Here is a 57,671-nt window from a genome sequence, read left to right on the forward strand (position 1 = left end):
GGCGATCGCATGTACCGCACAGGCGATCTCGCACGTTATCGTGCCGATGGCAACATCGAGTTCCTCGGCCGCAACGATCATCAGGTGAAGGTGCGCGGCTTCCGTATCGAGCTCGGCGAGATCGAAGCGCAACTCGTGGATCATGCCGCCGTGCGTGAAGCGGTCGTCATCGCGCGGGCCCGCAGCGAAGCCTCGCAGGATCAGCAACTCATCGCTTATGTCACGCTGCTCGCCGATGTCGATGCCAGTGTCTTGCGCGAGCATCTCGCCGAGTGCTTGCCCGATTACATGGTGCCCTCAGCGATCGTCATGCTCGATGCACTGCCGCTCACACCCAACGGCAAGCTCGACCGTCACGCGCTGCCCGATCCGCACGCCGATGCCTTCGCGTTGCGTCCCTTCGAAGCGCCTTTGGGCGAGACCGAATCGTCGCTCGCCGATCTGTGGGCCGAATTGCTGGGCCTCGATCGCGTCGGCCGGCAGGATAACTTCTTCGCGCTCGGCGGCCATTCGCTGCTGGCCGTCACGCTCATCGAACGCATGCGCCGCATCGGCCTGCACGCCAATGTGCGCGATCTCTTCGCCACGCCCGTGCTCAGCACGCTTGCCGCATCGATCGAGCGCGGTGCGATTGCGCACGATATCGTCGTGCCGCCCAATGTCATCACGCCCGACACGACCGCGCTCACCCCTGCCATGCTGCCGCTCATCGCCTTGACGCAAGCGGATATCGACTCCATCGTCGAACAAGTCCCGGGCGGCATAACGAACGTGCAGGACATTTACGCGCTCGCACCGCTGCAGGAAGGCATTCTGTTCCATCACATGCTGAGCACCGAGGGCGACCCGTATCTGCAAACCGCGCGCATCGCCTTCGATAGCCGCGAGCGTCTGGATGCCTGGCTCGATGCGCTGCAACGGATCATCGCACGGCACGACATCCTGCGCACCGCCTTCATCCACGACGGCATCAGCACGCCCGCGCAAGTCGTCTGTCGCCAAGCGCCTGTCACCATCGATGAGATCGAGCTCGATCCCGCACACGGTCCGGCTGTCGATCAACTCGCGCGTCTGTTCGATGCGCGCTCGCAACGCCTGCCTCTGCATCGGGCGCCCCTGCTTCGGCTCACCCTCGCGAAGGAACACGATTCGCCGCGCTGGCTCGCGCTGCTCGTGTGGCATCACCTGATCGGCGATCACGTTACGCTCGAAGTGATTCAGAAAGAGATCAGCGCACTGCTCGAGGGCCATGCCGATGCGCTCGATGTGGCGCAACCGTTTCGCGATCTGGTCGCGCAGGCGCGGCTCGGCGCCACTCAACAGGAGCATGAAGCGTTCTTCCGCGACATGCTCGCCGAGCTCAGCGAGCCCACGCTGCCCTTCGGCTTCACCGATGTGCATCACGACGGCTCCTCGGTTGCCGAAGCTCGCGTGACGTTGCCCGCGGCGTTGAACACGCGTCTGCGCACGCAGGCGCGAGAACTCGGCGTCAGTCTCGCCAGTCTCTGTCATCTCGCATGGGCGCGTGTGCTCGACGCGGCAAGCACCGGCGATGGCCGCATCGTCTTCGGCACCGTGCTGCTCGGGCGCATGCAGGCAGGTGTCGATCAGGCGCTCGGGCTGCTCATCAACACCTTGCCGATTCGCCTCGATGTGAACGATGTCTCTGTTGTCGATAGCGTGCGTGACACGCATCAGCGTCTCGCGGCCTTGCTGCAGCATCAGCATGCCCCGCTCGCACTCGCTCAGCGATGCAGTGGCGTGGCCGCGCCCGCGCCGCTCTTTAGCGCGCTGCTGAACTATCGCCACAACCAGGCCGTCGCCGATGAACAATATGCCTTCGAGGGGATCGAGCTGCTGGGCGCCGAAGAGCGCACCAACTATCCGCTCATGCTCGCTGTCGAAGACAACGGCGAGAGCCTTGGCTTGACCGCGCAAACGCTCGCGCCGCTCTCGCCCGATCAGTTGTGCGGGTACATGGAGCAAGCGTTATCGAGCCTCGTGCAGGCACTCGAGCAGGCACCGCAGACGCCCGTCGACCAACTCGATGTGCTGCCGCCCAAGACGCGTCAGTTACTGGTCCAGACGTGGAACGATACGGCTGCGTCGTACCCTGTCGATCTGTGCATTCATCAGTTGTTCGAGCAGCAGGTCGAGCGCACGCCCGATGCGATCGCGCTGATCTTTGGAGATCAGACGCTCACGTATGCGCAACTCAATGCGCGCGCCAATCGGCTCGCGCATCGTCTGCTCGCGCTAGGGGTCGAACCGGAAGATCGCGTGGCGCTGTGCGTGGAGCGTGGCATCGGCATGGTGGTGGCGTTGCTCGCGATACTCAAAGCGGGCGGCGCCTATGTGCCGCTCGATCCGGCTTACCCCGGCGAACGCCTGACTCACATCCTCACTGACTCGACGCCGCGCCTCTTGCTCGCCGATGCCATCGGCCGTGAAGCACTCGGCGATACGGGTACGTTGAGCGTGCTCGATCCGGACGCATCGCTCGATGCATCAGAGGACAATCCTCAAACCAGAATCGAACCACATCATCTCGCATACGTGCTCTTTACATCGGGCTCCACAGGCAAGCCCAAAGGCGTGATGATCGAGCATCGCCAGATGCTGAACTTCCTGTGCTCGATGCGCGATATCACCTCGATGAACGCCGCCGACACACTGCTCGCTGTCACGACGATATCCTTCGATATCGCGGGCCTGGAGTTGTATTTACCCTTGAGCGCCGGCGCGCGCATCGTGCTCGCATCGCGCAACGATGCGGCCGATCCGCTCGCGTTGCAAGCGCTCATCGATGCACACGCCATCAGCTTCATGCAGGCGACCCCGGCCACCTGGCGCATGCTGCTCGATACGCAGTGGAGCGGCAGCGCGAAGCTTACCGCGCTGTGCGGCGGCGAAGCGTTGTCCGCGAACCTCGCGGCGCGTCTGAACGAGAAGGTCAAGGCGCTGTGGAATCTCTACGGTCCGACTGAAACGACGGTCTGGTCCTCGTGCTATCGCACGGGCCGCGACGCGCATAGGTCATCCACGGTATCGGTCGGCCGGCCGATTGCCAACACGCGTCTGTACGTGCTCGATGCGCACTACCGGCTCGTGCCGCCGGGTGCCGTGGGCGAGTTGTATATCGGTGGCGCGGGGGTGGCGCGTGGTTATCTCAATCGTGCCGAGCTCACCGCCGAGCGCTTCCTCGACGATCCGTTCATTGCCGATGCGCGCATCTATCGCACGGGCGATCTCGCGCGCTATCGCGCCGATGGCAATCTCGAGTTCCTCGGACGCAACGATAATCAGGTCAAGATTCGCGGCTTCCGGATCGAACTCGGCGAGATCGAAGCGCAGCTCGCGAGTCATCCGGCCGTGCGCGAGGCCGTCGTCATCGCACGCGCGCGGCGTGAAGAGACGCAGGACCAGCAGCTCATCGCCTATGTCACTGGCGCCACCGCTATCGATACGAACGCGCTTCGCGAGCATGTGACTGCGCGCTTGCCGGATTACATGGTGCCATCGGCGTTCGTCACGCTCGATGCGCTGCCGCTCACGCCCAACGGCAAGCTCGATCGGCGCGCATTGCCCGATCCGCAGTGGCAGGATCTCGCCGCTTATGTCGCGCCGCGCACCTCGCTCGAACATACGCTCGCGCAGTGCTTTGCCAGCGTCCTCGGACTCGAGCGCGTGAGTGTCTTCGACAACTTCTTCGCGCTCGGCGGGCATTCGTTGCTGGCCACGCAACTCGTATCGCGCTTGCGTCAGGCGCTTTGCATCGAATTGCCATTACGAACATTGTTCGATGCGCCGACCGTGGCTTCGCTCGGCGAAACCTTACAGCAGGAAACGGGTCGCGTGAGCGCAATCCCGACACTGCAAGCACGCACGCGGCCGCAGCATTTACCGCTGTCTTTTGCGCAGGAACGCTTGTGGTTCCTCGAACAGCTCAACCCCGGACAGTCGACCTATAACATTCCGGTAGCCGTGCGCCTGAGCGGGTCGCTCGATGTTCCGGCGCTCGACACTGCGTTGAATGCCCTCGTGGAGCGTCACGAAAGCCTGCGTACTTCGTTCGTGCAACAAGACGGGCAGGCGGTTCAATGTATCGCGACGCAATTGCGGATCGCACTGCCTCTCGTCGAACTCGGCACGCTCGCCTCCGACGCGCAAGCCGCCGAAGTCCGCCGGATCACGCAAGTCGAAGCCACGCGAGCCTTCGATCTTCAGCACGGGCCGCTTCTTCGCGCGCGGCTGCTTCGCCTCGCCGAAGACGAGCATGTGCTGCTCTTCGCGATGCATCACATCATCTCCGATGGCTGGTCCATCGGCGTGCTCGTGCGTGAACTCGGCGCGTGCTATGAGGCCGCGTTGCATGACGAAGCGCTCGCTTTGCCGCCGTTGGCCGTGCAGTATGCCGACTTTACGTTGTGGCAGCGCGATTGGCTCACCGGCGCGGAACTCGATCGACAGACGCAATACTGGCGCACTCAGCTCGCCGAACTCGCACCGCTCGATCTGCCGACTGATCGCCCTCGCCCTGCGCGGATCAGCGGACGTGGCGCAACATTGCCCTTTTCGCTGAGTCCCAACTTGTCGGAGCGCGTGACCACGCTCGCGCATCGAGAAGGCGTGACGCCATTCATGGTGCTGCTCGCCACACTCCAGACGCTTCTTGGTCGTCTCTCCGGGCAATCGCAAGTGGCAGTCGGCTCGCCGATCGCCAATCGCACGCATGCACAGATCGAACCGCTCATCGGTCTGTTCGTCAATACGCTCGTATTGCGTGCGGATCTGTCGGGCGCGCCCAGCATGCGCGAATTGCTCACGCAAGTGCGCGATACGACGCTCGCCGCTTACGCACATCAGGACCTGCCTTTCGAAAAACTCGTCGAAGCCCTCGCGCCGGCGCGCGACACGAGCCGTACGCCGCTCTTTCAAGTGATGCTCGTCTTGCAGAATGCGCCGCTCGAGGCGCTTACTTTGCCCGGTCTCACGCTGGAACTTCTGCCCCCGGCCGAAGCCGGCGCCAAGTTCGACCTCACGCTGAACCTGACTCACACGCACGACCGCTTCGCGGGCAGCATCAGCTACGCAAGCGATCTTTTCGATAGGCAGACTATCGTGCGTTTCGGCGAACGCTTCACGCGCTTGCTGGATCAGGCGCTCGCGCGGCCCGATGTACCGTTACATGCGCTCGAACTCGTGTTGCCTGAAGAGTATGCGTTGTTCGATCGATGGAACGACACGGCAGCCGCCTACCCCGAGCACCTCTCCATGCATCAGCTTTTCGAGCAACAGGTTCGACGCACGCCCGATGCCACCGCGCTCATCTTCGAAGACGAATCCCTCACGTATGCGGAGCTGAATGCGCGTGCTAATCGGCTTGCTCATCGACTGATCGCGCTGCGCGTGCGTCCGGAAGATCGCGTCGCGTTATGCATGGAGCGGCGCGTCGGCATGATCGTCTCGTTGATAGCCACGCTCAAGGCGGGCGGCGCATACGTGCCACTCGATCCTGCGTATCCGGGTGAACGGCTGAATCACATTCTTGCCGATGCCGCGCCTCGATTGCTGATCGCCGATGCAGCCGGCCGTCATGCGTTGGGCGACACGGGCACTCTGACGGTACTCGATCTTCATGCATCCGACGACGAAACGCTCTCGCAGGCCGATCCGCAAGCACCGGTCGCGCCGCACAACCTCGCGTATGTGATCTATACGTCGGGATCGACGGGCAAGCCGAAGGGCGTCGCCATCGAACATCGAAACGCCGTCAACTTCCTGAACTGGGCGCAGAACGCCTTTACATCGAAAGAGCTTTCACACACGCTGTTTGCCACATCGATCAATTTTGATCTTTCGATCTATGAATGCTTCGCACCGTTGACCTGCGGCGCCACCGTGCATCTCGTCGACAACGTCCTCGCACTTTCCAGAAAGCCGCACGATGTGAGCCTCGTCAACACGGTGCCTTCGGCGATCACTTCCCTACTCGATGCAGGTGCATCGCTCGCATCCGTCGAGACTATCAACCTTGCGGGCGAGCCGCTCAGGCTCGCGCTGATGAAACGCATCTTCGCCGAGACCGATATCGAACGATTGTGCAATCTGTATGGCCCGTCCGAGACGACCACTTACTCGACGTGGATCGAGATGCATAGGGGCGATCACCTGAAGGAGACCATCGGCAAGCCGATCGCCAACACCAGCGTCTATCTGCTCGATGCGCGATGCAAGCCGGTGCCGCTCGGCACGGTGGGCGAAGTGTATATCGGCGGCGCGGGCGTGGCGCGTGGCTATCTCAACCGGCCTGAACTCACCGCCGAACGCTTCCGCGACGATCCGTTCATGCCCGGCGATCGCATGTACCGCACAGGCGATCTCGCACGTTATCGTGCCGATGGCAACATCGAGTTCCTCGGCCGCAACGATCATCAGGTGAAGGTGCGCGGCTTCCGTATCGAGCTCGGCGAGATCGAAGCGCAACTCGTGGATCATGCCGCCGTGCGTGAAGCGGTCGTCATCGCGCGGGCCCGCAGCGAAGCCTCGCAGGATCAGCAACTCATCGCTTATGTCACGCTGCTCGCCGATGTCGATGCCAGTGTCTTGCGCGAGCATCTCGCCGAGTGCTTGCCCGATTACATGGTGCCCTCAGCGATCGTCATGCTCGATGCACTGCCGCTCACACCCAACGGCAAGCTCGACCGTCACGCGCTGCCCGATCCGCACGCCGATGCCTTCGCGTTGCGTCCCTTCGAAGCGCCTTTGGGCGAGACCGAATCGTCGCTCGCCGATCTGTGGGCCGAATTGCTGGGCCTCGATCGCGTCGGCCGGCAGGATAACTTCTTCGCGCTCGGCGGCCATTCGCTGCTGGCCGTCACGCTCATCGAACGCATGCGCCGCATCGGCCTGCACGCCAATGTGCGCGATCTCTTCGCCACGCCCGTGCTCAGCACGCTTGCCGCATCGATCGAGCGCGGTGCGATTGCGCACGATATCGTCGTGCCGCCCAATGTCATCACGCGCGACACGACCGCGCTCACCCCTGCCATGCTGCCGCTCATCGCCTTGACGCAAGCGGATATCGACTCCATCGTCGAACAAGTCCCGGGCGGCATAACGAACGTGCAGGACATTTACGCGCTCGCACCGCTGCAGGAAGGCATTCTGTTCCATCACATGCTGAGCACCGAGGGCGACCCGTATCTGCAAACCGCGCGCATCGCCTTCGATAGCCGCGAGCGTCTGGATGCCTGGCTCGATGCGCTGCAACGGATCATCGCACGGCACGACATCCTGCGCACCGCCTTCATCCACGACGGCATCAGCACGCCCGCGCAAGTCGTCTGTCGCCAAGCGCCTGTCACCATCGATGAGATCGAGCTCGATCCCGCACACGGTCCGGCTGTCGATCAACTCGCGCGTCTGTTCGATGCGCGCTCGCAACGCCTGCCTCTGCATCGGGCGCCCCTGCTTCGGCTCACCCTCGCGAAGGAACACGATTCGCCGCGCTGGCTCGCGCTGCTCGTGTGGCATCACCTGATCGGCGATCACGTTACGCTCGAAGTGATTCAGAAAGAGATCAGCGCACTGCTCGAGGGCCATGCCGATGCGCTCGATGTGGCGCAACCGTTTCGCGATCTGGTCGCGCAGGCGCGGCTCGGCGCCACTCAACAGGAGCATGAAGCGTTCTTCCGCGACATGCTCGCCGAGCTCAGCGAGCCCACGCTGCCCTTCGGCTTCACCGATGTGCATCACGACGGCTCCTCGGTTGCCGAAGCTCGCGTGACGTTGCCCGCGGCGTTGAACACGCGTCTGCGCACGCAGGCGCGAGAACTCGGCGTCAGTCTCGCCAGTCTCTGTCATCTCGCATGGGCGCGTGTGCTCGACGCGGCAAGCACCGGCGATGGCCGCATCGTCTTCGGCACCGTGCTGCTCGGGCGCATGCAGGCAGGTGTCGATCAGGCGCTCGGGCTGCTCATCAACACCTTGCCGATTCGCCTCGATGTGAACGATGTCTCTGTTGTCGATAGCGTGCGTGACACGCATCAGCGTCTCGCGGCCTTGCTGCAGCATCAGCATGCCCCGCTCGCACTCGCTCAGCGATGCAGTGGCGTGGCCGCGCCCGCGCCGCTCTTTAGCGCGCTGCTGAACTATCGCCACAACCAGGCCGTCGCCGATGAACAATATGCCTTCGAGGGGATCGAGCTGCTGGGCGCCGAAGAGCGCACCAACTATCCGCTCATGCTCGCTGTCGAAGACAACGGCGAGAGCCTTGGCTTGACCGCGCAAACGCTCGCGCCGCTCTCGCCCGATCAGTTGTGCGGGTACATGGAGCAAGCGTTATCGAGCCTCGTGCAGGCACTCGAGCAGGCACCGCAGACGCCCGTCGACCAACTCGATGTGCTGCCGCCCAAGACGCGTCAGTTACTGGTCCAGACGTGGAACGATACGGCTGCGTCGTACCCTGTCGATCTGTGCATTCATCAGTTGTTCGAGCAGCAGGTCGAGCGCACGCCCGATGCGATCGCGCTGATCTTTGGAGATCAGACGCTCACGTATGCGCAACTCAATGCGCGCGCCAATCGGCTCGCGCATCGTCTGCTCGCGCTAGGGGTCGAACCGGAAGATCGCGTGGCGCTGTGCGTGGAGCGTGGCATCGGCATGGTGGTGGCGTTGCTCGCGATACTCAAAGCGGGCGGCGCCTATGTGCCGCTCGATCCGGCTTACCCCGGCGAACGCCTGACTCACATCCTCACTGACTCGACGCCGCGCCTCTTGCTCGCCGATGCCATCGGCCGTGAAGCACTCGGCGATACGGGTACGTTGAGCGTGCTCGATCCGGACGCATCGCTCGATGCATCAGAGGACAATCCTCAAACCAGAATCGAACCACATCATCTCGCATACGTGCTCTTTACATCGGGCTCCACAGGCAAGCCCAAAGGCGTGATGATCGAGCATCGCCAGATGCTGAACTTCCTGTGCTCGATGCGCGATATCACCTCGATGAACGCCGCCGACACACTGCTCGCTGTCACGACGATATCCTTCGATATCGCGGGCCTGGAGTTGTATTTACCCTTGAGCGCCGGCGCGCGCATCGTGCTCGCATCGCGCAACGATGCGGCCGATCCGCTCGCGTTGCAAGCGCTCATCGATGCACACGCCATCAGCTTCATGCAGGCGACCCCGGCCACCTGGCGCATGCTGCTCGATACGCAGTGGAGCGGCAGCGCGAAGCTTACCGCGCTGTGCGGCGGCGAAGCGTTGTCCGCGAACCTCGCGGCGCGTCTGAACGAGAAGGTCAAGGCGCTGTGGAATCTCTACGGTCCGACTGAAACGACGGTCTGGTCCTCGTGCTATCGCACGGGCCGCGACGCGCATAGGTCATCCACGGTATCGGTCGGCCGGCCGATTGCCAACACGCGTCTGTACGTGCTCGATGCGCACTACCGGCTCGTGCCGCCGGGTGCCGTGGGCGAGTTGTATATCGGTGGCGCGGGGGTGGCGCGTGGTTATCTCAATCGTGCCGAGCTCACCGCCGAGCGCTTCCTCGACGATCCGTTCATTGCCGATGCGCGCATCTATCGCACGGGCGATCTCGCGCGCTATCGCGCCGATGGCAATCTCGAGTTCCTCGGACGCAACGATCATCAGGTCAAGATTCGCGGTTTCCGGATCGAACTCGGCGAGATCGAAGCGCAGCTCGCGAGTCATCCGGCCGTGCGCGAAGCCGTCGTCATCGCACGGGCGCGGCGTGAAGAGACGCAGGACCAGCAGCTCATCGCCTATGTCACTGGCGCCACCGCTATCGATACGAATGCGCTTCGCGAGCATGTGACTGCGCGCTTGCCGGATTACATGGTGCCATCGGCGTTCGTCACGCTCGATGCGCTGCCGCTCACGCCCAACGGCAAGCTCGATCGGCGCGCATTGCCCGATCCGCAGTGGCAGGATCTCGCCGCTTATGTCGCGCCGCGCACCTCGCTCGAACATACGCTCGCGCAGTGCTTTGCCAGCGTCCTCGGACTCGAGCGCGTGAGTGTCTTCGATAACTTCTTCGCGCTCGGCGGGCATTCGTTGCTGGCTGTTCAGTTGATGGCATCGATTCACGCGAAGCTCGGCCAGGACATTTCGATTCGCGTTCTCTTCAATGCGCCATCGGTCGCGGAACTCGCCGATCAACTGAACGCCGCGCCTTCGAACAACGAATTCGATCCGATTCTGCCTATCCGGGCATCGGGGAGCGGCGCACCGCTCTTCTGCATTCATCCGGTCGGCGGACTGGCGTGGAGCTATGCGGGTCTCGCGAAGATCATCGATGACGACCGGCCCCTCTACGCCGTCCAGACGCCGGCGTTGAAGGAGCCCGGCTACCGTCCCGCGAGCATCGTCGACATGGCGGCGGACTATATCGCGCGCATCCGCACGGTTCAGCCTCACGGTCCCTATCACCTCCTCGGCTGGTCCTTCGGCGGACTGCTCGCGTACGAAATGGCGACGCAACTGCAAAACCTTGGCGAGAAGATCGGCGAGCTCGTGTTGCTGGATTCGCGTCTTCCGGACGGACTCACTGCATCCGAAGTCGATGAATGGGCGCTGTTCGCCGCGACGTTCCCGGACATGTCGCCCGATCTCACGCTCACGCTTCAGGCAATGCAATCGACCACCGAGCGCGTGGTCGCGCTGCGTGAGCATCGGCTGATACCGGCGTATATCACGGACGAGCACGTCACAACGCTGATCGGCACGACGCAACGGAACATGCAGTTGCAATCGATGTACACGCCCCGGTCGTTCCATGGCGATATCGTCTATTTCACGGCGACGCGCTCCGAAGCGCCCGGACAACCCCGACGTAGCGCGCAATGGCGAGCGTGTGTGAACGGTTCGATCGTGAACTACGACATCGACTGCATGCATGGCGAGATGTGCCTGCCATCGTCGCTCGCGATGATCGGACAGAACCTCGCATCGATGAATGTGATTGGTGCATCAGCGAAGTAGAGAACGAACAGCGCCACGGGCTTAGGCCGGTGGCGCTGCTATCGAACGAAGGAATGGAAGGAGTGAAAAGAGTGCGCCGAGGCCGCCGATATGACGATCGCTCAACCTGCGCGCCGCTGCTTGCGATCGGTATGCTTGCGCACGTTGCTGGCGAGTTCCGAAATGATTTCGGTGGCTGCGCCGATGATCTGACCGAAGTCGAATCCCGCGCGCGTCATCTCCCGATAGAACGATCGTGCAAGCATCTTCGAGAGCTGGCTCGGGTTCTGTACGGATTGCGCGACGATGTCGCCGATCGTCTGATCCGAGGATCGCTTGATCGTTGCCTGAGCGAACGGCGAGGCGACGAGCTTCTCAAGCCGGTCCGCCTCGACGGATCGCGTGACGAACGTGCCGAGAATGCGAAGCAGCTTCAGATCATGTTCATCGAATTGCCGTCCGAGCCGCGGTCCCGATACTTGCACGACGCCTATCGTCTTTCCGTTCAGCGCGAGGACGGCGAACATCTTGTCGCGCGCGTCCGAGTATTCGACGATGGCCGTCCTCTCCCCGATATGCACTTCGCCGAATGCCTCCGTGCGGGCGGCGCACAACTCGACAACGCGATCGTCGACGGGTATCGAAACGACGCATCGCTTCGCGCGCATTGCCTCGGCGACCATCGCTGCGAGTGCTTCCGGCGATACGTCGGTCGTCTCGGTGTCCGCAAACTCGACGAGCAGCGAATCCTGCGCTTCATAAACATGTTCGGCGCTTTTCATGAGCACTCCACCGGTAGGTTTGGATGTGCGTCAGGGTATGCGTCGAGAGTTAGTTCGCAGTTAGCCCATGACCGTGATTCGAACCGATCCGCGTCCTCATCCGACGCTAACTTTCGAAAGACACACTAAGCGTCATTCCTGACAGGTGCTCACGATGAAACGTCCCTTATTCATGCAGCGTCGCAGCATCAAGGTTCGCGACGGCCGTTTTGATATTTCCGTCGAAGAGTCCGGAAGTATCGGCACGCCCTGCGTCTTGCTGCACGGCCGCGGCGAGTGCAGCGGCGTATGGCGAACATTGACCGACGCAGCGTCGGCCGAACATCGTTTCGTGTCGATCGATCTGAGGGGCCACGGAGATTCGAGCTGGGACCCGGAGCGCGCTTACGATTCGCCAACCCTCGCGGGCGATGTATTGCAGGTTCTGCTTGCAATGAACATAAGAAAGCCCGTTCTTATCGGTCATTCGCTCGGCGGCAGTGTCGCACTGCAATTGAACGCACTGCTCGGACACCATGTTTCCGGACTGGTCATGGTGGACTTCGGACCGGAATCCGATGCATCGGGTTCACAACGCGTTCGTGCCGACATACGCGAGACGCCGGCTACATTCGACACGGTCGACGGATATGTCTCGTGGTTGCTCGAACGGCGTCCGCTGGCCAACGGCCGTGCGCTTCGCAATCTCGCGCTGCATGCGTTGCGCCGCACGCCGGCCGGAGTGTTCGAGCCGAAGCTGGACCGGCGCGTCGCCGATGAGTCGCCGCAAAAGAGGGAGCCGCAGGCGGAACAACTGTGGCAGATGCTGGCGTCCGTGCGCTGCCCGACGCTCGTCGTGAGAGGCGTCGGGTCAGCGGTGCTAAAGCCGCAGGTTGCGCAACGCATGGCGCATCACGCGCTATGTGAAGGGCAACTCGCCACGATATCCCGCGCCGGCCATGCGGTGATGACCGATAACCCCGACGAATTCAATCGTACGATCGACGCCTTCCTTGCTTCGCTGCCGGATGCCGTGAGCGGAGGTCAGTGATGTTCTCGATCATTCCCGCGCAGCTTCGCCGACAGTCGATGCCGCGACTGGTCATTGCAGTCATCGCCGGGTTCGCCGGGGCGCTGTGCAGCGCGGAGATCGCGCGTCTCATCGGCCAGGTCGCCGCCGGCCAGATCGAAACGCGCGGACTGGTGATCGTTTTCTTCGCGGTGTGCGCGGCGCAATTGCTGTTCAGAACGAGTTCGCAGATCATCGTGCTCGATTTCGGTCAGCAGGTGATCTGCAGTCTTCGAATCGAGCTATGCCGCAAGATCCTGCGCACGCCCTACAAGAAGCTGCAATCGCTCGGGAAGCCGCGCCTGCTCGCCATTCTTACCACGGACATCAACACGTTCGCGCAGGCATCGCAAATGCTGCCGCTCGCGTTCGGCAACGTCGTGCTCATTGTCGTATGCCTCGTGTATATGGCCTGGCTTTCGTGGCAGGCGTTCGCGTGCTTTTTCGTCTTTCTCGTCGTCGGGGGGGCGATCTATCACAGTATCGAACGCTGGCCCTTGCGCGAAATGCAAGCGGTGCGAGATCAGCTCGATGTCATCTTCCGGCACTTTCGTTCCTTGCTGGAAGGGACGCGGGAATTGCAACTCAACGACGCGCGAGCCCGATACTTCACCGAACACGTCGTTCATTCGACCGCACACGCATTCCGCCGATCGTTCACCCGCGCGATGCTCATCTATTCGCTCGTCGCCAACGCCGGTGGCATGCTCTTCTATGTGGCGATCGGCCTGATCCTGCTCGTCGTGCCGCACTGGTTTCCACAATCCCACGGCGTGCTCGTGACGCTCACCCTCCTGCTTCTTTTCCTGATCCATCCGGTCAGCGAAGTCATGACGATCTTGCCGATTCTTCGTCAGGCGTCGATTGCGCTTCAGCGCATCCGCATTCTCGATGCCGAGCTCACGCAGCAAGCGGACGATGACGGTCATGGGTCCGCAGACGATCCCTTCGGGGCAGCAGTCGAAGGCGTGCCGCTGATCCGGTTTTCCGCCGTATCGCATCGCTATCCGGGGCTGACGGAAGATCATCCGTTCACACTCGGACCGATCGATCTGTCGATTCGTCAGGGCGAAGTCGTTTATCTGATCGGCGGAAACGGCAGCGGCAAGACCACGCTCGCGATGCTGCTGCTCGGACTGTACGAGCCCGAGCAAGGGCACGTAGAACTGAACGGTGTAAAAGTCGAGAGAGACAACCTTGCGCATTATCGCGAGCGCTTCTCGGCCGTGTTCGCCGACTTTCATCTGTTCGATGAAGTGCTGTGTGAAGACCAGTCGCAAATCGCGAAGCAGGCGGCACAGTATCTTCACAAGCTCGAACTCGACCACAAGGTCAGCATGAAGGGCAACCGGTTCAGCACGGTCAATCTCTCTTCCGGACAACGCAAGCGCATGGCGCTCATAGCGTCGTATCTGGAAGACCGCCCGATCTATCTCTTCGACGAATGGGCCGCCGACCAGGATCCCGTATTCAGGCGCGTGTTCTATACGCAGTTGATTCCCGAGCTCAAGCGCAAGGGCAAGACGGTCATCGTCATTTCTCACGACGATGCCTATTTCGAATGCGCCGATCGTCTCGTTCAGGTTGCGAACGGGCGCCTCATCGACGTCTCTTCCGAAGCACTGAAAGAAGGCCTCTTCGCCGGACGCAGCGGCTCGGCAGTGGCCGAATAAGTTCGCCGTTCCCTCGAACACGACGTCCCCACCTACGGCGTTCGACAGCGACGCCGGCAAAGTCAGCCCCGAACAAGCAAACGTTTGGCGCGTAATTCCTTCCGCAAAAACTTAGGGCTGCGCAACCAGTGGAAGGCAAGCGCGCCGCGGAGACGCTGTGCTTCGCCTATCGCCGCATGTACGGCACCGATGTGCGCGTCGCGCGCATCTTCAACACCTACGGTCCGCGCATGGACCCTCAGGACGGACGCGTCGCGTCGAACTTCATCGTGCAGGCGCTGCGCGGCGATCCAGGACCGCGCGGCTCACTCCACTTGAAACACCGCGACCGCCCGACGCAACGCTTCGGCCTGCTCGGCGAGCGATTGAGCGGCGGCGGACGCCTCTTCGACGAGTGCCGCGTTCTGCTGCGTGACCTCGTCCATCTGCGCGACGGCCACATTCACCTGATCGATGCCCATGCGCTGCTCGCCAGATGCCGCCGCCACTTCGCTCATGATGGCCGTCACGCGATTCACTGACGCGACCAGGCCTTCGATCGTGCCGCCGGCATGCTCGACGAGCGCCGAGCCGTTCGACACGCGCGCGTTCGAAGCATCGATGAGCGTCTTGATCTCCTTGGCGGCCACGGCGCTGCGTTGCGCCAGTGCGCGCACTTCGCCGGCGACGACCGCGAACCCGCGGCCCTGATCGCCTGCCCGCGCGGCCTCGACGGCCGCATTGAGCGCGAGGATGTTGGTCTGAAACGCGATGCCTTCGATCACGCCGATGATGTCGGCCATCTGCGACGAAGCCTGCGCGATGCTGCGCATGGTCGCGACCACGTCGTTGACCGTGTCGCCGCCCTGAGTCGCGTCGCCGCATGCTTTCGTCGCGGCGTGCGTGCCCTCGGCGGCGTTGTCGGCATTCTTCGCGACCGTGCTCGCGAGTTCTTCCATGCTCGCCGCCGTTTCTTCGAGCGATGCCGCCTGAGACTCCGTGCGTTTCGACAGATCGACAGTGCCCTGCGCGATTTCGCTGGCCGCTTCGGCAATCGCCATGCTCGATGATTGAATGCCAACCACGATCGTGTTCAGACGCGCGCGCATCGTCTCGAGCGAGACCATCAGGCTGTCGGGGCTGCGGCCTTCGAGCGGGATCGCATCGCGTAGATTGCCTTGAGCGATGCGTGCCGCAAGCGCCATCGCTTCGCCCGGTTCGCCGCCGAGCGCGCGTGTAAGACCGCGCGTGATGACAAGCGCGGCTACGATGCCGGCAAGCAAGGCTGCTACGCCGAGCGCGAGCATGATCGCTTTGGCGCGGGCGTAGGCGGCGTCGGCGTCGCGGTTGGCGATATCGTTCTGTTCATCCTGCAGCGCGATCATGTCCTTCGTGGTACTCATCCAGTCCCGTTGCACAGGCCGCAACTCGTCGATCAGCACGCGAATTGCCGCCTGTTGCTCGCGCGCTTCGGCAAGCGAGATCGCCTTTTCGATGATCGGCGCGGCGGCGGCTTCGTTCGCGCGAAGCTTCTCGAATACCGCGCGTTCGCTTGCGGAGGTCTGATCGCTTTCCTTGAAGCGCGTGCCGAGTGCGTCGTAAGCCTGCGCGTAGCCTTGCGCCTGCGTACGGATGCGCGCTTTCTCCGTCTCGACCGCGGCCGCATCGGTCAGAAGCGCGATGTTGCGCAGTGCAATCATCCGGTCGCTCACCGACAGGCTCAGCACGTGCGCGAGCTTCGCCTCCGCATTGTTGACTTCGACCACTTCATCGAAGCGCGCCTGGATTTGCGACATGCTCACGAGACCGAAGACGAGCACGGCGAACAACGTTGACAGCACGATGCCGAAGCCCAGACCCAGTTTGGTGACGACCTTCATGGTTGTGATTCTCCGTAGACAGATGCGAGCGGGTTTCCCGGGATGAGAAATCCACTGCTTTCATACTGTTTACGGATAGCATTCGGTTTACTTAACGGTGCTTTCGGCGTCTTTTGACGAGTGTGCCGCGCAAAGCAACGGGCTAGCGCATCGCCTTGGTTTTGCCGTCGCTTGTACTTCCTCATTCGGGCAAATCACACCCTCAGGCATCGGGCGTCTCAAGTCTTGCGCTTCCACTGCCGATATGGCGAGATCGCTTTCGCCTCTTTAGCTCCGGACGCCACCGCTGCGCGCGAAGTAGAAACTCGAGAAGATAACTGAATGCGCTACAAAATATGCGATACATGCGGCGCCGAAGTAAGCGCTATGGCCTCTCTATGCAAACGCTGCCAGACACATTTGCCGCCGAATCCGCCTCCGGATGAAGCGACAGGAGAATCTCTGACGTCCTCGTCACAAAGCGTCAGCCGGCAGATGTTGCTCGCGTCGAGCATCGCCATCATCGGCGCGATCGCTGTTGGAGGGGTTCTCGCAACCGCTCCACGCGACGAGAGTCGAACGCAGCACAGAGCCGACGCGACCTCGGTAAGCGGTCGTGTGATTCCGGCTGAGCAGGCCGAACACCCGTCTTCGGAAAGTACATCGAAGTGAAGTCGGACCACGACGACGCAGGCCGACGCCCACCATGTCGTGACGTTACGGAATGACGGTCCCGATCGTACGAAGCTGGTCGGATTGCCCATTTGCGCAGTGGTCAGTCCGTTGGTCGCGGGCGTTAGTTAGCTGCGTGCCTGTTGTTCCAGCACGGATGTCCCGACATCTGTGTCTGCGTAGCTTTTGAGTTGGCAGATCTGACCGCGATCGCATAAAGTCAGGTAGAGCACATCGCGCCTTTTCGTATCGATGACTCGCAAGGCTGCGCGCCCGTGAGACATCTAGCTCCGTATAGAAAGCGTTCCCAGAGAATGTATCTCCCGGCCTTGGCTGCTGGAGCAGGCACATGAAAAAGATGCTTAAGATAGGTGCGACGACGATCCTCACACTCGGCGGGGCAGCGCATGCGCAAGGCAGCGTCACGCTCTACGGGCTAATCGATGCGGGTTTGACCTATACGAACAGCCAGATCAGCGGGACGGGCGGCGGGCACAGCAACTGGGAAATGACGAGCGGCGCAGTCCAGTACAGCCGCTGGGGTTTGCGCGGGGCCGAGGACCTCGGCGGGGGCGTGAAGGCAATCTTCACACTGGAAAGCGGCTTCAATTTGAATACCGGGCAGTACTCGGCAAACATGCGCCTCTTCAATCGCCTGGCGTATGTCGGCTTGTCGAGCCGCGAATACGGCGCGCTCACGCTGGGCCGTCAGACCGACAGCATGGTCGATTTCGTCGCGCCGCTTTCATTGACGGGTACGGAGTTCGGGGGCACGCACTTTGCGCATCCGCTAGACAACGACAATCTGAACGACTCGTTTCAGATCAACAACGCGGTCAAGTACCTGAGCCCGAACATCGCAGGCTTTCGGTTCGGTGGGCTGTACGGCTTCTCCAATCAGGCGGGCGGATTCGCGAACAATCGTGCGTATAGCTTCGGCATCTCATACGTCGCGGGCGCGTGGAACTTCGGTGCGGGTTATCTCGCGCTCAGCAGTTCTGCGCGCACGCCGGCACAGTTGAATACGAACGGCGCAGTCACCGATACAACCGGCGCGTCCCTGCAAGGCGCGCTGACGCCGACGGGTGTGCCTTTGGGCGTGCTGGCCAGCAGTCAGAAGACCTTTGGCGCCGGTGTGAACTACACCTTCGGTCCGGGTGTGGCCGGCTTCGTGTACTCGCACACCAAGCTCTCGCAATTCTTTCAGACTGGGCTGAGCGGAACTTTCCAGAACTTCGAAGGAAACATTCGGTATGCGCTGACGCCGGCGGTCGAACTTTCGGGCGCGTACACCTATTCGCGCGCAGGCGGAAACGGCGGCGGCGGCATTCCACATTGGAATCAGGTAAGCGCGATGGCCGATTACCGCTTCTCTCGGCGCACCGATGTCTACATTCAGGGCGCGTGGCAACGGTCGAGCCCGAGCGGCACTTCGCCCTTGGGCGTGGCATGGATTAACGGCGTGACCGCCCCGGCTTCCACGACGAATCAGCTCGAAGCGGCCGTCGGCTTGAAGCATCGCTTCTGACGCCCTCGAAACAGCCTTAAGCGTCAAACCGGACGAAGGACACTATCCAACGACGAATCTATCGATGACGGATGACCGCGCAAAGCGGTCCTCCCGGTCGTGTGCGGCCACCGATCGCCAAGAACGGTGGAACAACGGCGCACTGTGCGCTAATTGCATCCTCGCGCGCGGAGCCACTAACACATTGCGAGGCCGCATCGTAGCGATCGGAACGGATGAAGAACAGCCGCGCGCCTTTAGGCCCCATCCTTGTCGCCACCGGCACCTGAATAAAGCGCCGTGACGCTCAAAAGAAGAGAGACCACAATGTCGAGCAAGCGACGCATGCGTATCTCCTTCGAATGACAGCGCCGCGTATGGCGCGCGGCTCACCTTCAGTTAAGGAGAGCAGATTCGCAATGCGTCCGATTCAAGAAGCATCGGTCGACGTCAAGAATACAGCGGCGAAAGCTCTATCGCGCCGGACCCAGGAAGCCACGAAGGCCGGCGCCACTTTATTTATTAGGATCGCTTACTTGATACTCGACGGTGGCGCCGCTTTATTTGCAGGCCGGCCGACTAGTCACATTCAGATCTGACGTGTAGTGCACCACTTCCCGCGCTGCTTCCGCGACCGTCGGCTGAGTCATTGCCGGGCTGGCGTCGATCCGCGGAATGTGCAAAAGATTCCCGGCGCATCCGCAATTATTACCTATTACCCAGATTCAAAGCGACTGCGCTTCGGTATCCCGTTCCGAATAACCTAAAGAACGCACAAAGCTTGCCGTAAAACTGTTTATAAGGCTCATCCATTCGGTAATTTTGGCTAGTCCTTATGCGTCCTCAAAGGTCGACGGGGTAGCAACATCGCGGAGCGACATTGCGGCCGATTTGCGAACCCGGGTCCCTTGCCGTGCAAGTCGTCCTCATTAATCCCCTAACGCTCCGGTCCATACAGCGTACCGACCGAACTGCAGCAACCGGGCGTTTCAGTCAGAAACCTGCATTCCATCGCGGTCTGACTACCGACTTAGAGAAATAGGCGTCATCAGTCCGCACGCCCACGGCTTCGGAACACATCAATTCGTATTGCTAACTACCATGACAAACCACAGAAAACCTGGCCATTGCTTGCGTGACCGTTTCCGCCTCGTCAATATCTCGGCGGCCGTCGTTGCCGTCGCCACCAGTCTGATGCTCGCGGCATGCGGCGGCGGCGGCGAAGGCGCCGTCGAGGCCGCCACGGCGAAAGCCACCGATATGCCGGAGGCGACCGCAAAGGCGGCCACCACGGCTTCAATCTTTTACGGCATGAACGGTCACATTACCAACGGCGGCGCCTATGACAACACGCCCTACGCGACACAGCTCTCGCAGCTCCAAGACCTTGGCGTGAAGATTTTCCGCAACGACGTGTACAACTTGGCATCCGCCAAAGTGCTCGCTACCGTTGCCAAACAGTTTGCGGCAGGAGGGGTTCAGGTGTATCCGGTGATGCTGCTCGGGCTGGGTTTTGACAGCGAGGAAGCGGCTTACAATGCGGGCTTCGTAATGGGTCAGCAAACGGCACAGACCTATAAGTACACTTACTACGAAGTCGCCAACGAATTGGATTCTGCCGCGCTGGCCGGAAACTACGACGGCAACATCTGGTGGCAATACAGCAACCGGCCGTTCACGATCGCGCGCGGCGTGATCCGCGGCATGATCGCGGGTGTGAAGTCGGTCGACAGTTCCGCGAAGATTATCGTCGATGGCACATGGAAGCACATTGCGTTTTTTCAGATGCTTCTCGACGGCTCACAGCCCGACGGAACACACGGTCACCCGACCGTCAGCTGGGACATCACCGCATGGCACTGGTACTCCGACCAGGGCGACATGACGAATGCGTGCGGGGGCACGGGGTGTCACGACATTCTCGGTATCATCAGTTCCTTTGGCAGGCCCGTCTGGATCAACGAGTTCGGCGTGCGTCCGGAATATGGCGCGAATGACACTATCGCTTCTTACCTGACCGGTAACCTGATGATGCAGCAGTACTACACCCAGGCGTCGAAGTACAACATCCAGTCGATTCAAGGTTTCGAGTTGTACGACTCCCAGGAAGGCAACTACGGCATGCTGCAAAGCGATGGCAAGACGAAGAAGGCCTCGTACATGGCAGTCAAGAATTTCATTGCGAGCCACCCGAAGTAATAAGCGGCAGGGCGGTCGCCAGCTGAAATTCGCCGCGTCGGGGCTTTCGATGACGCGGTCATCGAAAAACCCGGCGAACAAGGGAATCGCTCACTTCGAAAGATATTCGATTCCCTCGGATCCTCCACCGACTATTAACGGCTCGAGTTGGCCGGCTAAGACCGTCTAGCACAACCTCTCGATCTTTCGCCAAGGCAACCATCGGTCCAGCGCTTACGAACCGGCGACAACAACCTCGGCGACATCCCACTGTCGAGGCGTCTGCGGTCTCAACAACATTCTCCGAGTGGGCAAGGACGTCTGGCGCACAAGTGCCCCTCAGCCCCCTTTGCGGTATCACCGATTCCACTCAAGAACTGCCGATGCGATCGGAAGAATTTCGCAGACTCGTGCAAGCGCGCTCACCACGGGCTTAGCGCCGCAGCGGTCCACGCGCCGTTTCCATCACTTCCCGACCGTCGGGCCTCGGCGCGGCGAGCAGGAATCGCCTATGCCGCGAAATACTGGTTTTCCCGTATTAACTCGTCTCGTCAAATTGCCGTTATCCGCTGCAAGCAACAGGCCATAACGCCACGCAAGAGCGCCAACGTTTGCGTGACCAGGCGTTTCGAGCAGCCGTACATGGCGCTTTGATGCGTCGCATAGCCCGAATTGGGATTGCAGAAGCCGGTCCGAATCGATGCGCCGGACTTGGCAAAAAGATGACTGATTCGATGAGAAAAGTACCGCTTTCCGATGCAAACGCTACCTCGGTAGTACGTTCGGGGACGCGGTTTGAGTTCATGCACATGGCAGGAGGCTGGGGTGATCCTCGAAAATGAAATTCGGCAACTTGAACGGTCCGTCAACACCCTGATATGCCGACCCACATTGATCCGCCGTGAATACTGGGCTGCTCAGACGGAAAAGCTTCTGGTGTTTCCGGGACTGTCCGCCCGCGATCGCCGTCGCTTGATCGCGTTACTGGATCTTCTTGGAATTTCAACCCGCGAAGAAGTCGCTCCGTTAGGCCCGCCGTCGATGGTCTTCAGTATGTCCGGAGAGCCGACTGCGACGTGATTGATCCGCTTGCACCCTCTTCCGGTCTCTCAACGAAACGACAAGACGGACAATTCTCCTGAGCTGCCCGTGTTATGCCGATTGCGGGTGTTCATCATTGGCGATGATCCCGGACGTACCTGTCTGTTGCGCCAATGCATGCTCTCGTAGAAGGGCACGAAATCTGTCGATCGACATGGGCGTGCCGGTGAAATAACCTTGGACGACGTCGCATCCCGCTTCCATCAGCCACGCGAGCTGTTTCGCGTCTTCCACCCCCTCGGCAACCGCGTCAAGCCCGAAGCTATGAGCCATCGACAGGATCGCCGTCACGATGGGCTGTCCATGTTCTGGAAGCCTTTCGATGAATGAACGGTCGATCTTGATCGTATTGACAGGGAAGGCATGCAGATACGAGAGCGACGAATACCCTGTGCCGAAGTCATCGATGGATAACAGCACACCCGCAGTGCGCAGACGATTCATCACGTCGAGCGCCGTCTCGCGGTTGGCAATGAGGTGGCTCTCGGTAAGCTCGAGCTCGAGCAGCCCGGGTGCGAGGCCGCTCGCCGCGAGCGCCGCGAGGACGTCGTCGACAAAGGCCGGATGCCGCAACTGCCGCGCCGACACGTTCACCGCAACGCGAACGCTCACGTTCTGATGGTCGGCGCTCCACGTCGCCGCTGCGACGCACGCGCGCTGCAGCACCGAACGCCCGAGCCGCACGATCAGATCGCTGTTCTCTGCGATCGGAATGAACTCTGCCGGCGATACGACGCCTTCGTCCCTATGCGTCCACCGCGTCAGCGCTTCTGCACCGACGAGCGAACCGTTGCGGCAGTCGAACTGCGGTTGATAGACGAGATCGAGCGCACCGCCGTCGACGGCCTTGCGCAATTCCGCTTCGAGATACGCACGGCGATGCGCTGCATTCATCAGTTCACGAGAGAATCCCACGACCATGTTCTTGCCGCGCGTTTTCGCTTCGTATAACGCGATGTCCGCGCTGGCGACAAGGCTTCCGCTGTCGTGCCCGGCCTCCGGAAAGCTCGCATAGCCGATGCTCGCCGTCACGCTGATCTCGTCGCCGTCGATTATCGCGGGCTGGCAGAGTGCGTGTCCGACTTCATTCGCGACTTCCTCAACCGCGCTCCGTTTCCAGGAGCACTCTACCGTTACGGCGAATTCGTCGCCGCCCATCCGGCTCACGATCCCACGACCGCGCACGGCACTCGTCAGCACGCGCGCCACATGCTGCAGCAGTTCGTCGCCGGCCCCGTGACCGAGCGTGTCGTTCACCGTCTTGAAGTCATCGAGATCGATCAGCACGAGACCAAGATGGCGATGCGGGTCCTTTGCCGCCCCGAGCCGCGCCTCCAGCGTTTCATAGAACGTACGCCGGTTCGACAGGCTCGTGAGCGGGTCCGTGCGCGCCAGGTGCTCCAACTCGCGTTCCGCTTCCGTCACTCGTCGCCGCATCCGGCGCATGACGAGTGTCGAAACCCAGAGCGCACCCAGACACGCGACGCCGAGAAAGCACGCATATTGCAGGAGTTGTCGACGCACCAGGTCGCTCGTTGCTACGAGCACCACATGTCCCAGCTTGTGGCCTTTATGCTCGATCGTCGCGCGCACGTAGACGTCACCGAGCGAGAGTGTCGTGCGATGCTCCGTCGACGCGAGCGTACCCTCGTCGATGTGCTCCGCGCTAATTCCTGCGCGCGCGTAGCGAGTGAAGATCCGGTTGTCGTCGCGATATACGCTGACACTCTCGACGTAGGGAACCCGGCGCAGCGATCGCAAGACGTCTGTCATCGACGCTTCGTCATCGAACATCAACGATGCGCTGACGTTCTCTGCGATGACGGACGCTTGCAGCGACGCATCGTCATAGAGAGCGCTGCGGAATGCCACCGCCTGGTACACGAGAAGCACGATGCTCGCGACCACCAGCGCAATGCCGACGCTCACGAGATTCGCGTGCACCGTCAGACGCTCGGCGCTCCGACTGCTGCTCCGCATGGTCATTTGAGTCTCCTTGCAAGCCGCAGCAGTTTCGAGCTAAGAACCAGCTTTCGGCGTAAGGCCTCGGTGTTGCTGATGTCGAAGCGCAAATGTTCGTCCTCCGCGATCAGCTTGATGACCGCCTCACCGGGTGCGGTCGCGCCGGCGCCCGCGATGACGAGCACTGCATCGTCCGACCGCAATGCCTCGCGCATCTCCGCGCTCGTGCTGTCGCCGTCGTCCAGGGCAAGCACGTCGCATTCGCCGGCCCCCTTGCTGCCCACGGTCATAAAACGCCACACGCGCGCACCCACCAGCCGCCCATTGAGTCCAGCCAGCGCGTCGCGCAGCGAACTGCGCTCGCTCGCACAGACGCGCAATTCGACACCGCGAGCGCGCTCAGCGGGCCATTGCGTGAATTGCGTGAAGTTGAAGATGTAGGCGCTCTCGAGCTTTGGCAGATCTACCTGCGCGTGCGCACACCATGCCGCGAGCGAACCGGCCGTGCACAAACAGAGCGCTATGCCTCGACGGATCCACATCTTCAGAACCCGTAGACCATTTTCGCCAGCAGCGTGCGGCTCTGCTGCACGATGACGTTCTGAGCGAAGCCGGGGCCGGCCGGATCCGCATATCGGCGGTCGAAGACGTTATAAACCGACAGCGACACATCTGCCGGCGCGATAAGTTTCCGGCTGTGGAGCGACACGTTGACGACGCAGTAGCCCCCCGCCGAACCCGCTTGTGCGAGCCGGGACGACAGACACTGCGCTTCGGAACCTGCGCGCGCCGACATGGCAAACAGCGGGACGCTCACGTTGACCTTGGCCATGTGGCGCGGCGAGTTTTGAAGCGCGCCGCCCGACACGGAATCGCGCGAGAACTGATAGGCGTAACTGGCCCGCGCGCGCACGCCCGAGGCAAACTGCTGCTGCCATGAGAGTTCCGCGCCGCGTGCCTGCGCGCGATCGACGTTGCGAAACACATAGAGACCCGAATCCGGGTCGATGGACTCGGTGATGAGGTCCCGAAGCGAGTAACGGAACAACGAGAGGGTCACGCGTCCCGTGCCGCCCAATGCACGCTCGTAGACGAACTCCTGCGTGCCGATACGTTCCGACTTCAACCAGGGGTTCGCAAGCTGCCCGCCTTCGCCGGGAATTGCGTAATACATCTCGTAGGCATTCGGCGCGCGATATGCGGTGCCGTAGACGAGCTTGAACGTATCGCTTGCGGTCGGCCGCCAGATCAACGCGATACGGGGACTGAAATTGCCGCCGATGCGCGTCTCGCTATCGAAGCGGCCGCCGATGTCGAGCGTCAGCGGCTCGGCGAGTTTGATTTCGTCATCGACATACACGCCGACGCGCTGACTGACGCGATGGTCGTCGAGCAGGCGCTCATACGGCCCAACGTTGTAGTTCCACTGGTCGCGTGCCGTGTTTATCGTGTAATCGACGCCGGCCACGATGCGATTGCGCGGCACCGTGCGCACGGTCGCATGCACATCGCCGCCGTACCACACGGCATGATCGCCATCGACGTTGCTGATGCCCGGCGCGGGCGAGACGAGCTGACGGCTCGTGTAGTCGTAACGCCCCGAATAAAGCTCATAGTCGATCGCAATGTCGTTGCGCAAATGATGCGTGTACGTGGCATCCACGAAGGAATGCGTGTCCGTTACGCTGAAGGGTGCGTTGAAGACAGCGTCGTAAGGCGCGCCCGGAACGTCCTTCGTGCGGTTGCCGTAGCCCGCGCTGATGCGCAAGCCGCCGATGCCGAACTTCGCGAACAACTTCTGGTTGCGCTCGCCATCGAGTCCGTTTGCTACGCCGTTGTTGTTGTCCGGCGTATCGAACTCGGGAAAAAAGAGGTCTTGGCCGTGGCGCTCGTAAGCCGTCGCGGACAGCACGAGGTCCGCGCCGTGCGCGCCATGCCAACCATACGTCGCTCGAGCTTGTTTCTCACCGAAGCTGCCGACAGCGCCGGCGAGTTGAACGCCACCGATCTCGCTGCCCTTCTTTGTGATTACGTTGATGGTGCCAAGCAACGCATTGGAACCATACACGGCCGAGCCGGGGCCGGGTATGTATTCGATACGCTCGACGAGATCCATGTCGATCGGAAAGTCGGAGCCGACGGGCGCCTGATCATAGACTCCGTCGTTCAAACGCATTCCGTCGACGAGCAGCAGGAAGCGGCTGTTGTAATCACCCGGGCGCTGGAAACCGCGTGCGCCGAGATACGAGTACATGCGATCGGAGGTGATATACAGTCCGGGCAGCGTTGCAAGCGCATCGGCCAGCGTGCGCCAGCCGTAGTCGCGTATGTCACGGGCGGTCAGTACGATGACGGCGGCAGGCGCGCTCGCCGCGGACTGTGCGACCCGCGTCGCACCACTCACGGTCATGCTCATCAGCGACTCGAGCGGCATCGAAGCCAGGTCTTCGTTCTCCGGTTGGAGCGATGCGCGCGCGAGCGACGGAGCGGTAGCCGCACACGCGGGCGTCACGCACGCGCCGACGAACGCGGCCATGAACAGTCCGGCGACAAAGTGCAGCGGTGCATCAGCGGAACAAAGACTTGGCGGCTGGGTGAAGATCGACATCTGTACGGCATGTTCTAATGAATTCGAGGGTTCTTTTCTTATCGGCATCCGCACCCGGCCGCTTGAGTCGGACTCCATGCGTCGGCGCGCTTCAGCGGCCGCGTGTCGGTAATATTTTCGCGGCACCCCGCACCGCGCTGTGTGCCGGCGTGAGCGCACGCCAGCGCCGTCGTCTGATCGCTTACCCTGAAGCGGCGGCACGGATGTTGCGCAACTGCCTTCTCCATCCTCCGGAGAATTCAAGGCGTCTCCTGCCGCGCCTCCGTCCCCATGGCCTCCCCTGAGATCTTCGCAGAAATTTTCAACACGGCGCCCGTCGGGAGCTACTTGCTCTCCCCCACACGGGACGCAATCATCCTTGCGGTCAACGATGCGTTCCTCAAGGCCTCGACGCTTCGCAGAGAAGAGATGGTCGGACGGAGCCTTTTCGATGTGTTCCCCCACAATGAAGCTGATCCGGAAGACACAGGGGTCGAAGCGCTGCGCCAATCGATTGCTCGTGCAATCGAGACGGGTGAACCTCAGACATTGCCGCTACAGCGATTCCCGCTCTGGGTGACCACCGACGACGGGAAGACACGTTACGAAGAACGCTTTTGGAGTGCTGTCAACACGCCGATTTTCAATTCAGAGGGCACGCTGCTCTGCGTCTCCCATACCACGACCGATGTCACGAATGCGCATTTGACCCGGCAAGCGCTCGCCGCAAGCGAACAGAGATTCCGAAGCCTCTTTGATGCGATCAACCAGGCGTTCTGCGTCATCGAGCTATCGTTCGATGAGGGCGCGGAGCCAATGGACTACAAGTTCGTCATGGTGAATCCCGCATTCCAGGCGCACACGGGCTTGGTGGACGTCGTGGGAAAGAACGTTTCCAAAGTGATTCCCGGCCACGACCGCCACTTCTTCGATATCTATGGCGCGGTCGCCAGGAATGGCCTCCCGATTCACGCACAGAGGGAGGCGTCGCAGCTAGGACGCTGGTTCGACATCTATGCATTCCGCCCTGACGCTGCAACGCCTCATCAGGTGGGAGTCCTCTTTTCTGACATTACCGAGCAGCGAGAAGATGAGCAACGTCTGGTCGCCAGCGAGCGGAACGCAAGAAGCGCCGCGCGCGAAGCACTGGACGCTACCCGCCGCCTGGACGCAGTATTGGAAGCCGCGCCGATCGGCATTGTCGTCAGCGACAGAGGCGGTGCGATCGAACGAGTGAATCGATCGTTTGCTCAGTTTTGGGGCGAGAATCATCCGCGCCCACAAAACATCGAAGACTTCGAGATGTGGAAAGGACGCTGGGCCGATCATTCAGACAGACACGGTCATCCACTCACCGCCCATGAGTGGACTACGGCGCGCGTTTTAAACGGTGAAGCCGCCGCCAGGGATATCGTCTCCATCGAAAGCTTCGATGACCCGCCCAATCGACGGACATTACTGAGCACGGGGGCCCCCATCAGGGACGATCATGGCGCCATCGTCGGCGCCGTTGTCGCACAGTTGGACATCACCGATCGCGTCAACGCCGAAGAGGGGTTGCGTCTCGCCGATAGACGGAAGGACGAATTCCTCGCCATGTTGTCACATGAACTCCGCAATCCGCTCTCGCCTATCGCAAGCGCGGCAGAACTGATGAGGGTCGCACCTAACGATGCGCGACGGGTCAGCAAGTCGTGCGAAATCATCTCGCGACAAGTAAAACACATGACGGGACTCATCGATGACCTTCTCGATGTGTCACGGGTAACGCAGGGACTGATCAACCTCAACGTCGAGGTGCTCGACGCAAATCGGGTTGCGGCTGACGCAATCGAGCAGGTCAGACCGATCATCGAGAGGAAAAGGCATCGTCTTTCGCTGCGTACGTCCTCGACGGCGGCGCTGGTACGGGCAGACGAGAAGCGGCTGACCCAAGTCTTCGTCAATCTGCTCAATAATGCAGCCAAGTACACGCCGGAAGCAGGCGTTATCGACTTCACCGTGAGCTTGAACGACGACTGTGTCAAAGCCGTCGTAGCTGACAACGGCATCGGGATGACGCCGGAAATTGCCGCGCGCGCCTTCGACTTGTTCGCGCAAGGCGAACGCAGTTCCGATCGCTCTCAAGGTGGACTGGGGATAGGACTCGCACTCGTCAAGAGTCTGGTCCAACTCCATGGAGGTACCGTCACCGCGTACAGCGCAGGTCCCGGCGAAGGCAGCACGTTTGTTGTATGCCTGAAGCAGGCTGAAACCTCGAATGTCCAACGAAATGACAAGACGGACAATTCTCTTGAGCTGCCTGTGTTATCCCAATTGCGGGTGTTGATCGTTGACGATAACCCGGACGCGTCGGAGACGCTTGCCATGCTGATGCAAACCTTGGGAAATGAAGTACGTGTCGCGGCAAACGGCAATGGAGCCCTGAAGGAAGTCGAACAGTGGAATCCCGACGTATGCCTTCTCGACATCGGCTTGCCCGACATGGACGGATATCAGTTGGCGTCCAAACTCAGGTGCCGCCCGGAGACCGCGCGCAAAGTTCTCATCGCAGTAACTGGATACGGCTTGCAACAGGACAAAGAGAAGGCGATCGCCGCCGGGTTCGATCATCACTTTGTCAAGCCCTTGGACGTGCGGAGACTTTTTTCCCTGCTTGGCGATGTCGCTTCGCGCGCGGATCGCGAATAGAACACCATCGCCCGACAGGCGAATTGCGTTGACAGGCAGGCGTCTGCCGACCCGTAATGGCGGATCTGGCGAAGTTGGTAGATCAAGTCCTGCGCTCCTCCCGATAACGCAGTGCGGAGTTCGGTACTCGGCCCATGCTGTCTATGAAATCGGCACCGCATCGCGGGCGGCGCTTCTCAGCCCGCGCGATAACGCGCGCCGGGATGCGTGTCACGCAGATGCGGCCCGCGTCCCGCGAACAGCTTCTCGCGCAGGGTGCCGTCCGCATACGCCGTGCGGTATCGGCCACGGTTCTGCAACTCCGGCACGACCAGATCGACGAACGCATGCAGGCTCTCCGGCATGACCGTGCGACGCAGATTGAAGCCATCGACGCCGGTTTCATCGGCCCACGCGACGAGTTGATCCGCCACTTCTCCGGGCTCGCCGACAATGAACGGCCCGCGCCCGCCGATCTGATCGAAGCGCGTCATGTCGCGCGGCGTGATCGGCCGCCCGGCGCGCTTCGTCAGGTTTTCGACGGTCGATTGCAGCGCATTGCTTTTGACATAGCGGATCGGTTCGTCGAGATCCATCGCCGCGAAGTCGATGCCGGTCCATCCCGACACGAGCACGAGCTGGCCGAGCGTGTCGACATATTCCGCGTATTCGGCGTGGAGTGCCCGAGCTTCCCTGGACGTGCGCGCCACCACGACGGTCGCGCCGAGATAAAGCAGCACGTCGTCAGGCGCGCGGCCGGCATCGACCGCATGCTTGCGGATGTCACGCGCCGCCGCCGCGACGATGGCAGGCGTCTGGCCTTCGAGGAACACGCATTCGGCATGCTTGCCGGCGAACGCCTTGCCGCGTCCCGATGCGCCGGCTTGATACAACACCGGCGTGCGTTGCGGCGACGGCTCCACGAGATTGAAGCCATCGACGCGAAAGTACGGCCCTTCGTGCAACACGCGGCGGATCTTCGACGGGTCCGTGTAAGGCTTGCCCGCGCGCCTGTCATGCACGACCGCGCCCTCCGTCCAGCTTCCTTCCCATAACTTGTAGACGGCTTCGAGGAAATCCTCCCCCGCCGCGTAGCGCTCGTCGTGCTCGCGCGCCTTCTCCAGTCCCATGCCCCGCGCCGCGCTCTCCAGATATCCGGTGACGACGTTCCAGCCAGCGCGCCCGCCCGTCAGATGATCCAGCGTCGAGAAACGCCGCGCGAACTGATACGGATGCTCGTACGTCAAATTGGCGGTCACGCCGAAGCCCAGGTGCTTCGTCGCATGCGCCATCGCGGGCACCGTCAGCAGCGGATCGTGCGAAGGCGATTGCGCGGCGGAGAACAGCGTCGCGTCGACGCCGCCGCCGTAGACGTCGTAGATGCCGAAGACATCGGCCAAAAAAACGCCGTCGAACAGGCCGCGTTCGGCAGTCTGCGCAAGTTCGATCCAGTAGCCGAGCGTGTTGTGTTCGAGAGAACGGTCGCGCGGATGCCGCCAGAATCCGGCCCACGAATGCGCGGGCGCGTTCATGTGGAACGCGTTGAAATGCAGATGTCTGTTCATGGTGCGCGCGCTTTCTCGCGGCCGGCATTTCGGAGCGATACACACTAGGAGAGAGGCCGCGTCGCGCCAACCAAGTTAATCAGCTAAGCAAATTGACCGGTCGCTGGCAAGCCCATTACGCCCATCGTGCAGAGCTTTCGCGAAATGATCCGTTCGTCCTGACGACACGAGGAATCAACATGGAGAGCTTCCATCCCATGTGCATCCGTCCATGTCCAGTCACGATCAGTTCAATGACCGGGTTTTCTGGGTCACAGGCGCATTCGGCGCGCTCGGCGCGGCCGTCGTGCGAAGACTCGCTTGCGCAGGCGCGCATGTGGTCGCGTCCTCGCGCAACATCGATACGCATTTCCCCGGTTCGAGCGTCAACGCCGCGCTGGACCTGCTCGTGCAAGGTCTCGGACGCAAGTACGGGCCGCATGGCGTGCGCGTCAACGCGGTCGCGCCCGGTCCGATCGAATCGCCGCGCTTCGCGTCGATGACGACCGGCCAGGTCGATGCCGAACCCACGCGTCTCACCGCGCTCGACGGCCCCGGCACGCCCGACGACGTCGCGGCGGCGGTCACGTATCTGCTCTCCGACGATGCCCGCTTCGTCACCGGGACGCGTCTCTATGTGGATGGCGGCGGCCCGCCGTACGCCTGATTTCTCGATTCCGCTTCCTACTTTCAAGGACTTCTCTCTCATGTCCCGTTCCGTATCCGCCTCGCAGTTGCGCACGCTCATCGCCCAACGCTCGGAACTCGCCGTGCTCGACGTGCGCGAGGAAGGCGTCTCCGCGCGAAAGCGTCTGTTCTATTCGTCGGTTGCGCCGGTGGGCCGGCTCGGACTGCTGATCGATCGCCTCGTGCCGCGCCGCGGCACACCCATCGTTCTCGTCGATACCCACGGCGAGTACACGCCGCGCGCAGCCGCCTCGCTCGAACGCTGGGGTTATACCGACGTCGCGATCCTCGAAGGCGGCGTCGAAGGCTGGGCGCAGGCGGGCTTCGAAGTTTTTTCGGGCACCAATGTGCCGGGCAAGGCATTCGGCGAAGTCATCGAGCACAAGCTGCATACGCCCAACATCGACGCCTCGACGTTGAAGGCCCGCCAGGATGCCGGCGACGATCTCGTCGTGCTCGACTCGCGTCCGTTCGGCGAATTCAACACGATGAGCATTCCCGGCGGCATCGATTGCGCGGGCGCGGAACTCGTCTATCGCGCGCTCGCTGCCGTGCCGTCGCCGGATACGCTGATCGTCGTGAACTGCGCGGGCCGCACGCGCAGCATCCTCGGCGCGCAGTCGCTCATCAACGCGGGCGTGCCGAACCCGGTCGCCGCGCTCACGGGCGGCTCCATGTCGTGGCTGCTCGAAGGCTTCGAACTCGAACACGGCAAGATCCGCACCGCGCCGCGCCCCGAAGGCGAGGCGCTCGCGACAGCGCGCGAGCTCGCCGCCGCCGCCGCGCGCCGCGCCCGTGTGCCGGTCATCGACCGCGACACGCTCGCCGCGCTCGAACGCGAAAGCGGGGAACGCACGCTGTATCGCTTCGACGTGCGCGATCCGCTCGAATACGAAGCGGGTCATCCGGCAGGCTGGCAAAACGCGCCCGGCGGACAGCTCGTGCAGGCAACCGACGAATACGTCGGCACGCTGCATGCGCGCGTCGTGCTGCGCGACGACGACGGGGTGCGCGCGCGCATGACGGCGTCGTGGCTCAAGCAACTCGGCTATCTCGATGTCCGCGTGCTCGACGATGCGGGGAGCGCATCGCTCGTCGCCGAGCACCTCGAAGCTGGTGCGCAGGCCGTGCGCGTGCGTCCGCACGGCGCGCGCACGCGCTGGATAGAAGCCGATGCGTTGTTGCGCGAGATCGAAGCGGGCGCCGTGCAGACCATCGATATCGACAGCAGCCTCGCGTTCCGCCGTGCCCATGTGAAGGGAGCGCGCTTCGTCGCGGCGAGCGCCGTTCTCGCGCATCTGAACGACTTGCCGCGCGACACGCCGATCGTGCTCACGTCCGAAGACGGCGTGCTCGCGGGACTTGTCGCGGCGGAAATCGCGCAGACGCGCGGCGGCGTATCCGCGCTCATCGGCGGCACGCGCCGCTGGCTCGCGCTCGGACTGCCCCAGGACGCCGGCGACGCGGGCAACCTGACCGGCGACGACGACGCGTGGTACAGCCCGTATCACGCAAAGGCGGATCAGGTCGCCGCGCAGATGAACGCGTATCTCGCCTGGGAGTTGCAACTCGTCGAACAGGTGGACCGCGATGCGATCGCGTCCATCGACGTGCTCGACTTCGAAACGCCCACCGCGCGCCGCAGCCGCGAACGGCTCGCCGACATCGCGGGGCGCGCGGAATGAGCCCCACGTTCGACGGCGCATCGAGCCCGGCGGACATCGAAGGCAGTCCGCTGCACGCGGCGTTCCAGCAACCGCTGATCCTCGGCCTCTTCCTGCCGATCCAGAACGGCGGCTGGTCCATTTCGACGCTGCCGCGCGGCACCGACTGGCGCTTCGACTACAACGCGCGTCTGACGAAGCAGGCGGAAGCGCTCGGCTTCGATCTCGTCTTCGGGCTCGCGCAATGGCTCGGCAAGAACGGTCACGGCGGCGAGATGAAGTATCGCGAGCAGTCGCTCGATGCATTCATCGCGACGAGCGCGCTCGCCGCGATCACCGAGCGCATCCTGCTGATCTCGACGGTTCATGCGCTCTACGGGCCGTGGCATCCGCTGCATCTCGCGAAGTTCGGCGCGACGCTCGATCACATTTCGAACGGGCGCTGGGGCATCAATCTCGTGACCGGTCACGTCTCCACCGAATGGGCGATGTTCGGCCAGCCGATGATCGAGCACGACGAGCGCTATGCGCGCGCGGCGGAATTCGTCGGCGTGCTCGACACGCTCTGGCGCAGCGACGCGAACCTGACGATCCGCACGCCGCGCTGGCAGCTCGACGATGCCTTCGTGAGCCCGCGCCCGCGCTATCGCCGTCCGGTGCTCGTCAACGCGACCGGCTCCGATGCCGGCATCGACTATGCGGTGCGCCATTCGGACCTCGTCTTCATCACGAGTCCGGCGGGCGCGGATTTCGACGACGCCATCGGCGCCTTGCCCACGCATACCGCAAAAATTCGCGAAGGCGCGGCGCGCGTCGAACGGCGCGTACGCACGCTCATTAACCCGACGATCGTATGCCGTCCGACAGAGCGCGAGGCGTATGCGTATCGCGACGCCATCGTCGCGCACGCCGATGAAGGGGCGCTCGACGGCTTCGTCGCGCAAGGCAGCCGCAGCGACGCGAAAGCGTGGTCGAAGCACAAGCGCGAGCAGCGCATCCTCGGCGGCAATCTGCATCTGATCGGTTCGCCCGAGCAGATCGTCGACAAGCTGCTCGCGCTGAAACGCGCCGGATGCGACGGCGTGCAACTGACCTTTTTCGACTTCGAACCCGATCTCGCCTATTTCGGTGAAGCGGTGCTGCCTTTGCTCGTCGAAGCGGGCCTGCGTCGCGACTTCGCCGGATCCAACTCTCCGCACACGACGACATGACCACCACGCGGCCACGGCAACTCCATCTGAACACGAACGTGACCGGCACCGGGCGGCATCCGGCGGGCTGGCGCACGCTCGACAATCCACGTTCGATCATCGATCTGAGCTTCTTCAAGGCGATCGCGGCGACGGCCGAGCGCGGCAAGCTCGATGCGGTGTTTCTCTCCGATACCCTGTCGCTGCGCAATCACGCCGAAGGCCCGTCGCAGGCGCTGGAACCGACCGTGCTGCTGACCGCGCTCGCGGGCGCGACGCAACATGTCGGCCTGATCGCGACGGCATCGACCACGTTCAACGATCCGTTCAATCTCGCGCGCCGCTTTGCATCGGTCGATCATCTGAGCGGCGGACGCATCGCGTTCAATGCGGTGACGACTTACGACACGCACGCCGCCGCGAACTTCAGCCACGAGATTCCGCTCTCGACCGAAGAGCGGTATGCGCGCGCACAGGAGTTCGTCGAGGTCGTGACGAAGCTCTGGGACAGCTGGGAAGACGATGCCTTCGTCGCCGACCGCCCGTCGGGCCGCTATACCGATCCCGCGCGCGTGCATACGATCGAGCATCGCGGCAAGTACTTCTCCGTGCGCGGGCCGCTGTCCGTGCCGCGCAGCCCGCAAGGGCGGCCCGTGCTCGTGCAGGCCGGCTCCTCGGAAGGCGGACGCGCGCTTGCCGCACGCTTCGCCGACGCCGTCTTTACCGCGCAGACGACGCTGCCGACGGCGCAGGCTTTCTACGCGGAGATGAAAGACCGCGTGCGCGCGCATGGCCGCAATCCCGATCATTTCCTGCTGCTGCCGGGGCTGTATCCGGTCGTCGGCGGAACCGAGCGCGAGGCGCGCGAACGCAAGGCCGAACTCGACGCGCTGCTCGATACCGATCGCGAAATCGCGCGGCTTGCGGGCGCACTCGGCCTCGCGCCCGACGATCTGTCGATCGATGCGCCCTTGCCCTACGAGCTCATCGGCAAGGTCGCGCGTTCGGACCTGCCGCGCGGTTTCATCGACTCGACGGTCGCGCTCGCGAAGAGCGGGAACCTCACGGTGCGCGATCTGCTCGACCGCAACCCCGGCGCCCACCGGATGATCGTCGGCACGCCCGAGCAGATCGCCGACGATATCGAGCAATGGTTCCAGGCACGCGGCGCGGACGGCTTCAATCTCAACGCCGACGTGTTTCCTTCGGGCCTCGCGGCCTTCGTCGATCACGTCGTGCCGATCCTGCAGCGCAAAGGCATTTTTCGCCGCGACTACGAAGGCACGACGCTGCGCGATCATCTCGGCCTGCCGCGACCGGCCAGCCAGTATGCATCGTCGGCGCGTGCCGCATGAACATCGAGAGGACAGGAACCGCATGACACAGGACAAGCAACTCACGCGCGCGGCGCTCATCCGCTCGGACGACGAAGCCCTCGACACCGCGCGGCGTCTCGCCGCCGAATTCGCCGTCGACGCCGCCGCGCGCGATCGCGATCGCCGGCTGCCGCTCGACGAGATCGAAGTGTTCAGCGCGAGCGGCTTATGGGGCATCGGCGTGCCGCGCGCATTCGGCGGCATCGATGTCTCCGTGTGCACCATCGCGCAGGTGTTCGATACGATCTCGGCGGCGGATTCGTCGCTCGGGCAAATTCCGCAGAATCACTTCGCGACGCTCGAACGTCTGCGACACGACGGCACGCCGAGTCAGCAGGACTTCTTCTTTTCACGCGCGCTCGCCGGAGAACGCTTTGGCAATGCGACCGCCGAACCGGGCGACCGTCTGCCCTCGGAGCACGAGACGCGCGTGCGCCGCCGCGCGAAGGGCAACGGCTTCGTGCTGACGGGCCGCAAGGTGTATTCGACGGGCGCGCTTTTCGCCCACTGGATTCCTGTCGCCGCGCGCGATGACGACGGTCTTCCCGTGACCGCTTTCGTCGCACGGCATGCGCGCGGCGTCGAAGTCATCGACGACTGGTCGGGATTCGGTCAGCGCACGACGGCGAGCGGTCAGGTGCGGCTCGACGAGGTCGAACTCGATGCGCTGCAGATCGTCGCGCGCGGGCGCCGTCCGTATATCGATGCGGCCAATGCCGTGTCGCAGGTGCTCCATGCGGCGATCGATCTCGGTATCGGCCGGGCCGCGCTCGATGAGACGAAGCGCTTCCTGCACGCGTTCGCGCATCCCGCGCGCGGCAGCGGCGCATCGCATGCGACGGACGACCCGTACACGCTGCGCGACATCGGCGCACTGACGGTCGATTTGCATGCGGCCGAGGCGCTGACCGCACGCGCCGCCGAGTCGATCGACCGGGCGCGCGACCCAAACGCGCCGCGCGAGGCCGTCGCCGCTGCCATCGTCGCGACGGCGGAAGCGAAGATCGTCACGACGCGATTCGCGCTCGATGCATCGAACAAGCTGTTCGAACTCGCGGGGACGCAATCGACGCGCTCCGAACACAATCTCGACCGGCATTGGCGCAATGCGCGCACGCACACGCTGCACGACAGCGTGCGGTGGAAATATCACGCGGTCGGGCAGTATGCGTTGAACGATCTACTCTGCGATCCGTTCACTTACGCGAATCCTTATACGAAGCTCGACGTGTAAGTCAAACGGCGTGCCTTCAGCACGAAAGGCACGCCGTTTCCGCGAAGCTTCAGTGCGATGCGACGGCCTGCCTGTCGAACACCGGGTTGAACTCTACGTCCACCTTGATCTGATTCTTGATGTCGCCGGATTTATAGAGCGTGTCCGCGATCTTCTGCTCGCGCGCCACCAGTTCCTTGTCGAGCGGATAGAACCGGGAACGTCCGTTTTCGGCGGAGAATTTCGCGCGCGCCGGGCTTTGCTTCATCTTCTCGAGATAGATCTTCTCGACAGCCGGCACGTTCTGCGCCCACCACGTCCACGAGTTCTTCAGGCGGCCGAGGAAGTCGCCGAGCGCCTCGCTCTTCTTCGGATCGCGCAGCACGTCGGTGCGGGCGGTGAACACGGACAACGCCGGTATGTCGAGTTCGTCGCTCCTGATGATGACGCGCGCATCGCCCTTGTCCACCGTTTCCTTGACCGGGCCGTAGCCGCCCGAATAGACCGCGACCTGCCCCGCATTGAACGCGGACGCGGACACGTTGCCGTCGCCGAACTTGACGGCTTCGAAGTCCTTCGGCTTGAGTCCGGCCTTCACATACGAGAGCACGTATTGCAGATAGTTGAAGCCGCCGAAGTTATAGCCCCACGTTTTGCCCTTGAGATCGGCGAGGTCCTTGACGTCGGCGCTCTTGCGCACGACCGTGACGATAGGCGGATAGCTGCTATCCGGATTGCGCCAGCCCGCGATGATCTGCAAGGGCGCGGTGTCCGCGGTCCACGGCGTGCGTGCGTTGCCCTGTTCGATGATGAGCGACGTATCGCCCATCAGCCCGACATCGAGCACCTTCGAATACAGCGCGGACAGTTGCGCCGCCGGACCGGTCAGCACGGCCCATTTGACTTTGTACGGCGCGCCGTCGAGCACGTGCGACGCTTCGACGATCAATGGCCATGCGGCGTCCTGCGTGCCGATCGTGAGCGTCAGCGGTTCGCCTTGCGCGAACGATGCCGACGACCCCGCGACGAAACTCGTCACGAAAAAAGCGATGAAGCGTTTCCTGATGCGCATGAACGTGTGGTCTGAGTGAATGAAGTCTTCATGCCGCGTTTCGGGACGCGGCTTGCAATGCAGCGTCGTCGACGCCGAGTTCCGCGAGCAGCCGCGCGCGCAACGCGATGGCGTGCTCGTCGCCGCGCGAACGCGGACGCGGAGAATCGACCGTCACATCCGCGCTGATCTCGCCTTGCGATAGCACGACGATGCGATCGGACAGCAGAATCGCTTCGTCGATGTCGTGCGTCACGAGCACGACCGCAGGCGTATGCGCGCGCCACAGACGCGCGACGAGTTCGTACATGCGGATGCGCGTCAACGCATCGAGCGCGGCGAAGGGTTCGTCGAGCAACAAGAGCTTCGGCTCGCGCACGAGCGCACGCGCGAGCGCGACGCGTTGCGCCTCGCCGCCGGAAAGCGTCTTCGGCCAGCCTTGCGCGTGGCGCGACAAGCCGACTTCGTCGAGCGCGGCGAGCGCGGACTGCTTCGCCGCGCCCAGGCGGTCGTGGCCGATGACGACGTTTTCCCATACGCGCTTGGCGGGCACGAGACGCGGCTCCTGAAACACGACGGAACGCGCGCCCGCGACGCGCACGCGACCGCTGTCGGCGCGATCGAGCCCGGCGAGGATGCGCAACAGCGTCGTCTTGCCCGCGCCCGATGCGCCGAGCATCGACACGAACTGGCCGCGCCTGATGGTGAGCGAGACGTCCTTCAGCACCGCGCGCCCGGCGAACACTCGGCTCACGCGGTCGAGTTCGAGCGCGGCTTCGCGCTGTTGCAACGCGTCGAAGCGTTCGATGTCAGGCGAGTTCAAAACGCGGCCTCCACGGCAGGGCGAGATGTTCGAGCGCGCGCATCACGAGATCGGTGACGATACCGAGCGCCGCATACACCAGAATGCCCGCGATGATGATGTCCGCGCGCTGATTCTGGTTCGCGTTCACGAGGATGTAGCCGATGCCGTTCTGCGCGTTGATCTGCTCCGCGACGACGAGCGCGAGCAAGGCGACGGCGCTCGAATAGCGCACGCCGACGAGGATCGATGGCAGCGCCGTCGGCAGAATGATGCGCAGCGCCATCTGCCGGCTCGACAGCCCGAAAACGCGCGCCGCTTCGAGCAGCTTCGGATCGACGCCGCGCACGCCGGCATACGTGTTGAGATACATCGGAAAGATGGTGGCCGCGAGGATCACGGCGACCTTCGCGCCTTCACCGATGCCGAACCAGGTGATGAAGAGCGGAATCAGGGCAATGAACGGAATGGTGCGCAGCATCTGCAGTGGCGCATCGACGATCTCTTCGCCGACGCGCCACAGGCCCGCAAACAGGCCCGCCAAAAGACCGATGCCGCCGCCGATGGCCAAGCCCGTCGCCGCGCGCACGAGCGACACGCCGATCGCGCTTTGCAGTTCGCCGTCCGCGATCAGTTCCTTCAGTGCCGCGACGATGACGGTCGGCGGCGGCAAGGTTTCGGGCGCGACGAGTTGCAGCGAGGATGCGAGCTGCCACAACACGATCAACGCGAGCGGAACGCCGATGCGCAAACCCCGCGAGCGCAGCGCGCTCAACGTGCGCGCGCGTGCCTGCGCCGCTTCGCGTGTGGGCAGGTCGACTAGCGCGCGCGTATCGTTTGTGCGCTTGTCGTCCCGTTCGGGGGGCGCGCCGGCATCGAGCCGTAGCGCGGCGGAAGGATAGCGGGGAACGTTCATGGGCAGGCGGGCGGGAATGACCGGGAGCGGGTTGAACGACTGATGGTACGTTCGCCCCCATTGCGAGCAAACGAAGCGTTTGCCGGATGCTATGCGCGCTTTCCCGAATAACTATTGCAGTCGAGGGACTATCCGGATCCGGCGAGCCGCGCTGTTCCACCTCTTCATCTGTCAGGCCGATGCGGATCGGTCCGCCGACCAGCGCGAGCGTCGCATTTCACGCAGCCGCGTGTCCCGAGCTGAAGATCCGCGATGCGCTTCCGAAGCACGGAGCACGAGCCCGCCGCGGGGCTGCCATCCATCCACGCGCGGCCTGCCTGACCCATGCCGAAATCTGATGCGCCCCATGAGATCTTTTCGATTGGCTTCGCGACGGGGCCGCGTCGAGAATGATTGCACCCCAGCCGCCTCCGCAGTCCAACCAATCAGGAATGCAACGACCGATGAACCTTCGTGAATCCACCAGGCACTTCGACGATCGCAACGTGAGAACGGCAAACGGCCAGGCCGGCTCGCGCCATCGAACCTGTGGCGAATCGCTCGTCACCTTGCTCGAGATTTACGGGGTCCAGTATGTCTTCGGCATCCCGGGGGTGCACACAGTAGAGCTCTATCGCGGTCTTGCGCGCTCGTCGATCCGGCACGTGACGCCCCGTCACGAACAGGGCGCGGGCTTCATGGCCGACGGATATGCGCGTGTCACCGGCAAGCCTGGCGTGTGCTTCATCATCACCGGTCCGGGCATGACCAATATCGCGACCGCGATGGCACAGGCCCATGCCGATTCCATCCCGATGCTCGTGATATCGAGCGTCAATGCGCGCAGCGAACTCGGCAGCGGCGACGGACGCCTGCACGAACTGCCCTCGCAGCGCGAAGTATTCAACGGGCTCGCCGCGTTCTCGCACACCTTGCTCGATGCCGCCGATCTGCCTCAGGTGCTGGCCCGCGCGTTCGCGGTGTTCGAGAGCGCCCGGCCGCGGCCGGTGCATATCGAGATCCCGCTCGACGTCATCGTGTCGCCGGCGGGCGTCATCGAGGCGTCGTGCGCCGTGCGTGCGGCGAAACCCGCTGCACACCCCGCCGCGCTCGCCGCCGCCGCGGAACTGCTCGCGGAGGCGCGCCGCCCGCTGATTCTCGCTGGCGGCGGCGCGGCCGACGCTGCCGCCGAACTGCGCGAGCTCGCCGAGCGGCTGCAGGCGCCGGTCGCGCTCACGACCAATGCGAAAGGTCTGCTGCCGTCCGGACAGCCGCTTCTCATCGGGTCCACGCAGTCGCTGCCGCACACCCGCGCGATGATCCGCGAAGCCGACGTAGTGCTCGCGGTCGGAACCGAACTGGGCGAAACCGATTACGACGTCGTCTTCGACGGCGGCTTTGCGATCGCAGGCAAGCTCATCCGCATCGATATCGATGCGCAACAACTGATGCGCAACGTTCGTCCGGATGTGGCCATCGTCAGCGACGCGCGCGAGGCGTTGAGCGAGCTGTCGACGAGACTGCACGAGCGTCCCGTTCGCCCGCCCGCGACGGACTGGGGCGCGGCGCGCGTCGCCGCGGTGCGGGCCGCCAACCTGGCCGGCTGCGACGCCGCGATGCGCTCGCAGCAGCGCCTGATCGACACGATCGTCGGCACCCTGCCCGGCGTCGTCATTGCAGGCGATTCGACGAGCCCGGTCTACGCGGGCAACTTTCTCCACGATGCACCGGCGCCGCGCTCATGGTTCAACTCGTCGACCGGCTACGGCACGCTCGGGTATGGACTGCCCGCCGCCATCGGCGCGAAGCTCGCCGCGCCCAGGCGGCCGGTCGTCTGCCTGATCGGCGATGGCGGTCTGCAGTTCACGCTGCCGGAACTGGCGAGCGCGGTGGAGGCGCGCGTGCCCGTGATCGTGCTGGTGTGGAACAACTTCGGCTACGGCGAGATCCGCAAATACATGGCGCAACGCGATATCACGCCCTTCGGCGTCGATATCTACACGCCCGACTTCGCCGCGCTCGCCAAAGCCTTCGGATGCGAGGCCGCAAGAGTCGACGACCCGCGGACCCTCGAAGCCGAGCTGCGGCGCGCAGCATCGCGCGACGTCCCGACCGTGATCGAGGTCCGCGAAGCCGACTGGTTTGCACGGGTGCCGTCATGAACGCGAACGCACGCCCCGTCTTCGACTTGCCGCTGCGCACCCAGCTCTTCATCGACGGCTGCTGGTGCGCGCCCGAAACGCGGCAACGCTTGCCCGTCATCAATCCATCGACCGAAGAGACGATCGCCGAAGTGGACGCGGCCGGTCCCGCCGACGTCGATCGCGCGGTGCGCGCCGCGTCGCACGCATGGCGCGCCTGGAAACAGACTTCGGGCGCCGCGCGCGCCGCCTTTCTGCGAGCGATCGCACGCGGCGTGGAAGCCAGTGCCGAGCATCTCGCCGCGCTTCAGTCGCTCAACAACGGCAAGCCGATCGCCGAATCCCGCATCGATGTCGGCGACGTGGTCGCCACCTTCGACTACTACGCCGGGCTGGCCGAACGGCTGGATGAACCGGGCGAAGCGATCGCCATCCCGAGCGACCGGCATCGCGCGGTGATCCGCCGTGAACCCGCGGGCGTGGTCGGCCTGATCGTGCCGTGGAATTTCCCGATGGTGACCACGGCCTGGAAACTCGCGCCCGCGCTCGCCGCGGGATGCACGGTCGTGCTCAAGCCTTCCGAATTCACCCCGCTGCCCGAACTGGCGCTGGCCGCGATCGTCGAGCAGGCCGGCCTGCCACCCGGCGTGTTCAACATCGTGACCGGCACCGGCACCGATGTCGGCGCGGCGCTCACCACGCATCCGCTCATCGCCAAGGTCTCGTTCACCGGCAGCACGGCGGTCGGCGAGCAGGTCATGAAGGCGGCGGCGCAGTCCATCAAGGGCGTGAGCCTCGAACTGGGCGGCAAGTCGTCCATCGTCGTTTTCGCGGACGCCGACCTCGATCTCGCCGTCGATCTCGTCATCGGCGGTGCGTTCTTCAATGCCGGACAGATGTGCTCGGCCACGTCGCGCGTGCTGGTCGAACGGCCGCTCGCGCAGGCGCTGATCGCTCGCCTCGCCGACCGGGTCGCGCGCACCGTCGTCGGCGATCCGTTCGCCGCCGCCGTGCAGATGGGGCCGCTCACGAACCGCGCGCAGCACGAACGCGTGCAACGCTTCATCGCGCGGGGCAAGGCGGACGGCGCAAGCCTCGTGGTCCAGGGCCAGGCGCCCGACGGACCCGGATACTTCGTGCAGCCAACGATGTTCGTCGACGTGCCCACCGGCAGCGCCGTGTGGCGCGAAGAGATCTTCGGACCCGTCTTGTGCGTGCGCAGCTTCGACACGGAAGACGAAGCGATCGCGACCGCCAACGACACCGAGTTCGGGCTGGTCGCAAGCGTCGTCACGCGCGACGCGGCACGCGGACAGCGCGTGGCGGCCGCGTTGCAGGCGGGCGTCGTCTGGATCAACGCGCCGCAACTGATCTTTCCTCAGACATCCTGGGGCGGCTTCAAGAAGAGCAGCATCGGCCGCGAACTCGGGCCGTTCGGACTCGCGGCCTTCCAGGAAATCAAGCAGGTGCTGACCGCGGCCGATCCCGACTGAAAGCTTTTGTTAAGGCCGAGCCATGCGTTCGGCTCATGGCAACCATGCCGAGATTTCGATTGTTGCCGAAATTTTGCGTCCCTAGAGTGCTCTCACAACGCCGCTGTTGATCGACCGACCGCATTGACCGACTGCTGCACGTTCAGCGAGGAGTGAACCATGCATGACATCAAACGAGGCAGAAGGCAGGCCATCAAGACCATCGGCATGGCGCTCGCCGCATCGAGTCTGCCGATGCCGTTCATCAGCACCGCGAAGGCGCAGGAGAGGAGCTTCGCCGGCAAGACGCTGCGCCTGCTCACATGGTCCGACGACACCGGCGCGGCGGCCTTGCGCAACATTGCCGCGACGTTCAGCCAGAAGACCGGCGCGCAGGTCATCGCCGATCGCGCCGACGGCACCTCCGGCATGGTGGCGAAAGTGAAAGCGGCCGGAGACCGCCCGACCTACGACGTCATCACGCTCGCGGGCGTGGGCGCCTCGGGTCTCGCGGATGCCGGTCTGCTGATGAAGCCCGATCTGAACAAACTCCCCAACCTGAAGGATGTCGCCGCGCGGTATCAAACGGGCGCCAACGGCTTCGGCATCGGCTATCTGTTGTGGTCGGACGGTCTCGTCTACAGCACGTCGTCGGTCAAGACGGCGCCCACGACCTACGAAGCGCTTTGGGATCCCAAGTATGCGGGGCGGATTTTCCTGCCGCCGCCGGAATGGGCCGAAGCGGTCGATCTCGCGATCATCGCCGCCAAGATGGCGGGCGGCTCGCAGCAGAACATCGAACCGGGCTTCGCGAAGCTCGCGCAACTCAAGGACCGCGTGCTCACGCTCGGAGAGAATCCGAATCAGGTCGCCGACCTGTTCCGCACGGGTTCGCTGGATATCGGCGGCATCTACTCGCCGGCGTTCTTCCCCGATCAATTGCGCAAGCCCGAGTACAAGATGGCCGTCACGTACGGGATGAAGGAAGGCTTCGCCACCCAGCTGATGTTCACGGTCATACCGAAGGCGCACCCGGGCGACATCGACCTGATCCACGCGTTCATCAACCATTCGCTCGACGCGGGCGTGCAAGGCCGCATGGCCGCCGACGTGCTGAACGGTCCGGTGAACTCGAAGGCGGCGATTCCCGCCGAAAGCCGCGCGTTCGTGCCGTCTCCCCAGCAAATCGCGGAGAACGCCGTGCTGCACGACGACAAGGCATTGGCGGCGGTGCAACCGGCGTGGATCAAGCGCTATACGGAAATCTTCTCGGCCTGAGCTCCATGTCCGCACTCTCCTTCCGCCGCAGGACGGCCACGCTGGCAGACGCCGCCTGCGCACAGACGTCGGCTCCCGCGCTGCCCAGGGTGCCGCCGTGGGTGCTGCTCGCGCCGATCCTCGCGTTTCTCGCCGTGCTCGTCGCGGCGTCGCTCGCGGTGCTGCGCATGAGCTTCGGCGTGCCGGGGAACGAGTGGCGCGCACTCACGCTTCACAATTACGCGGACCTCGCCGATTCGTACTTCCTGCGTTCGCTCGGGCTGACGCTCAAGCTCGCGTTTGAGAGCATGGTCTGCGCGGTGGCGCTGGCGATTCCGGTGGCGCTCGCGATGGCGCGCACCGAATCGCGGCTCGCTCGCCGGCTCCTTCTTGCCGGCGTGCTGCTGCCGCTGCTCGTCAATCTGCTGCTGCAGGGTTACGGCTGGCTCGTGATGCTCGGGCCGGCGGGCATGCTGAATAACGCGCTGCTCGCGGCTGGCGTCGTGCGGCGTCCGGTGCAGTGGCTTTATCGCGAGAACGGCGTGCTGCTCGGCCTGATCCAGACCGCGTTCCCGCTCGCCGTGCTGCCGCTCGCGAGCGCCATGCGCGCCATCTCGCGCTCTTACGAGGAAGCGGCCGCTACGCTCGGCGCGACGCGCTCGCAGACGCTGCGCCACATCGTCCTGCCGCTCGCAATGCCCGGTCTCGTTTCCGGCGCGCTGCTCGTCTTCGCCTACAACGCGAGCGCGTTCGCCGTGCCGCTGCTGCTGGGCGGCCGCCGCGTGCCCATGCTCGCCGTGCTCGTGCACGACCAGGTGGCGCCGCTTCTGAACTGGCCCGCCGCGTCGGCATCCGGCGTGGTGCTGATGGTGGCGACGCTCGTCGTCATGTCGGTATCGCAACGGCTCGTACGCGGCATGCAAAGCACGGGGGAAGCCCGTTCATGAGCGCCCTGCGCCTTTCCGCGATCATGCCGGGACGCCTGAGCCGCGCCGCCAGCCTGCTCGCGACCGTCGTGCTCTTTCTCGCCGCCCTGCCGATCCTCACGATGGTGACGATGTCGTTCGGCAATTCGGATACGCTCCAATTCCCGCCGCCGAGCTTCGGGCTGCGCTGGTATCGGGCCGCGTGGCACACGTTCGTATCGCCCGACGCAAGCGATGTGCTCTCGATGGGCACGGCCCTCACGACGAGCCTCGTCGTCGCGGTATCGACGATGATCATCGCCACCGCCGTCTCGGTGCCCGCCGCCTACGCGCTCTCGCGCTATCGCTTCCGCGGCAAGGCGGTTATCGAGCAGCTCGTCGCGCTGCCGCTGGTCTATCCGCTCGTGATGCTCGGGCTCTCGCTGCTGCTCGTGTTCAACGTGCTGCCCGTCGAGCTCGGCATTCTGCGGCTCATCATCGCGCACGTGATCCTCGCCTTGCCGTTCACGGTGAAGAACTGCGCCGCCTCGGTCGCGGCGATCGGCCCGGAGTTCGAGGAAGCCGCGTGCCTGATGGGCGCGAGCCCGCGCCGCGCGATCGTCGATGTGGTCCTGCCGCTCATGCGGCCCGGCATTCTCGCCGGCATGCTGTTCGCCTTCATCGTCTCGTTCAACGAGTTCACGGTCACGTTCTTTCTGTACGGCATCGACACGATGACGCTGCCCATCTGGCTGTACAGCCGCACCGTGTCCTCGCTCGATCCGACCGTGTTCTCGTTCGCGGTCGTCATCGTGCTCATCGACTTTGCGTTGATCTGGCTGCTCGAAAGGCTGATCGGCGACGAAGGCGTCGCGCTGTAACCGGGGAACCCTCATGACTCATCTGACACTTCAGGCGGTAACGAAGCGCTTCCACGCCGCATACGCCGTCGATCATGTCGATCTCGCCGTGCCCGACGGCAAGCTGGTGTGCTTTCTCGGGCCGTCCGGCTGCGGGAAGACGACGCTCTTGCGCATCATCGCGGGGCTGGAAACGGCGTCGTCCGGAACGGTCGCCTTCGCCGGCCGCGATCTGACTGACGTGCCCGCGAACCGACGCGATTTCGGCATGGTGTTCCAGTCGCTCGCGCTCTTTCCTCACATGACGGTCGCGCAGAACATCGCCTATCCGCTGCGTCTTCGCCGGGTCGGCAAGGAGGCGGAAGCCAGCCGCGTCGCCGAGCTGCTCGATCTGATCCGGTTGCCGCACATGGCGGACCGGCCGGTCTCGCGGCTGTCGGGCGGACAGCGCCAGCGCGTGGCGATTGCGCGCGCCATCGCGTCGTCGCCGAAGCTCTTGCTGCTCGACGAGCCGCTCTCCGCGCTCGACGCGAAGCTGCGCGAGGCGATGCAGGTCGAGATCCGTCTCCTGCAGCAGCGCCTCGGCATCACGACGATCATGGTGACGCACGACCAGCGCGAAGCCATGACCATGGCCGACGAGATCGTCGTCATGGAAAAAGGACGCATCGCGCAGGTCGGCAAGCCGCTCGACATCTATCGCAATCCCATCAGCGAATTCGTCGCCGACTTCATCGGCCTCGGCAACATCCTGCCCGTCACGCTCGAAGGCGGAGACCGGATCGCGCTTCCGGGCGGCCAGCAGATCGTCGTCGATGCCGCACCGCCCGCGCGCGGCGCGGCGGGCGACGTCCGCCTGCTGATTCGTCCCGAAGACGTCTGCATGCGGACAGCCGTAAACGGCGCCGTCGATCCCGGGCCCAACATGCTCGCCGGAAAGGTGGCGTTCATCCGGGATGTCGGCGCGTCGCTCGAAGCGACCATCGATTGCGCGGGCTTCACGCTCACCGCCGCCACGACGCCGCGCGAGACGCCGGACCTGCGAATCGGCATGCCCGTCTTCGCGGAACTTCCGCCGCACGCCTGCAAGCTCATCGCGGCACGCACCGCGCACTGAATTCACGCCGCCGACCGTATCGACACAGGAGAGACCTTCATGCACACGACGACTTCCGCGCAGCGCTTCCTCGCCCGCACCGCCGCCCTCCTCGCCTTCTCGGGCATCGCGGGCCTCGGCGCATTCGCGCCGCTGGCGCACGCCGACGCGCTCGACTCGATCAACAAGTCCGGCGTCGTCCGGATCGGCGTCTTCGAGGACTATCCGCCGTTCGGCTCGATCGGGCCGGACATGAAGCCGCAGGGCTATGACATCGACGTGTCCAGCCTGATCGGCAAGACCCTCAACGCGAAGGTCGAACTGATTCAGGTCACCGGCGACAACCGCATGGCGTATCTCGTCGACCATAAGGCCGACATGCTGCTCTCGGTCGGCAAGACGCCCGAGCGCGAAAAGGTGATCGACTTCTCGCAGGCCTACGCGCCGTACAACCTGGCCGTATTCGGTCCGAAGTCGCTGCCCGTGAAGAACGCGGGCGACCTTGCCGGCAAGAGCGTGGCCGTCGCGCGCGGCACGCTGGAAGACCTGAGCGTGAGCAAGGTCGCGCCGCCGTCCGCGTCGATCAAGCGATTCGACGACCCGAACGGCGCGATCTCCGCGTTTCTGGCCGGGCAGGCGCAACTGCTCGTGGTGGGCAACGACGTGGGCGCGACGATCATCGCCCGTCACCCGTCGAACGATCCCGAGCAGAAGTTCTCGCTCTTCAGCTCGCCCGATCACGTGGGCCTGAACAAGAACGAGCCGCGCCTCAAGCAGAAGGTCGACGAAGCCATCGCCGCGGCGAAGAAGGACGGCACGATGAACGCGATCTCGCAGAAGTGGCTGCGCGCACCGCTGCCGGCCGACCTGTGATGCGCGGAGCGCTCCGTTCACTCGCACGCGGGAGGATCGCTCGATGACCTACACGTTCGACTTCAGCGACGTCGGCCTCTATGTCGATGTGCTCGCGCATGGCGTCGCGGTGACGCTCGGCCTGACCGCCATATCGACGCTGCTGGGCGGCCTGGTCGGCATCGGCGGCGCGTGTCTCGCCGTGACGGGCCCGAAGCCGGTCCGCGCGGCGATCACCGCATATGTCGAGCTGATTCGCAACACGCCGTTTCTCGTTCAGCTCTTCTTCGTGTTCTTTGGGCTGCCCAGCCTCGGCGTGCATATCGGCGAAATCGAGGCCGCCGTGCTGGCGATGACGGTGAACCTCGGCGCGTACGCCACGGAAATCGTCCGGGCGGGCATCGACTCGATACCGCGCGGACAGCTCCAGGCCGCGATGGCGCTCGGCCTGCGGGGACCGCACGTGTTCCGCCACGTCGTGTTGCCGCAGGCGCTCGCCAACGTGTTTCCCGCACTGCTCGGGCAGGTGCTGATCGTGATGCTCGGCTCCGCGGTCGTATCGCAGATTTCGGTGCCTGACCTGACGCACGCCGCCAGCTTCATTCAGTCGCGCAACTTCCGTTCGTTCGAGTGCTACCTGATCGTCACCGCGATCTATCTGCTGCTGTCGATCGTGCTGCGCATGCTGATCAACCGACTCGGCAAGCGGCTGTTCGCGGGACGGGCCGGTCGCGCGGCCGCGACCGCTTCCCGGCGCGGTCTGCGCAACCTGTTGTCCCTGCGCATCGGCGCGGCCGAACCCGGCCTTCCGAAGGAGCGTTCACGATGATCGAGTTCACGCTGTGGGATATCGCCCGCAACCTGACGCTGGCCGCGCGCTGGACGGTTGTGCTTTCGGTGATCGCGTTCGTCGGAGGCGGCCTCACGGGACTGGCGCTGCTCGCCATGCGCGTGTCGCCGCTGCCGTGGCTGCGCCGGACGGTGGTGCTGTATGTCGAGGTGTTCCAGGGCACGCCGCTTCTGATGCAGCTTTTCCTCGGCTTCTTCGGCTTGCCGCTGCTGGGCGTTGAAGTGTCGCCCTGGGCTGCCGCGACCGTCACGCTCACGCTGTACACGGGCGCCTGTCTCGCCGACATCTGGCGCGGCTGCGTGGAGGCGGTGCCGCGCGGCCAGTGGAGCGCCGCGGCGAGCCTCGGCATGACGTGGACGCAGCAGTTGCGTCACGTCGTCTGGCCGCAGGCATGGAAGATCGCCGTGCCGCCCACCGTGGGATTTCTCGTGCAGGTCGTGAAGAGCACCGCGCTCACGTCGATCATCGGTCTCACGGAGCTGACCAAGACCGGCACCATGATCACCAACGCAGTGTTCCGTCCCTTCCCGATCTACGCCCTCGTCGCGTTGCTCTACTTCGCGATGTGCTTTCCGCTGACCTGGTATGCGCGCGCGCTCGAGCGCCGGTATCGCGTCGGCAGACATCGCTAAACGCCGCGTCTCAATGGCTAACGCACTTTCAAAAAGGTTTGCGCATGATTTCCATCGGTAACGTGTCGAAGTGGTACGGCCAGTTCCAGGTTCTGGCCGACTGCACCACCACCGTCGGCAAAGGCGAAGTGGTCGTGGTCTGCGGGCCGTCCGGGTCCGGCAAGTCGACGCTCATCAAGACCGTCAACGGGCTGGAGCCGTTCCAGAGCGGCAGCATCACGGTCAACGGGGAGTCCGTCCACGACAGGCGCACCAACCTGTCGAAACTGCGCTCGAAAGTGGGCATGGTGTTTCAGCATTTCGAGCTGTTTCCGCACATGTCGATCACGGACAACCTCACGCTCGCGCAGACGAAAGTGCTGGGGCGCTCGAAAGACGAAGCGTCCGACAAGGCGCTGCGTCTGCTCCAGCGCGTCGGCCTGCGCGCGCACGCCGACAAGTATCCCGCGCAGCTTTCAGGCGGCCAGCAGCAGCGCGTGGCGATTGCGCGCGCACTGTCGATGGACCCGGTCGCGATGCTGTTCGACGAACCCACTTCCGCGCTCGATCCGGAGATGATCAACGAGGTGCTGGACGTGATGGTCGAACTGGCACAGGAAGGCATGACGATGATGTGCGTCACGCACGAAATGGGCTTCGCCAGAAAGGTCGCGCACCGGGTGATCTTCATGGATCACGGGCGCATCGTGGAAGACGAAAATAAGGACGCGTTCTTTGCGCATCCGCGGTCCGACCGGGCGAGGGATTTTCTGGGCAAGATACTGCATTAGCGTCGCGCCCGGCTTGCTACACTATTTCCGGCTGACGTGATTTTCATGATCGGAGACACGCCCCGATGCGACGACTTCCTCCGCTCAACGCACTGCAGATCTTCGAGACCGTCGCGCGTCACCGCAGCTTCACGCGTGCGGCGGAACATCTGTGCCTCACGCAGGGGGCGATCAGCAGACAGATTCTCGCGCTGGAGGAATACTTCGGCTTTCCCCTTTTCATCCGCGGCGCAAGGGGCCTGACCTTGACGGCGGAAGGCGACGTGCTGTTGCCCGTCGTGAGAGAGAGCTTCGGGCGCATCGAAGAGGTATCGCTGCGTCTCACGCGCCAGCGCACCGATCTCGCGCTGAAAGTGCCCACCTGCGTGATGCGATGGATGCTGCCGAGGATCATGCGCTTCCAGAGCGAGCATCCCGAACTGCAATTGCAGATCACGACGACCTGGCAGCACGATGTCGATTTCGAGGTCGAATCGTTCGATGCGGCGATCATCTACGGCTCGTCGCCCGGTGCGGACGTGCACGCCGTGCCGCTCTTCGACGAGCAGCTCACGCCCGTGTGCTCGCCCGAACTGCTCAATGAAAGTCCGCTCGCCGCCGCGGCTGATCTCGCGCATCATGCGTTGCTGCATCCGACGCGCGATCACCGCGACTGGAAGCTCTGGCTCGATTGCGCGGGTGCGAGCGAGATCGACGCGACGCTCGGACCGACATTCGAAACGCTCGATCTGGCGACCAACGCCGCCATGCAAGGGTTCGGCGTCGCGATCGGCGACCGGACGCTGGTCAGCGAAGACGTGGCGGCCCGGCGGCTCGTCATGCCGTTCGACACCGTGCTCGAAACGGGCTCACGCTATTACTTCGTCTATCCGGAGTGCGTCGCGAGTCAGCCGAAGGTCAAACTCTTCAGCGAATGGATCATGCGCAACCGTGAGGCGGCTGCGACGGCCGGGTAGTTCGAGGCCGCCGTACGCAACGCCACGTCGCGAGCGACTGTGTTTTGCGGAAACAAGCGCCTTAGTGGCCGCGTTCCAACGGTTCGCGCGCACGACCGGGAACGTCGCTGCGTGTGCCGAACAGCGTGTCGCAGATCGGGAACGTGAGGTTGAAATTCTGTGTCGCCATCACTTCGGGATCGTGGTGTGTAGCGTGCAGGCGCCGCACTGTGTTCACGAACGGAACGCGGTCGAGGAACGGGCTGTCGGTGACGTGCGAGAGCGTATGCAGGCCCTCGTACATCAGAAAGTATGCCGCCATCGTGAACAGCGCGATGTAGCCTGCGTTGCGGGAGAATACGAACCCGATCAGGAGCGCGAACGGCACGGCGGCCAGCACGAATGCAACCGGCGCGAAAGGCGGAAACAGCAGCGCGCGCCAGTGGCGGTGACCCTTGTATTCAAGCGTCACATGCGTGAAGAACCGGTGATGAACCGCGCAATGGCGCTTGTAGATCATGCTGAAATACTTCGTCGGACGATGCAGCACATAGCGGTGCGCCGCCCATTCCGCCCAGTTGCCGAACAGAAAGAGCGGAATGACGGCCATCCATTCGGCGAGCGTCGGCGCATGAAGCTGCATCAGGCAAAAGACGATCACGCCGCCCGTGAAGAGCAATGTGAAGCCGAGGTGCATTTCGCCGCGATACCACCATGGCGTGGCATCGACATACTCGTCGCGGAACTTGTAGGAACGCGCACGAACGTCATCTTCGTATTTCATCAATGTCTCCGGCTGTTGTGAAAGGCGTGTGCCCGTTGGCGTCCGCCGTTATGCGCAATGATTCGGGAGGGAGTCCGCGCGCAGCCGTCTTCGAGCTTGTCGAGCGTCTCTGGCACCACGAATAACGCTGATCCCGAAGCCGATGCACGCGCTCGTTCTGGAAGATCAGCACGGGCGCATGATCGGCGCTGCCGCGCGCGGACGACAACACCGGCTAGACGAATGCGGGATTGCCGTTCGCTGCGGCAGCGCGTGTTCATCAGCGTCTCCATCTGTGCGCGCCGACTGTGGTAAGCGAGCGCATTGGATGAAGCGTAGCGAGATCGCACCATAACGCCTAATACTGTTTATTGATGCGCCGGATAATTCGGGCTTATATCGGTGCTAGCCCGGATGACACCGTCCTTACGGTTCCGTATCAATGGGACGCGCGGGAATGGGCGGTTAAGCAGCAAGCCTGAATGAATGCCCGGCGCGCTCCGTCAAATCGATCTGATAACGGCGTCTTCGTCTATTAGCATCGCTGATGCCGCGAGGGACGGCTGATGCACCGCCCGTCTTTGCCGATCGTGCGAGAGTTGGCGCACGCGCGGTGCGGGCCACGGCGAAAGTGCTTCTTTTTCTGCGGGGGATCGACCTGTTGTTTCAGAAAGGCGCGTTCACGCCGGAGACACCGTCGCTGTGACGAAACTGTTCCGCTGCGGACTCGCGAATCAGTTCGCGACCGAAACGCGCTATCGCATGATCTCTGAGGCTTCGCGGTGAAGATTCTCGCCAACGTCGTGCTGGCCAATCCTTACCGCGCACAAGGCGTCCACCTCGCGACGGGCGTCAACGCGGCGAGCGTGCTCGTGCGCTATCTCTTCCGCACGCGCCGCATGCCACCCGTTCGCAACCGATCAGAAAGTCTCTTCCTGCGGCTCCGGCCCGCGCGTCGGCGCATCCGGCTGGGCGAGCTTCACGGCGCGGCCGGTGCGCGCCGATTCGTAGATCGCGTCGATGATCCGCTGATCCTGCAAGCCTTCCTCGCCCGGCGTGTGCGGCACGAGATCGTCCTTCACGCAGACCGACATGTGATCGATTTCGCCCGCGAACTGGTTCTGCGGATCGATCTGCACTTCGGTCGTCGCGCTCTTGCCGTCGACGAGCATGCCGTGACGCAAGCGCAATCCGTTATAGCCGAACGCCGGATCCATCTCGACCCAGCCTTGTGCGCCTTGCAGCCTGAAGAAACGCGATTCGTGGCTTGCATAACTCGACATGCACGTCGCCGTGAGTCCGCTCGGAAAGCGCAGGATGAAGTGCACCGATTCCTCGACCTCGGCAAAGCGCGGATCGCCTTGCGGGCGATGCACCGTCGCGACGACTTCCATCGGCTCTTCGTTCGACAGAAAGCGCGCCGCGTTGAGGCAATAGAGGCCGATGTCGGGCATTGCGCCGCCGCCCGCGAGCGCCTTCTTCAAGCGCCATTGCGATGGATCGCCCACATTCTGCGAATTTCCCGCGATGAACTCGCGCAATGTGCCGAGCTTCTTCTCCTTGACCATCTTCGCAACCATGCGATCCATCGGCTCGTACTGGCTGCGATACGCGATCATCAGCTTGCGATTGGCGCGCTTCATCGCTTCGACCATCGCCTCGCAGTCGGCGGCATTGTTCGCCATCGGCTTCTCGCAGAGCACATGCTTGCCGATCTTCGCCGCGCGCAGCGTGAACGCCTTGTGCATGCCGTTCGGCAACACGATATACACGACGTGCACGCGCGGATTGTCTGCAAGACGCTCGAAGTCCTGATAATCGTGGATGTCGGCATCGGCGATGCCGTATTGACGCGCGACGCGCCGCGCCTTTTCGCGATCGCCGGAAACCAGCGCCGCCACCTTCGAGTATTTGCATTGCGCGAGCGCGGGCAGAATCTGATTCAACGAAAGACGTCCGAGCCCGACGATCGCATAGCCGATGCGCGCGTCGGGCGGCAGATTCGCGTCGGGCGTTTCTTCCTTCTGCTCCGTGTTCGGATCTTGAATCAGCGGCAGCTTGACCTGATTGGCATCGGCACCTGAAGGACCGGCGGCCCATGCGCTGCCGGTTCCGGCCGCGAGCGCGACTGCAATGCCCGCGCCGCCGCGTGTCAGAAACGAACGGCGTCCCGCTTCCGGTTCGGCGGGCGCGGCGTTGGGCAAAAGCTGATCGGGTTGGCCGCGAAAAGGCATGGAGAACTCCGGCGGGGAAATGTGATCCCTGCGTTCAGCATTGCGCGTGCCATCCGAAGTAAGCTTGTTGGTTAGCGAGTCGTCGATGAGAATTGAGCGCTGCGCGCGTCGGTTCACCGCCGAACGCACAACGCTACGATAAGCGCATCACCATTCCTTTTGGAGCGCACACGATGCTTTCAGATATTTACAGGCAATACATCGCTTGCCTGAATGCGCGCGACTGGCCGAATCTCGGCGCGTTCGTTCACGATGCGCTGCAGTACAACGCGCGCGCGCTCACGCTCGATGACTATCGCGAGCTCCTGAAGAAAGATGTGCGAGAAATTCCGGACCTCCGCTTCGATATCGAACTGCTGATAGCGGAGCCGCCGCGCGTCGCTTGCCGGTTGCGCTTCGAATGCACGCCGAAGGCTGACTTCCTCGGCCTGCAGATCGATGGAAGACGCGTCGTGTTTTGCGAGAACGTCTTCTATGAGTTTCGCGATGGCAAGATCGAGCGCGTGTGGTCCGTTATCGATAAAGCGGCGATCGAAGCGCAGCTTTAGGCCGCTTCGGTAAAGAAGCTGTCCACGATATCGTCGCGCAACCTGGCGACCCTGCTATCTCCAACCTTTCGCGGCCGCGGCAGCGATACATCCACCACTTCCCCGATGCGTCCCGGCCGCGCCTGCATCACCACGATCCGGTCCGACAGCAGCACGGCTTCCTCCACATCGTGCGTGACGAGCACCATCGTGATCCGTTCATGCTCCCATATCCGCTGCAATTCGAGCTGCAAGCGGCTTCGCGTAAGTGCGTCGAGCGCACCGAAGGGTTCATCGAGCAACAGCAGACGCGGCCGGTTCACCAGTCCCCGCGCAATCGCAACGCGCTGCGCCATGCCGCCCGATAACTGATGCGGATAAAGCCGCTCGTAGCCCTTCAATCCGACGAGCTCGATATGCTCGGCCACCGCGCGCGCCTTCTCGGCCTTCGATAACGGCGCGTTGCGCAACGCGACCGCGACGTTCTGCGCGACATCGAGCCACGGAAACAGCCGATGATCCTGAAACACGATGCCGCGCGACAGATCCGTCGTCACGACGCGTTCGCCGCCGAAATCGATCTCGCCGTCGTAATCGCCATCGAGGCCCGCGATGAGCCGCAGCAACGTCGACTTTCCGCAACCGCTCGCCCCGACGATGCTCACGAACTCGCCGCTCGCAATCGACAGCTCGATGCGATCGAGCACCGGCGGCCCCGCATCGCCAGCGAAGCGCTTGCTCACGTGCCGCAGCGTCAGGCCACTGTCTTGCTCTATTTGCGTCGTCATATCCGGATTCTCCTCAAGCCGCGCGCGACGCGCCGAACCAGCGCCGCTGCACGCCGCGTGCGAAAGCATTCAACGCCCACCCCGTCAAACCGACCACGATCACGCCGAACACGACGAGATCCATACGAAACTGTTCGCTGCCATCGACGAGCGTATTGCCTATGCCGCTGCCCGCAACGAGCAGATACTCCGCGCCGAGCGTCGCGAGCCACGAATAGATGAGCGCCAGATACACGCCCGTAAAGATGGACGGCAACGCTGCGGGCACCACGACATAGGCCACCGTTTGCAGCCTGCCATAGCGATATGCGCGCGCCACGTCGAGCCAGTTCGCGGGAACGGCGCGGATGCCGTCGCTCGTATGCATCACGACGGGCACGAGCGCGGCAAGCGACAGGAACACGACCTTCGCGACATCGCCGAGTCCGAACCACACGGAGATCAACGGAATCCACGCGAACAGCGACACTTGCTTGAACGTGTTGAAGCTCGGTGCGATCGCGCGATTCGCGAGCTTCGATATGCCGAGCAATGCGCCGAGCGCGAGGCCGAGACTGGTGCCGATCGCAAAGCCCGTCAACTCGCGCGCAAGCGATGCCGACAACGCACGCGCGAGCGCCCCGCTGCGGACCTGATCGACCGCCGTACTCCACACGTGTGCAGGCGAAACCATCACGCCTCGCCCCACTTGCGCATCGCGCGACACGTACCACCACACGGCGAGCGCGGCTATCGGCAGCACGAGTCCGCGCCACGATCCTTTGACTGTTCCCGCTTCCCAATCCAGAGTCGACATGGCTGATCCTCAATTGACGCGGCCGCGTTGCAGCTTGCGCTCGAATGCATCGAGCAGGCGATCTGCCGCATAGCCGATTGCGCCGACGATCAGCACCGCGGCCAGCACGAGATCGAGCTGAAAAAGCTGACGTCCATACACGATCAGATAACCCAGCCCTTCCGACGACGCGACGAGCTCGACGACGACGAGCGTCAGCCACGCTTTCGTGAACGCGAGCCGCACGCCCGTGCCGATGACCGGAATCGCGGATGGCAAAGTCACGCGCGTGATGACTTGCCAGCGCGTATAGCGATACACCGACGCTACTTCCTGCAACGCACGCGGCGTGCCGCGAAAGCCTTGCAGTGTCGAGAGCGTGACGGGCACGAGCGCCGCATGCCCGATCAGCAGATACTTCAGCGGCTCGCCAATGCCGACGACGATCATGAGAAACGGCAACCAGCCGAGCACCGGCACTTGCACGATCGCGTTGAAGCTCGGCAGGACGTAGGCTTCCAGCGTGCGCGACAGGCCGAGCAATCCGCCGAGCGCGATGCCGAGCAGCACGCCGCCGCCGAATCCGACAGCGGCGCGCGTCGTGCTCGCCAGCAGATGCGTCCACAACTCGCCGCTCTTCGCGAGTGCGCCGAGCGTTTCGAAGACGAGCGCGGGCGCCGGCAACACTTGCGCGGAGATCCAGCCGTAGTGCGAGCCGAGCACCCACAGCAACGCGCAGACGCTGGGCAGGATCCACGGCAACGCAGTCCAGCCGATCGTGCGCCACGCATCAGTCGATGACATTCCGCGCGCACGATCCGCGGGCTGAAACACACGCGTCAGTGCATTGGCCATTTATCTGTTCTCCGCGAGACGTTCGCCCGAAGGCTTGCCCGTTGCATCGAAACGCGGCCAGTAGGCTTCGAGCTTCAGCGACTTCAGCGCCTGATCCAGATACTTCGGCTCGAACCATCCATTCACGCTGACGGGCTGACGAATCAGATTCAGACGCAACGCATCGTCGGCGACGGCCTGATAACGCGCGACCAGAAACGGATCGATGAGCGGCGACATGCGGTCCTTCATCGATTGATTCGCAAACTCGGACGACCACGATTCGACCGGCACGCCGCTCTTCGCCCACAACGCGAAGAGTGTATGGCGATGGGTTTCATCGGACGACCATTGCGCGGCCTGCACCACGGCGGTCACGACCTTCTGCACCGTGTCGGGATGCGCGCGCTCGTAGTCTTCGAGCACGAGAAGATGCGCCTGGCGCGTGAACTGCACGCCGTCATCGCGCGATGCATAGACGATCTTCGCGAGCCCCTGACGTTGCAGCTTGAAGAGCGAGTAGTCGAGGAACACCGCATCGACGCCCTTCG

Annotated in this window: 38 protein-coding genes and 2 pseudogenes (1 of these 40 running past the window's edge); 25 read left to right on the plus strand and 15 right to left on the minus strand. The window is 63.4% G+C overall.

Going from position 1 to position 57,671, the window contains the following annotated elements; genetic code table 11:
- Window positions 1–6: 6 nt before the first annotated feature.
- Window positions 7–11,010: pseudogene (locus tag NCS67_RS29700) on the plus strand (non-ribosomal peptide synthetase); the annotation flags it as partial.
- A gap of 101 nt (window positions 11,011–11,111) precedes the next feature.
- Here the strand turns inward: NCS67_RS29700 and NCS67_RS29705 are convergent.
- Window positions 11,112–11,771 (minus strand): hypothetical protein, encoded by a 660-nt coding sequence (locus tag NCS67_RS29705; RefSeq protein ID WP_250437708.1) that lies wholly within the window; start codon window positions 11,769–11,771, stop codon window positions 11,112–11,114.
- Window positions 11,772–11,925: 154 nt separating this feature from the next.
- Between NCS67_RS29705 and NCS67_RS29710 the strand changes: the two genes are divergently transcribed.
- The 3 genes and pseudogenes from NCS67_RS29710 to NCS67_RS29720 all read left to right on the plus strand — a co-directional run.
- Window positions 11,926–12,801, plus strand: coding sequence for an alpha/beta fold hydrolase (locus NCS67_RS29710; protein WP_235366135.1), 876 nt, complete (start codon window positions 11,926–11,928; stop codon window positions 12,799–12,801).
- Complete coding sequence (locus NCS67_RS29715) at window positions 12,801–14,492, plus strand: cyclic peptide export ABC transporter (RefSeq protein WP_250437709.1); 1,692 nt, start codon at window positions 12,801–12,803, stop codon at window positions 14,490–14,492. Before NCS67_RS29710 ends, NCS67_RS29715 begins: the two co-directional genes overlap by 1 nt.
- Before the next feature lie 131 nt (window positions 14,493–14,623).
- Window positions 14,624–14,785: pseudogene (locus NCS67_RS29720) on the plus strand (NAD-dependent epimerase/dehydratase family protein); the annotation flags it as partial.
- A gap of 12 nt (window positions 14,786–14,797) precedes the next feature.
- Here the strand turns inward: NCS67_RS29720 and NCS67_RS29725 are convergent.
- Complete coding sequence (locus NCS67_RS29725; RefSeq protein ID WP_175982478.1) at window positions 14,798–16,351, minus strand: methyl-accepting chemotaxis protein; 1,554 nt, start codon at window positions 16,349–16,351, stop codon at window positions 14,798–14,800.
- 1,000 nt (window positions 16,352–17,351) lie between these two features.
- Between NCS67_RS29725 and NCS67_RS29730 the strand changes: the two genes are divergently transcribed.
- The 3 genes from NCS67_RS29730 to NCS67_RS29740 all read left to right on the plus strand — a co-directional run bounded on the left by NCS67_RS29730 (window position 17,352) and on the right by NCS67_RS29740 (window position 21,767).
- Window positions 17,352–18,530 carry a porin gene (locus tag NCS67_RS29730; protein WP_250437710.1) on the plus strand — a complete coding sequence of 393 codons (1,179 nt, stop codon included), beginning with the start codon at window positions 17,352–17,354 and terminating at the stop codon, window positions 18,528–18,530.
- Window positions 18,531–19,640: 1,110 nt separating this feature from the next.
- The gene (locus NCS67_RS29735; protein WP_008345468.1) at window positions 19,641–20,708 is read left to right on the plus strand and encodes a hypothetical protein; all 1,068 of its coding nucleotides are present in this window, start codon (window positions 19,641–19,643) and stop codon (window positions 20,706–20,708) included.
- Between the two features lie 804 nt (window positions 20,709–21,512).
- A complete protein-coding gene (locus NCS67_RS29740) occupies window positions 21,513–21,767 on the plus strand; it encodes a hypothetical protein (RefSeq protein WP_081851829.1) in 255 nt (84 codons plus the stop codon).
- Between the two features lie 72 nt (window positions 21,768–21,839).
- On the opposite strand, the gene NCS67_RS29745 is transcribed toward NCS67_RS29740, so the two are convergent.
- Genes NCS67_RS29745 through NCS67_RS29755 form a run of 3 tightly spaced genes read right to left on the minus strand, consistent with a single transcriptional unit; the run spans window position 21,840 to window position 26,436 of the window.
- Window positions 21,840–23,774, minus strand: a complete 1,935-nt coding sequence (locus NCS67_RS29745) for a putative bifunctional diguanylate cyclase/phosphodiesterase (protein WP_250437711.1) — start codon at window positions 23,772–23,774, stop codon at window positions 21,840–21,842.
- Entirely contained in the window at window positions 23,771–24,292 is a 522-nt protein-coding gene (locus NCS67_RS29750; protein ID WP_250437712.1) for a YfiR family protein, read from the minus strand. Before NCS67_RS29750 ends, NCS67_RS29745 begins: the two co-directional genes overlap by 4 nt.
- A gap of 2 nt (window positions 24,293–24,294) precedes the next feature.
- On the minus strand, window positions 24,295–26,436 hold the full coding sequence (locus tag NCS67_RS29755) for a TonB-dependent receptor plug domain-containing protein (RefSeq protein ID WP_250437790.1): 2,142 nt from the start codon (window positions 26,434–26,436) through the stop codon (window positions 24,295–24,297).
- 192 nt (window positions 26,437–26,628) lie between these two features.
- On the opposite strand from NCS67_RS29755, the gene NCS67_RS29760 reads away from it, so the two are divergent.
- Window positions 26,629–29,028: a hybrid sensor histidine kinase/response regulator gene (locus NCS67_RS29760; protein ID WP_250437713.1), complete on the plus strand. Its 2,400-nt coding sequence runs from the start codon at window positions 26,629–26,631 to the stop codon at window positions 29,026–29,028.
- 176 nt (window positions 29,029–29,204) lie between these two features.
- Here NCS67_RS29760 and NCS67_RS29765 read toward each other — a convergent pair whose 3' ends face one another.
- On the minus strand, window positions 29,205–30,572 hold the full coding sequence (locus tag NCS67_RS29765; RefSeq protein WP_250437714.1) for an LLM class flavin-dependent oxidoreductase: 1,368 nt from the start codon (window positions 30,570–30,572) through the stop codon (window positions 29,205–29,207).
- 211 nt (window positions 30,573–30,783) lie between these two features.
- Here NCS67_RS29765 and NCS67_RS29770 point away from each other — a divergent pair, with 211 nt between their 5' ends.
- Genes NCS67_RS29770 through NCS67_RS29790 form a run of 5 tightly spaced genes read left to right on the plus strand, consistent with a single transcriptional unit; the run spans window position 30,784 to window position 36,702 of the window.
- The gene (locus NCS67_RS29770) at window positions 30,784–31,218 is read left to right on the plus strand and encodes an SDR family NAD(P)-dependent oxidoreductase (RefSeq protein WP_250437715.1); all 435 of its coding nucleotides are present in this window, start codon (window positions 30,784–30,786) and stop codon (window positions 31,216–31,218) included.
- Between the two features lie 40 nt (window positions 31,219–31,258).
- Entirely contained in the window at window positions 31,259–32,923 is a 1,665-nt protein-coding gene (locus NCS67_RS29775; RefSeq protein ID WP_250437716.1) for a rhodanese-like domain-containing protein, read from the plus strand.
- Window positions 32,920–34,113 carry an LLM class flavin-dependent oxidoreductase gene (locus NCS67_RS29780; protein ID WP_250437717.1) on the plus strand — a complete coding sequence of 398 codons (1,194 nt, stop codon included), beginning with the start codon at window positions 32,920–32,922 and terminating at the stop codon, window positions 34,111–34,113. The genes NCS67_RS29775 and NCS67_RS29780 overlap by 4 nt, the downstream gene beginning before the upstream one ends.
- Entirely contained in the window at window positions 34,110–35,447 is a 1,338-nt protein-coding gene (locus NCS67_RS29785; RefSeq protein ID WP_250437718.1) for an LLM class flavin-dependent oxidoreductase, read from the plus strand. Before NCS67_RS29780 ends, NCS67_RS29785 begins: the two co-directional genes overlap by 4 nt.
- A gap of 22 nt (window positions 35,448–35,469) precedes the next feature.
- Window positions 35,470–36,702: an SfnB family sulfur acquisition oxidoreductase gene (locus tag NCS67_RS29790; RefSeq protein ID WP_250437719.1), complete on the plus strand. Its 1,233-nt coding sequence runs from the start codon at window positions 35,470–35,472 to the stop codon at window positions 36,700–36,702.
- Between the two features lie 49 nt (window positions 36,703–36,751).
- On the opposite strand, the gene NCS67_RS29795 is transcribed toward NCS67_RS29790, so the two are convergent.
- The 3 genes from NCS67_RS29795 to NCS67_RS29805 form a co-directional block, all read right to left on the minus strand.
- Complete coding sequence (locus NCS67_RS29795; RefSeq protein ID WP_235366136.1) at window positions 36,752–37,720, minus strand: ABC transporter substrate-binding protein; 969 nt, start codon at window positions 37,718–37,720, stop codon at window positions 36,752–36,754.
- Between the two features lie 61 nt (window positions 37,721–37,781).
- Window positions 37,782–38,555 carry an ABC transporter ATP-binding protein gene (locus tag NCS67_RS29800; RefSeq protein WP_250437720.1) on the minus strand — a complete coding sequence of 258 codons (774 nt, stop codon included), beginning with the start codon at window positions 38,553–38,555 and terminating at the stop codon, window positions 37,782–37,784.
- Complete coding sequence (locus tag NCS67_RS29805) at window positions 38,542–39,450, minus strand: ABC transporter permease (RefSeq protein ID WP_008345455.1); 909 nt, start codon at window positions 39,448–39,450, stop codon at window positions 38,542–38,544. The genes NCS67_RS29800 and NCS67_RS29805 overlap by 14 nt, the downstream gene beginning before the upstream one ends.
- Before the next feature lie 443 nt (window positions 39,451–39,893).
- Here NCS67_RS29805 and NCS67_RS29810 point away from each other — a divergent pair, with 443 nt between their 5' ends.
- From NCS67_RS29810 to NCS67_RS29860, 11 genes are all read left to right on the plus strand, one after another.
- On the plus strand, window positions 39,894–41,591 hold the full coding sequence (locus NCS67_RS29810) for a 5-guanidino-2-oxopentanoate decarboxylase (RefSeq protein ID WP_250437721.1): 1,698 nt from the start codon (window positions 39,894–39,896) through the stop codon (window positions 41,589–41,591).
- The gene (locus NCS67_RS29815; protein WP_250437722.1) at window positions 41,588–43,063 is read left to right on the plus strand and encodes an aldehyde dehydrogenase family protein; all 1,476 of its coding nucleotides are present in this window, start codon (window positions 41,588–41,590) and stop codon (window positions 43,061–43,063) included. Before NCS67_RS29810 ends, NCS67_RS29815 begins: the two co-directional genes overlap by 4 nt.
- Before the next feature lie 159 nt (window positions 43,064–43,222).
- Window positions 43,223–44,320 (plus strand): ABC transporter substrate-binding protein, encoded by a 1,098-nt coding sequence (locus tag NCS67_RS29820; RefSeq protein ID WP_008345450.1) that lies wholly within the window; start codon window positions 43,223–43,225, stop codon window positions 44,318–44,320.
- Window positions 44,321–44,325: 5 nt separating this feature from the next.
- Window positions 44,326–45,246, plus strand: a complete 921-nt coding sequence (locus NCS67_RS29825) for an ABC transporter permease (protein ID WP_250437723.1) — start codon at window positions 44,326–44,328, stop codon at window positions 45,244–45,246.
- Entirely contained in the window at window positions 45,243–46,085 is an 843-nt protein-coding gene (locus NCS67_RS29830) for an ABC transporter permease (RefSeq protein ID WP_175982459.1), read from the plus strand. Before NCS67_RS29825 ends, NCS67_RS29830 begins: the two co-directional genes overlap by 4 nt.
- A gap of 13 nt (window positions 46,086–46,098) precedes the next feature.
- Window positions 46,099–47,181, plus strand: a complete 1,083-nt coding sequence (locus tag NCS67_RS29835) for an ABC transporter ATP-binding protein (protein WP_250437724.1) — start codon at window positions 46,099–46,101, stop codon at window positions 47,179–47,181.
- A gap of 39 nt (window positions 47,182–47,220) precedes the next feature.
- Window positions 47,221–48,033, plus strand: coding sequence for a transporter substrate-binding domain-containing protein (locus NCS67_RS29840; protein ID WP_008345445.1), 813 nt, complete (start codon window positions 47,221–47,223; stop codon window positions 48,031–48,033).
- 43 nt (window positions 48,034–48,076) lie between these two features.
- Window positions 48,077–48,841: an amino acid ABC transporter permease gene (locus NCS67_RS29845; RefSeq protein WP_250437725.1), complete on the plus strand. Its 765-nt coding sequence runs from the start codon at window positions 48,077–48,079 to the stop codon at window positions 48,839–48,841.
- Window positions 48,838–49,494 (plus strand): amino acid ABC transporter permease, encoded by a 657-nt coding sequence (locus NCS67_RS29850; protein ID WP_250437726.1) that lies wholly within the window; start codon window positions 48,838–48,840, stop codon window positions 49,492–49,494. The genes NCS67_RS29845 and NCS67_RS29850 overlap by 4 nt, the downstream gene beginning before the upstream one ends.
- A gap of 44 nt (window positions 49,495–49,538) precedes the next feature.
- Window positions 49,539–50,264, plus strand: a complete 726-nt coding sequence (locus tag NCS67_RS29855; RefSeq protein WP_008345440.1) for an amino acid ABC transporter ATP-binding protein — start codon at window positions 49,539–49,541, stop codon at window positions 50,262–50,264.
- A 65-nt stretch (window positions 50,265–50,329) separates the two neighbouring features.
- Window positions 50,330–51,220 carry a LysR substrate-binding domain-containing protein gene (locus NCS67_RS29860; RefSeq protein ID WP_175982457.1) on the plus strand — a complete coding sequence of 297 codons (891 nt, stop codon included), beginning with the start codon at window positions 50,330–50,332 and terminating at the stop codon, window positions 51,218–51,220.
- 61 nt (window positions 51,221–51,281) lie between these two features.
- On the opposite strand, the gene NCS67_RS29865 is transcribed toward NCS67_RS29860, so the two are convergent.
- Window positions 51,282–51,983 (minus strand): sterol desaturase family protein, encoded by a 702-nt coding sequence (locus NCS67_RS29865; RefSeq protein WP_250437727.1) that lies wholly within the window; start codon window positions 51,981–51,983, stop codon window positions 51,282–51,284.
- A gap of 899 nt (window positions 51,984–52,882) precedes the next feature.
- Window positions 52,883–54,196, minus strand: coding sequence for a Gfo/Idh/MocA family protein (locus NCS67_RS29870; protein WP_250437728.1), 1,314 nt, complete (start codon window positions 54,194–54,196; stop codon window positions 52,883–52,885).
- Between the two features lie 173 nt (window positions 54,197–54,369).
- Between NCS67_RS29870 and NCS67_RS29875 the strand changes: the two genes are divergently transcribed.
- Window positions 54,370–54,744, plus strand: a complete 375-nt coding sequence (locus NCS67_RS29875; RefSeq protein WP_250437729.1) for an ester cyclase — start codon at window positions 54,370–54,372, stop codon at window positions 54,742–54,744.
- Here NCS67_RS29875 and NCS67_RS29880 read toward each other — a convergent pair.
- The 4 genes in view from NCS67_RS29880 to NCS67_RS29895 are tightly spaced (at most 13 nt apart) and all read right to left on the minus strand, a layout consistent with a single transcriptional unit that may run on beyond the window.
- Window positions 54,741–55,511: an ABC transporter ATP-binding protein gene (locus NCS67_RS29880; RefSeq protein ID WP_250437730.1), complete on the minus strand. Its 771-nt coding sequence runs from the start codon at window positions 55,509–55,511 to the stop codon at window positions 54,741–54,743. The genes NCS67_RS29875 and NCS67_RS29880 overlap by 4 nt on opposite strands.
- Before the next feature lie 13 nt (window positions 55,512–55,524).
- Complete coding sequence (locus NCS67_RS29885; protein ID WP_008345434.1) at window positions 55,525–56,307, minus strand: ABC transporter permease; 783 nt, start codon at window positions 56,305–56,307, stop codon at window positions 55,525–55,527.
- 9 nt (window positions 56,308–56,316) lie between these two features.
- The gene (locus tag NCS67_RS29890) at window positions 56,317–57,141 is read right to left on the minus strand and encodes an ABC transporter permease (RefSeq protein WP_502801884.1); all 825 of its coding nucleotides are present in this window, start codon (window positions 57,139–57,141) and stop codon (window positions 56,317–56,319) included.
- A protein-coding gene (locus tag NCS67_RS29895) for an ABC transporter substrate-binding protein (RefSeq protein ID WP_250437732.1) crosses the window boundary here: on the minus strand, window positions 57,142–57,671 show its final stretch. Its footprint extends 556 nt past the window's final position; only the last 530 of its 1,086 coding nucleotides appear in the window; the start codon falls outside the window, past its right edge; its stop codon occupies window positions 57,142–57,144.

This window comes from Caballeronia sp. ATUFL_F2_KS9A (assembly GCF_023630765.1).
Lineage (GTDB): Bacteria > Pseudomonadota > Gammaproteobacteria > Burkholderiales > Burkholderiaceae > Caballeronia > Caballeronia zhejiangensis.

Excerpts from the sequence above, each read along its gene's own strand:
- NCS67_RS29705 (WP_250437708.1), bottom strand. The coding sequence starts at position 11,771 with ATGAAAAGCGCCGAACATGTTTATGAAGCGCAGGATTCGCTGCTCGTC.
- NCS67_RS29710 (WP_235366135.1), top strand. The coding sequence starts at position 11,926 with ATGAAACGTCCCTTATTCATGCAGCGTCGCAGCATCAAGGTTCGCGAC.
- NCS67_RS29715 (WP_250437709.1), top strand. The coding sequence starts at position 12,801 with ATGTTCTCGATCATTCCCGCGCAGCTTCGCCGACAGTCGATGCCGCGA.
- NCS67_RS29725 (WP_175982478.1), bottom strand. The coding sequence starts at position 16,351 with ATGAAGGTCGTCACCAAACTGGGTCTGGGCTTCGGCATCGTGCTGTCA.
- NCS67_RS29730 (WP_250437710.1), top strand. The coding sequence starts at position 17,352 with ATGAAAAAGATGCTTAAGATAGGTGCGACGACGATCCTCACACTCGGC.
- NCS67_RS29745 (WP_250437711.1), bottom strand. The coding sequence starts at position 23,774 with ATGACCATGCGGAGCAGCAGTCGGAGCGCCGAGCGTCTGACGGTGCAC.
- NCS67_RS29750 (WP_250437712.1), bottom strand. The coding sequence starts at position 24,292 with ATGTGGATCCGTCGAGGCATAGCGCTCTGTTTGTGCACGGCCGGTTCG.
- NCS67_RS29755 (WP_250437790.1), bottom strand. The coding sequence starts at position 26,436 with ATGGAGTCCGACTCAAGCGGCCGGGTGCGGATGCCGATAAGAAAAGAA.
- NCS67_RS29760 (WP_250437713.1), top strand. The coding sequence starts at position 26,629 with ATGGCCTCCCCTGAGATCTTCGCAGAAATTTTCAACACGGCGCCCGTC.
- NCS67_RS29765 (WP_250437714.1), bottom strand. The coding sequence starts at position 30,572 with ATGAACAGACATCTGCATTTCAACGCGTTCCACATGAACGCGCCCGCG.
- NCS67_RS29770 (WP_250437715.1), top strand. The coding sequence starts at position 30,784 with ATGTCCAGTCACGATCAGTTCAATGACCGGGTTTTCTGGGTCACAGGC.
- NCS67_RS29775 (WP_250437716.1), top strand. The coding sequence starts at position 31,259 with ATGTCCCGTTCCGTATCCGCCTCGCAGTTGCGCACGCTCATCGCCCAA.
- NCS67_RS29780 (WP_250437717.1), top strand. The coding sequence starts at position 32,920 with ATGAGCCCCACGTTCGACGGCGCATCGAGCCCGGCGGACATCGAAGGC.
- NCS67_RS29785 (WP_250437718.1), top strand. The coding sequence starts at position 34,110 with ATGACCACCACGCGGCCACGGCAACTCCATCTGAACACGAACGTGACC.
- NCS67_RS29790 (WP_250437719.1), top strand. The coding sequence starts at position 35,470 with ATGACACAGGACAAGCAACTCACGCGCGCGGCGCTCATCCGCTCGGAC.
- NCS67_RS29805 (WP_008345455.1), bottom strand. The coding sequence starts at position 39,450 with ATGAACGTTCCCCGCTATCCTTCCGCCGCGCTACGGCTCGATGCCGGC.
- NCS67_RS29810 (WP_250437721.1), top strand. The coding sequence starts at position 39,894 with ATGAACCTTCGTGAATCCACCAGGCACTTCGACGATCGCAACGTGAGA.
- NCS67_RS29815 (WP_250437722.1), top strand. The coding sequence starts at position 41,588 with ATGAACGCGAACGCACGCCCCGTCTTCGACTTGCCGCTGCGCACCCAG.
- NCS67_RS29820 (WP_008345450.1), top strand. The coding sequence starts at position 43,223 with ATGCATGACATCAAACGAGGCAGAAGGCAGGCCATCAAGACCATCGGC.
- NCS67_RS29825 (WP_250437723.1), top strand. The coding sequence starts at position 44,326 with ATGTCCGCACTCTCCTTCCGCCGCAGGACGGCCACGCTGGCAGACGCC.
- NCS67_RS29830 (WP_175982459.1), top strand. The coding sequence starts at position 45,243 with ATGAGCGCCCTGCGCCTTTCCGCGATCATGCCGGGACGCCTGAGCCGC.
- NCS67_RS29835 (WP_250437724.1), top strand. The coding sequence starts at position 46,099 with ATGACTCATCTGACACTTCAGGCGGTAACGAAGCGCTTCCACGCCGCA.
- NCS67_RS29840 (WP_008345445.1), top strand. The coding sequence starts at position 47,221 with ATGCACACGACGACTTCCGCGCAGCGCTTCCTCGCCCGCACCGCCGCC.
- NCS67_RS29845 (WP_250437725.1), top strand. The coding sequence starts at position 48,077 with ATGACCTACACGTTCGACTTCAGCGACGTCGGCCTCTATGTCGATGTG.
- NCS67_RS29850 (WP_250437726.1), top strand. The coding sequence starts at position 48,838 with ATGATCGAGTTCACGCTGTGGGATATCGCCCGCAACCTGACGCTGGCC.
- NCS67_RS29855 (WP_008345440.1), top strand. The coding sequence starts at position 49,539 with ATGATTTCCATCGGTAACGTGTCGAAGTGGTACGGCCAGTTCCAGGTT.
- NCS67_RS29860 (WP_175982457.1), top strand. The coding sequence starts at position 50,330 with ATGCGACGACTTCCTCCGCTCAACGCACTGCAGATCTTCGAGACCGTC.
- NCS67_RS29865 (WP_250437727.1), bottom strand. The coding sequence starts at position 51,983 with ATGAAATACGAAGATGACGTTCGTGCGCGTTCCTACAAGTTCCGCGAC.
- NCS67_RS29870 (WP_250437728.1), bottom strand. The coding sequence starts at position 54,196 with ATGCCTTTTCGCGGCCAACCCGATCAGCTTTTGCCCAACGCCGCGCCC.
- NCS67_RS29875 (WP_250437729.1), top strand. The coding sequence starts at position 54,370 with ATGCTTTCAGATATTTACAGGCAATACATCGCTTGCCTGAATGCGCGC.
- NCS67_RS29880 (WP_250437730.1), bottom strand. The coding sequence starts at position 55,511 with ATGACGACGCAAATAGAGCAAGACAGTGGCCTGACGCTGCGGCACGTG.
- NCS67_RS29885 (WP_008345434.1), bottom strand. The coding sequence starts at position 56,307 with ATGTCGACTCTGGATTGGGAAGCGGGAACAGTCAAAGGATCGTGGCGC.
- NCS67_RS29890 (WP_502801884.1), bottom strand. The coding sequence starts at position 57,141 with ATGGCCAATGCACTGACGCGTGTGTTTCAGCCCGCGGATCGTGCGCGC.